The sequence below is a fragment of the Ignisphaera cupida genome (genome assembly GCF_030186535.1).
Classification (GTDB): Archaea; Thermoproteota; Thermoprotei_A; order Sulfolobales; family Ignisphaeraceae; genus Ignisphaera; species Ignisphaera cupida.
Map to the genome: position 1 here is coordinate 20,001 of NZ_JASNVW010000002.1, position 57,671 is coordinate 77,671.

General features: G+C 35.7%; 58 protein-coding genes, 2 tRNA genes and 1 rRNA gene (2 of these 61 cut by a window edge). 38 read left to right on the forward strand and 23 right to left on the reverse strand.

What is annotated here, in order from left to right; translation table 11 throughout:
* From QPL79_RS03575 to QPL79_RS03610, 8 genes are all read left to right on the forward strand, one after another.
* A 23S ribosomal RNA gene (locus tag QPL79_RS03575) occupies window positions 1-1,341 on the forward strand; it begins 1,741 nt to the left of the window's first position.
* A gap of 111 nt (window positions 1,342-1,452) precedes the next feature.
* Window positions 1,453-1,740, forward strand: coding sequence for a hypothetical protein (locus QPL79_RS03580; protein ID WP_285273423.1), 288 nt, complete (start codon window positions 1,453-1,455; stop codon window positions 1,738-1,740).
* Between the two features lie 2 nt (window positions 1,741-1,742).
* Window positions 1,743-3,629: an arginine--tRNA ligase gene (locus QPL79_RS03585; RefSeq protein WP_285273424.1), complete on the forward strand. Its 1,887-nt coding sequence runs from the start codon at window positions 1,743-1,745 to the stop codon at window positions 3,627-3,629.
* 22 nt (window positions 3,630-3,651) lie between these two features.
* On the forward strand, window positions 3,652-3,879 hold the full coding sequence (locus tag QPL79_RS03590; protein WP_285273425.1) for a hypothetical protein: 228 nt from the start codon (window positions 3,652-3,654) through the stop codon (window positions 3,877-3,879).
* A gap of 116 nt (window positions 3,880-3,995) precedes the next feature.
* A complete protein-coding gene (locus QPL79_RS03595; protein WP_350309076.1) occupies window positions 3,996-4,304 on the forward strand; it encodes a DNA-directed RNA polymerase subunit M in 309 nt (102 codons plus the stop codon).
* Between the two features lie 26 nt (window positions 4,305-4,330).
* Entirely contained in the window at window positions 4,331-5,206 is an 876-nt protein-coding gene (locus QPL79_RS03600; RefSeq protein ID WP_285273427.1) for a hypothetical protein, read from the forward strand.
* Window positions 5,207-5,265: 59 nt separating this feature from the next.
* Window positions 5,266-5,341 (forward strand) — tRNA-Asn (locus tag QPL79_RS03605).
* Window positions 5,342-5,414: 73 nt separating this feature from the next.
* Window positions 5,415-6,035, forward strand: coding sequence for a UbiX family flavin prenyltransferase (locus QPL79_RS03610; protein ID WP_285273428.1), 621 nt, complete (start codon window positions 5,415-5,417; stop codon window positions 6,033-6,035).
* On the opposite strand, the gene QPL79_RS03615 is transcribed toward QPL79_RS03610, so the two are convergent.
* From QPL79_RS03615 to glyS, 6 genes are all read right to left on the reverse strand, one after another.
* Complete coding sequence (locus QPL79_RS03615) at window positions 5,977-6,459, reverse strand: hypothetical protein (RefSeq protein ID WP_285273429.1); 483 nt, start codon at window positions 6,457-6,459, stop codon at window positions 5,977-5,979. The two genes, QPL79_RS03610 and QPL79_RS03615, sit on opposite strands and share 59 nt — an antisense overlap.
* Before the next feature lie 48 nt (window positions 6,460-6,507).
* Window positions 6,508-7,077, reverse strand: a complete 570-nt coding sequence (endA, locus tag QPL79_RS03620) for a tRNA-intron lyase (RefSeq protein ID WP_285273430.1) — start codon at window positions 7,075-7,077, stop codon at window positions 6,508-6,510.
* Window positions 7,050-7,712 carry a hypothetical protein gene (locus QPL79_RS03625; RefSeq protein ID WP_285273431.1) on the reverse strand — a complete coding sequence of 221 codons (663 nt, stop codon included), beginning with the start codon at window positions 7,710-7,712 and terminating at the stop codon, window positions 7,050-7,052. The genes endA and QPL79_RS03625 overlap by 28 nt, the downstream gene beginning before the upstream one ends.
* A 66-nt stretch (window positions 7,713-7,778) precedes the next feature.
* Window positions 7,779-8,201: a hypothetical protein gene (locus QPL79_RS03630; protein ID WP_285273432.1), complete on the reverse strand. Its 423-nt coding sequence runs from the start codon at window positions 8,199-8,201 to the stop codon at window positions 7,779-7,781.
* A gap of 20 nt (window positions 8,202-8,221) precedes the next feature.
* Window positions 8,222-8,599 (reverse strand): hypothetical protein, encoded by a 378-nt coding sequence (locus tag QPL79_RS03635; RefSeq protein ID WP_285273433.1) that lies wholly within the window; start codon window positions 8,597-8,599, stop codon window positions 8,222-8,224.
* A 68-nt stretch (window positions 8,600-8,667) separates the two neighbouring features.
* Window positions 8,668-10,440 carry a glycine--tRNA ligase gene (gene glyS, locus QPL79_RS03640; protein WP_285273434.1) on the reverse strand — a complete coding sequence of 591 codons (1,773 nt, stop codon included), beginning with the start codon at window positions 10,438-10,440 and terminating at the stop codon, window positions 8,668-8,670.
* A 90-nt stretch (window positions 10,441-10,530) separates the two neighbouring features.
* On the opposite strand from glyS, the gene speB reads away from it, so the two are divergent.
* On the forward strand, window positions 10,531-11,457 hold the full coding sequence (speB, locus tag QPL79_RS03645) for an agmatinase (RefSeq protein ID WP_285273435.1): 927 nt from the start codon (window positions 10,531-10,533) through the stop codon (window positions 11,455-11,457).
* Here the strand turns inward: speB and QPL79_RS03650 are convergent.
* A tRNA-Gln gene (locus tag QPL79_RS03650) sits at window positions 11,452-11,527 on the reverse strand. The genes speB and QPL79_RS03650 overlap by 6 nt on opposite strands.
* Window positions 11,528-11,683: 156 nt before the next feature.
* Between QPL79_RS03650 and QPL79_RS03655 the strand changes: the two genes are divergently transcribed.
* Window positions 11,684-12,637 carry a transcription initiation factor IIB gene (locus tag QPL79_RS03655; protein ID WP_285273436.1) on the forward strand — a complete coding sequence of 318 codons (954 nt, stop codon included), beginning with the start codon at window positions 11,684-11,686 and terminating at the stop codon, window positions 12,635-12,637.
* A gap of 181 nt (window positions 12,638-12,818) precedes the next feature.
* On the opposite strand, the gene QPL79_RS03660 is transcribed toward QPL79_RS03655, so the two are convergent.
* A complete protein-coding gene (locus QPL79_RS03660) occupies window positions 12,819-12,965 on the reverse strand; it encodes a DNA-directed RNA polymerase subunit P (protein WP_285273437.1) in 147 nt (48 codons plus the stop codon).
* 87 nt (window positions 12,966-13,052) lie between these two features.
* Between QPL79_RS03660 and yciH the strand changes: the two genes are divergently transcribed.
* Window positions 13,053-13,367, forward strand: coding sequence for a stress response translation initiation inhibitor YciH (gene yciH / locus QPL79_RS03665; RefSeq protein WP_285273438.1), 315 nt, complete (start codon window positions 13,053-13,055; stop codon window positions 13,365-13,367).
* Window positions 13,368-13,478: 111 nt separating this feature from the next.
* On the opposite strand, the gene QPL79_RS03670 is transcribed toward yciH, so the two are convergent.
* Window positions 13,479-14,372 (reverse strand): ATP-grasp domain-containing protein, encoded by an 894-nt coding sequence (locus QPL79_RS03670; RefSeq protein ID WP_285273439.1) that lies wholly within the window; start codon window positions 14,370-14,372, stop codon window positions 13,479-13,481.
* Window positions 14,373-14,397: 25 nt separating this feature from the next.
* Window positions 14,398-15,012 (reverse strand): DUF1614 domain-containing protein, encoded by a 615-nt coding sequence (locus QPL79_RS03675; protein ID WP_285273440.1) that lies wholly within the window; start codon window positions 15,010-15,012, stop codon window positions 14,398-14,400.
* Window positions 15,013-15,088: 76 nt separating this feature from the next.
* Between QPL79_RS03675 and QPL79_RS03680 the strand changes: the two genes are divergently transcribed.
* Window positions 15,089-15,901, forward strand: coding sequence for a hypothetical protein (locus QPL79_RS03680; protein WP_285273441.1), 813 nt, complete (start codon window positions 15,089-15,091; stop codon window positions 15,899-15,901).
* Here the strand turns inward: QPL79_RS03680 and QPL79_RS03685 are convergent.
* A complete protein-coding gene (locus QPL79_RS03685) occupies window positions 15,891-16,592 on the reverse strand; it encodes a metallophosphoesterase family protein (RefSeq protein WP_285273442.1) in 702 nt (233 codons plus the stop codon). The two genes, QPL79_RS03680 and QPL79_RS03685, sit on opposite strands and share 11 nt — an antisense overlap.
* 91 nt (window positions 16,593-16,683) lie before the next feature.
* Here QPL79_RS03685 and QPL79_RS03690 point away from each other — a divergent pair, with 91 nt between their 5' ends.
* Both QPL79_RS03690 and QPL79_RS03695 read left to right on the forward strand, forming a co-directional pair.
* A complete protein-coding gene (locus tag QPL79_RS03690) occupies window positions 16,684-16,908 on the forward strand; it encodes a hypothetical protein (protein ID WP_285273443.1) in 225 nt (74 codons plus the stop codon).
* A gap of 9 nt (window positions 16,909-16,917) precedes the next feature.
* Window positions 16,918-17,274 carry a hypothetical protein gene (locus tag QPL79_RS03695; protein ID WP_285273444.1) on the forward strand — a complete coding sequence of 119 codons (357 nt, stop codon included), beginning with the start codon at window positions 16,918-16,920 and terminating at the stop codon, window positions 17,272-17,274.
* Window positions 17,275-17,599: 325 nt separating this feature from the next.
* Here QPL79_RS03695 and QPL79_RS03700 read toward each other — a convergent pair whose 3' ends face one another.
* Window positions 17,600-17,905 (reverse strand): hypothetical protein, encoded by a 306-nt coding sequence (locus QPL79_RS03700; protein WP_285273445.1) that lies wholly within the window; start codon window positions 17,903-17,905, stop codon window positions 17,600-17,602.
* Between the two features lie 587 nt (window positions 17,906-18,492).
* On the opposite strand from QPL79_RS03700, the gene QPL79_RS03705 reads away from it, so the two are divergent.
* Window positions 18,493-19,569, forward strand: coding sequence for a hypothetical protein (locus tag QPL79_RS03705; RefSeq protein WP_285273446.1), 1,077 nt, complete (start codon window positions 18,493-18,495; stop codon window positions 19,567-19,569).
* Here the strand turns inward: QPL79_RS03705 and QPL79_RS03710 are convergent.
* Both QPL79_RS03710 and QPL79_RS03715 read right to left on the reverse strand, forming a co-directional pair.
* Complete coding sequence (locus QPL79_RS03710) at window positions 19,566-20,414, reverse strand: spermine/spermidine synthase domain-containing protein (protein ID WP_285273738.1); 849 nt, start codon at window positions 20,412-20,414, stop codon at window positions 19,566-19,568. The genes QPL79_RS03705 and QPL79_RS03710 overlap by 4 nt on opposite strands.
* A gap of 341 nt (window positions 20,415-20,755) precedes the next feature.
* Window positions 20,756-21,436 carry a metal-dependent transcriptional regulator gene (locus QPL79_RS03715; protein WP_285273447.1) on the reverse strand — a complete coding sequence of 227 codons (681 nt, stop codon included), beginning with the start codon at window positions 21,434-21,436 and terminating at the stop codon, window positions 20,756-20,758.
* A 219-nt stretch (window positions 21,437-21,655) separates the two neighbouring features.
* Here QPL79_RS03715 and QPL79_RS03720 point away from each other — a divergent pair, with 219 nt between their 5' ends.
* The 9 genes from QPL79_RS03720 to QPL79_RS03760 all read left to right on the forward strand — a co-directional run bounded on the left by QPL79_RS03720 (window position 21,656) and on the right by QPL79_RS03760 (window position 28,642).
* Window positions 21,656-22,012, forward strand: coding sequence for a hypothetical protein (locus tag QPL79_RS03720; protein WP_285273448.1), 357 nt, complete (start codon window positions 21,656-21,658; stop codon window positions 22,010-22,012).
* A 251-nt stretch (window positions 22,013-22,263) separates the two neighbouring features.
* Window positions 22,264-22,938: an orotidine-5'-phosphate decarboxylase gene (gene pyrF / locus QPL79_RS03725; protein ID WP_285273449.1), complete on the forward strand. Its 675-nt coding sequence runs from the start codon at window positions 22,264-22,266 to the stop codon at window positions 22,936-22,938.
* Complete coding sequence (pyrE, locus tag QPL79_RS03730) at window positions 22,926-23,522, forward strand: orotate phosphoribosyltransferase (RefSeq protein WP_285273450.1); 597 nt, start codon at window positions 22,926-22,928, stop codon at window positions 23,520-23,522. The genes pyrF and pyrE overlap by 13 nt, the downstream gene beginning before the upstream one ends.
* Window positions 23,523-23,578: 56 nt before the next feature.
* Entirely contained in the window at window positions 23,579-24,511 is a 933-nt protein-coding gene (gene pyrB, locus QPL79_RS03735; protein WP_285273451.1) for an aspartate carbamoyltransferase, read from the forward strand.
* Window positions 24,508-24,990 carry an aspartate carbamoyltransferase regulatory subunit gene (pyrI, locus tag QPL79_RS03740; RefSeq protein WP_285273452.1) on the forward strand — a complete coding sequence of 161 codons (483 nt, stop codon included), beginning with the start codon at window positions 24,508-24,510 and terminating at the stop codon, window positions 24,988-24,990. The genes pyrB and pyrI overlap by 4 nt, the downstream gene beginning before the upstream one ends.
* The gene (locus QPL79_RS03745; RefSeq protein ID WP_285273453.1) at window positions 24,974-25,771 is read left to right on the forward strand and encodes an iron-sulfur cluster-binding protein; all 798 of its coding nucleotides are present in this window, start codon (window positions 24,974-24,976) and stop codon (window positions 25,769-25,771) included. Before pyrI ends, QPL79_RS03745 begins: the two co-directional genes overlap by 17 nt.
* The gene (gene pyrC / locus QPL79_RS03750) at window positions 25,752-27,053 is read left to right on the forward strand and encodes a dihydroorotase (protein ID WP_285273454.1); all 1,302 of its coding nucleotides are present in this window, start codon (window positions 25,752-25,754) and stop codon (window positions 27,051-27,053) included. Before QPL79_RS03745 ends, pyrC begins: the two co-directional genes overlap by 20 nt.
* Window positions 27,031-27,957: a dihydroorotate dehydrogenase PyrD gene (pyrD, locus tag QPL79_RS03755; protein WP_285273455.1), complete on the forward strand. Its 927-nt coding sequence runs from the start codon at window positions 27,031-27,033 to the stop codon at window positions 27,955-27,957. Before pyrC ends, pyrD begins: the two co-directional genes overlap by 23 nt.
* A 4-nt stretch (window positions 27,958-27,961) precedes the next feature.
* Window positions 27,962-28,642: a hypothetical protein gene (locus tag QPL79_RS03760; protein ID WP_285273456.1), complete on the forward strand. Its 681-nt coding sequence runs from the start codon at window positions 27,962-27,964 to the stop codon at window positions 28,640-28,642.
* Between the two features lie 103 nt (window positions 28,643-28,745).
* Here QPL79_RS03760 and QPL79_RS03765 read toward each other — a convergent pair whose 3' ends face one another.
* Entirely contained in the window at window positions 28,746-30,650 is a 1,905-nt protein-coding gene (locus QPL79_RS03765) for a CDP-alcohol phosphatidyltransferase family protein (RefSeq protein WP_285273457.1), read from the reverse strand.
* A 487-nt stretch (window positions 30,651-31,137) separates the two neighbouring features.
* On the opposite strand from QPL79_RS03765, the gene QPL79_RS03770 reads away from it, so the two are divergent.
* The 5 genes from QPL79_RS03770 to QPL79_RS03790 are packed head-to-tail and all read left to right on the forward strand — an operon-like array spanning window position 31,138 to window position 37,340.
* Window positions 31,138-33,411 (forward strand): ABC transporter substrate-binding protein, encoded by a 2,274-nt coding sequence (locus QPL79_RS03770; protein ID WP_285273458.1) that lies wholly within the window; start codon window positions 31,138-31,140, stop codon window positions 33,409-33,411.
* Between the two features lie 53 nt (window positions 33,412-33,464).
* Window positions 33,465-34,478, forward strand: coding sequence for an ABC transporter permease (locus QPL79_RS03775; protein ID WP_350309078.1), 1,014 nt, complete (start codon window positions 33,465-33,467; stop codon window positions 34,476-34,478).
* Window positions 34,475-35,368, forward strand: a complete 894-nt coding sequence (locus QPL79_RS03780; RefSeq protein ID WP_285273460.1) for an ABC transporter permease — start codon at window positions 34,475-34,477, stop codon at window positions 35,366-35,368. Before QPL79_RS03775 ends, QPL79_RS03780 begins: the two co-directional genes overlap by 4 nt.
* Before the next feature lie 7 nt (window positions 35,369-35,375).
* The gene (locus QPL79_RS03785) at window positions 35,376-36,362 is read left to right on the forward strand and encodes an ABC transporter ATP-binding protein (protein ID WP_285273461.1); all 987 of its coding nucleotides are present in this window, start codon (window positions 35,376-35,378) and stop codon (window positions 36,360-36,362) included.
* Window positions 36,363-36,368: 6 nt separating this feature from the next.
* A complete protein-coding gene (locus tag QPL79_RS03790; RefSeq protein WP_285273462.1) occupies window positions 36,369-37,340 on the forward strand; it encodes an ABC transporter ATP-binding protein in 972 nt (323 codons plus the stop codon).
* Between the two features lie 90 nt (window positions 37,341-37,430).
* Here QPL79_RS03790 and QPL79_RS03795 read toward each other — a convergent pair whose 3' ends face one another.
* Window positions 37,431-38,093: a uroporphyrinogen decarboxylase family protein gene (locus QPL79_RS03795; protein WP_285273463.1), complete on the reverse strand. Its 663-nt coding sequence runs from the start codon at window positions 38,091-38,093 to the stop codon at window positions 37,431-37,433.
* Between the two features lie 946 nt (window positions 38,094-39,039).
* Window positions 39,040-40,563: a family 4 glycosyl hydrolase gene (locus QPL79_RS03800; RefSeq protein ID WP_438839347.1), complete on the reverse strand. Its 1,524-nt coding sequence runs from the start codon at window positions 40,561-40,563 to the stop codon at window positions 39,040-39,042.
* Window positions 40,564-40,674: 111 nt separating this feature from the next.
* Between QPL79_RS03800 and QPL79_RS03805 the strand changes: the two genes are divergently transcribed.
* The gene (locus QPL79_RS03805) at window positions 40,675-43,815 is read left to right on the forward strand and encodes an alpha-mannosidase (RefSeq protein ID WP_285273464.1); all 3,141 of its coding nucleotides are present in this window, start codon (window positions 40,675-40,677) and stop codon (window positions 43,813-43,815) included.
* A gap of 42 nt (window positions 43,816-43,857) precedes the next feature.
* Window positions 43,858-45,096: a hypothetical protein gene (locus QPL79_RS03810; RefSeq protein ID WP_285273465.1), complete on the forward strand. Its 1,239-nt coding sequence runs from the start codon at window positions 43,858-43,860 to the stop codon at window positions 45,094-45,096.
* A gap of 25 nt (window positions 45,097-45,121) precedes the next feature.
* Here QPL79_RS03810 and QPL79_RS03815 read toward each other — a convergent pair whose 3' ends face one another.
* Entirely contained in the window at window positions 45,122-46,183 is a 1,062-nt protein-coding gene (locus QPL79_RS03815) for an SIS domain-containing protein (RefSeq protein ID WP_285273466.1), read from the reverse strand.
* Window positions 46,184-46,231: 48 nt separating this feature from the next.
* On the reverse strand, window positions 46,232-47,395 hold the full coding sequence (locus tag QPL79_RS03820; protein WP_285273467.1) for a class II D-tagatose-bisphosphate aldolase non-catalytic subunit: 1,164 nt from the start codon (window positions 47,393-47,395) through the stop codon (window positions 46,232-46,234).
* Between the two features lie 103 nt (window positions 47,396-47,498).
* On the opposite strand from QPL79_RS03820, the gene QPL79_RS03825 reads away from it, so the two are divergent.
* From QPL79_RS03825 to QPL79_RS03840, 4 genes are read left to right on the forward strand one after another with little or no spacing between them, the layout of a single operon-like run.
* Window positions 47,499-48,497 carry a BadF/BadG/BcrA/BcrD ATPase family protein gene (locus tag QPL79_RS03825; RefSeq protein WP_285273468.1) on the forward strand — a complete coding sequence of 333 codons (999 nt, stop codon included), beginning with the start codon at window positions 47,499-47,501 and terminating at the stop codon, window positions 48,495-48,497.
* A gap of 24 nt (window positions 48,498-48,521) precedes the next feature.
* The gene (locus tag QPL79_RS03830) at window positions 48,522-49,472 is read left to right on the forward strand and encodes a sugar kinase (RefSeq protein WP_285273469.1); all 951 of its coding nucleotides are present in this window, start codon (window positions 48,522-48,524) and stop codon (window positions 49,470-49,472) included.
* Between the two features lie 53 nt (window positions 49,473-49,525).
* A complete protein-coding gene (locus QPL79_RS03835) occupies window positions 49,526-49,738 on the forward strand; it encodes a hypothetical protein (protein ID WP_285273470.1) in 213 nt (70 codons plus the stop codon).
* On the forward strand, window positions 49,731-50,342 hold the full coding sequence (locus tag QPL79_RS03840; RefSeq protein ID WP_438839348.1) for a hypothetical protein: 612 nt from the start codon (window positions 49,731-49,733) through the stop codon (window positions 50,340-50,342). The genes QPL79_RS03835 and QPL79_RS03840 overlap by 8 nt, the downstream gene beginning before the upstream one ends.
* A 224-nt stretch (window positions 50,343-50,566) precedes the next feature.
* On the opposite strand, the gene QPL79_RS03845 is transcribed toward QPL79_RS03840, so the two are convergent.
* Both QPL79_RS03845 and QPL79_RS03850 read right to left on the reverse strand, forming a co-directional pair.
* Entirely contained in the window at window positions 50,567-51,031 is a 465-nt protein-coding gene (locus QPL79_RS03845) for an NUDIX hydrolase (RefSeq protein ID WP_285273472.1), read from the reverse strand.
* A 177-nt stretch (window positions 51,032-51,208) separates the two neighbouring features.
* Complete coding sequence (locus QPL79_RS03850) at window positions 51,209-52,168, reverse strand: carbohydrate kinase family protein (RefSeq protein ID WP_285273473.1); 960 nt, start codon at window positions 52,166-52,168, stop codon at window positions 51,209-51,211.
* Between the two features lie 199 nt (window positions 52,169-52,367).
* On the opposite strand from QPL79_RS03850, the gene QPL79_RS03855 reads away from it, so the two are divergent.
* From QPL79_RS03855 to QPL79_RS03865, 3 genes are all read left to right on the forward strand, one after another.
* Window positions 52,368-53,159 (forward strand): sugar phosphate isomerase/epimerase family protein, encoded by a 792-nt coding sequence (locus tag QPL79_RS03855; protein WP_285273474.1) that lies wholly within the window; start codon window positions 52,368-52,370, stop codon window positions 53,157-53,159.
* Between the two features lie 172 nt (window positions 53,160-53,331).
* Window positions 53,332-54,453, forward strand: a complete 1,122-nt coding sequence (locus tag QPL79_RS03860) for a Gfo/Idh/MocA family protein (RefSeq protein WP_285273475.1) — start codon at window positions 53,332-53,334, stop codon at window positions 54,451-54,453.
* An 11-nt stretch (window positions 54,454-54,464) separates the two neighbouring features.
* Window positions 54,465-55,550, forward strand: a complete 1,086-nt coding sequence (locus tag QPL79_RS03865) for a Gfo/Idh/MocA family protein (RefSeq protein WP_285273476.1) — start codon at window positions 54,465-54,467, stop codon at window positions 55,548-55,550.
* 32 nt (window positions 55,551-55,582) lie between these two features.
* Here QPL79_RS03865 and QPL79_RS03870 read toward each other — a convergent pair whose 3' ends face one another.
* Complete coding sequence (locus QPL79_RS03870) at window positions 55,583-56,806, reverse strand: Gfo/Idh/MocA family protein (RefSeq protein ID WP_285273477.1); 1,224 nt, start codon at window positions 56,804-56,806, stop codon at window positions 55,583-55,585.
* 210 nt (window positions 56,807-57,016) lie between these two features.
* Window positions 57,017-57,671 carry the final stretch of an ABC transporter substrate-binding protein gene (locus QPL79_RS03875; RefSeq protein ID WP_285273740.1) on the reverse strand. 1,589 nt of this gene lie beyond the right edge of the window, so 655 of the gene's 2,244 nt are visible here — the last part of the coding sequence; its start codon lies off the right edge, out of view; it ends in the stop codon at window positions 57,017-57,019.

Below are 57,671 nucleotides of genomic sequence, written 5' to 3' on the forward strand. Positions count from 1 at the left end.
CCCTGGGGCCCATGAAAAGGGGACAGGGAACGATCCCCCGCGTCCGTACCGAGAACCGACACAGGTGCTCCTGGGTGAGGAGCCCAAGGCGTGCGGGGTCTAACCCGGGCTAGGGAACTCGGCCAAGTTAGCCCCGTAACTTCGGGAGAAGGGGTGCCTGCGGTTCTAGGGTAAACCCCTGGAACCGCAGGTCGCAGTGACTAGGGGGTCCTGACTGTTTAATAAAAACATAGGTCCCCGCTAGCCCGAAAGGGTGTGTACGGGGGCCGAATCCTGGCCACTGGCGGTCCGTGAAACCGGGGTTCAACCCGGCGAAGCGCCGCTGAAGGCCGGGGGTAACTCTGACCCTCTTAAGGTAGCCAAATGCCTTGCCGGGTAAGTTCCGGCGCGCATGAAGGGATCAACGAGGGCCCCACTGTCCCAGCCCGGGTCCCCGTGAAGCCCACGGAGCCGGTGCACAGGCCGGCATCCCCCCGTAGGGAGAGAAGACCTCGTGGAGCTTTACCGCAGCCCGGTGTATGCCCCCGGCCCTCGCTGCATAGCGTAGGCGGGACCCTGTGAAAACGGGCCTCCGGGTCCGTTGGAGGGGCCAATGAAACACCGCCCAGTGAGGGCCGGGGGCATTACCCTGGGGTTATCCCAGGGGACAGCACCGGGTGGGCGGTTCGGCTGGGGCGGCACGCCCGCGAAAAGGTAACACGGGCGCCCAAAGGCCAGCTCAGGCGGGTCAGAACTCCGCCGTAGAGTGCAAGGGCAAAAGCTGGCCTGACCCGGCTCTTGACAGTAAGGGGCCGGGCCGGGAAACCGCGGCCTAGCGAACGCTCGTGCCCCCTTGGTGGGGGCCGGGCATGACAGAAAAGTTACCCCGAGGATAACAGGGTCGTCGCGGGCGAGAGCCCACATCGACCCCGCGGTTTGCTACATCGACGTCGGCTCTTCCCATCCTGGGGGTGCAGCAGCCCCCAAGGGTGGGGCTGCCCGCCCATTAAAGGGGAACGTGAGCTGGGTTTAGACCGTCGTGAGACAGGTCGGACTCTACCCACGGGGGGTGCGGGCCGCCTGAGGGGAAGGTGACCTCAGTACGAGAGGAACGGGTCGCCGCGGCCTCTGGTGTAGCGGCCGTTCGGCAGAGCGTATGCCGCGTAGCTACGCCGTGGGGGGTAACCGCTGAAAGCATCTAAGCGGGAACCCCTCCCCGAAAAGAGGCGGCCGTTCCCAGGCCTTTGGCCTGGGAGGAGGGCTCCCGTAGAAGACGGGGTTGATGGGGCGGGGGTGTATGCCCCGAGAGGCTTATGCCTCGAGGGGTGTAGCCCACCGCTCCCAATCGCCCAACGCTGGGCCTGGGGTGGGGCTGGGTATAAGCGGGTTTGCACAGCGCTCATCAGGATTATTGCTTCGTTAAACCTTATTTTCTGTGGAGGTTCATAGTAGATGAGGCTAGGTGAGAGGCCTATGTCTGTTGATCAGCAATCTAGTGAGAAGCAAAAAGATGCTAAAAAAGCTTGGATTCAGAAGATGATTAGAAGTGCTAAGCTTCATCACAAGCTCTGTCCTTTTTATGATAGAAAGAAGAGGCTTTGTTTTCTTAAGCTTGGTGAGCGATGCCCATTTGATGGAAGATTTGAGAACTGTTCAATATTCATAGGATTTCTGGATAGGAGATACGATGAAATTGTTTCTGCTGGAAAGCCTCTTCCAATAGATTTTGAGGATCCTTTAGTTCAGTTTGGGGTTTCATAACTATGTGTAAAAACCCTTTAGAAGATATTAGAATGTGTATAGCCACTGCATTGAATGCTTCGCTAGATGGTGTTAGAAAAGGGTTTGAGATTCCCAGGGAGGAGTTTGGTGATATAGCAATTATTTTGACTAAGGCTATGATTGAGAAAAACAGTGTTTTCTTAAACAATTTAAAAAGTTGTGAGCTTGTTGCGCAAGCTGATTTGAGGGGGATATACCTAAACATATTTCTCGATAGAGAAAGGTTTGCTAGAAAAACCCTAGAGTATGTTACTAGCTATGATGACTATGGTGTTTGTAGAGAGGAGAAAGAAAAGAACATAGTTGTTGAATATGTTTCTGCAAACCCCATACACCCACTACACATAGGTGCAGCAAGAAACGCTGCATTAGGTAGCTTCATAATCAAGATACTTAAGGCATTTGGAAACAACACACAAGCAAGGTTCTACATAAACGATGCTGGAAGACAAGTGGCAACAGTTGCTCTAGGATTTAAGCTGCTTAAAAACCATGAAAAACCAGCTAATGTGAAGCCAGATCACTGGGTTGGGCTCATATACGCAATCACAAATACTGTAGCTGAGATTCAAAAAATAAAGAAGAGTCTTGAAAAAGCAGATGAAGAAAATATGAAAAAGCTAAGAGAGGAACTAGATGAGCTCATGGCTGATGCGGCAAAGCTTTGGAGAATAGCTCCAGATGCATTCAATGAAATATCTGAGGGGTTAAAGAACATAGATTTTGAGGAGGAGATATCAAAAATAATGAGAAGCTATGAAGAGAAGGAGCCAAGCACAGTAGCTTTGGTGAGAAGAATCATAAACATGTGTTTAAATGGCTTCATGGAAACACTCAAAAGATTTGGTGTAGAGATAGATGTTTGGGATTGGGAAAGCGACCTTATTTGGAGTGGTGAAGTAGAGAAAATACTAAGCGAGTTAAGAAGAAAGGCAACAACATACAAAGGCACGCTAGCAGTAGACTTTAGAAGCATAGATACAGAGGAAGTGAGGGAAAGGCTGGGAATAGAAAAAGAGCTGGAGATACCACCACTAGTAATTCAGAGAAGCAATGGAACAACACTTTACACAATAAGAGATATTGCATATACACTGAAAAAGTTTAGAGAATTCAACGCTGATAAGGTAATAAACGTAATTGCATCAGAACAAAAGCTTCCACAAGCACAGCTAAGACTAGCACTATACATGCTTGGCTATACAAAAGAAGCTGAAAACCTAATGCACTATAGCTATGAGATTGTGAATGTTGAAGGAATGAAGATGAGTTCTAGAAGAGGAAGAATAGTAACACTAGATGAGATAATTGACGAAGCAAAGAAAAGGGTTTTAATGGAGTTAGAAAAAAGAGGTGGAGGCACAGAAGAAGTAGCGGAGAAAATAGGTGTAGCAGCAATAAAATTCTACCTCCTATCTGTTTCACCCTCAAGGCCAGTTAAATTCTCTTGGGATGCTGTTTTAAACTTTGAGAGAAATTCTGCTCCTTACCTACTATACACATATGCTAGAACAGAAGGAATATTTAGAAAGGCGAAGGAACTGGGGCTAGAGCTTAACTGGGCCAAGCTTCTTCAAGCAATAGATAAAAGATTTGTTGAAAACAATAGAAGGTGGAGACTAGTAAAACTAGTTGCGCTATTTCCAGACACTGTCTATAAAAGCTATAGGGAGTTGGACCCCTCACCATTAGCAATATACACACTAAGACTTGCTGACGAGTTTAATGCGTGGTATGATGAAGAGCCCATAGTGCTAGAAAAAGATGAGAAGTTGAGATCATCAAAAATTTTGCTTGTACATGCAGTAAACAAGGTGTTGAAGAAATCTCTTCAACTTCTTGGCATAGAACCTCTAGAGAAAATGTGAAATAGCAGGAATGTGGCAAGCCATGGAGGAATGCAAAAAAGTGTTAAAAATATATGACTTAGAAGGATATGCAATTGCAGGGCTTATCACAAGTGCTGAATATATATCATGTGGAAAGGGAAAATCAAAAATAGTTGCAAAACTTGCAAACAATGAAACTGTCTGCAGTGAATGTATGGAAAACAAATTTATTGAGTTAAGTAAAAAAGTTATTGAAATATATAAAACATTTAGGTTATTGGAAAAATGATGAGTGGTATTACCACAGAGCAAAAAAGCGATGAAGAAGGCACTAGACCCTGAATTCTCTCATTAACAACTATAAGTTTATAAACCTTCAAAGATAGAAAGCTAGAAGCTAATTAAATTTGTAAGGTGATTAAAACGCAGTTTTGCCCTAGATGCGGAGGTTTAATGAAACCTATAAAAAAAGAGGATGGCTCAACAATTTTAAAATGCAGTAAATGTGGATATGAATTAACATCAGCTGGAGCTGGCTATACAGTAGGTGTGCAAACATCATCTAGTGATAGAGTGAAAACAACTTCGGTTATAAGTGAAGGTAAGAAGGTGGGGAGAAAGAAAGAGGAGATTGAGCAAGAAAAGGAGGAGTACTACAAAGAGTTGTTTCTTGAACTTCTTCATGAGGAGGAGTATGGCGGTGAAGAAACATAGATATTGAAAATACTATGAGAATGATTGTGGAAAATGCTGAAAAAAACTCAGATAAGATATTTGATGCATTAATAAATGATGTAGGTAAAGCAAGGAGCATTGCAATAACATATTGTGGTTCTCTTGAAGGAGTGACAAGACATCTTGAATCAATTCTAAGAATATCAAAACCAGAGATAAATGTTTTGACAATGCATGGAGACTATATGCATAACATAATATTGCCATATCTAAGTGAGTACATGGATTATGTTATACTGTTTTCACATAGTTTTTCAACAACATGTCTTCAGAGAGTATATCAATCACTAAAACTTCTAGATACAAGGCTTTCAATAATAATTTCACAACCTCTGCAAAGCCTTGAAAAATTCCTAAAAAAAGATGACAATACTGTGGTAGAAATTGATGAGAGAACATACAGATTATCAGTAATGCTTGCCAATATAAAGCTTGGTACTAGGCTTTGTGGAGGGAATAACCAGAGGATTAAGAGGATGGAGCAGGAAGTAATGCTATCTAATATATTTAATGATGTGATAAGAAAATATGGTAAGTTTATTGAAAAACCTTTAGAATTTGATTTAATTGCATCTACATACTCTTTGTTGTCTGTAGCCGAAGAGTTAGGTGATATAGGCTATATGTACACAGTTATAGATAGATTGCATAACTTTGTGAAATTTGCAAACAATATTGTATTATTTTACACAACAGCAGAAGAGCATGTAGCGAGAGAAGCTGTGTTGAATATAAAAAGATTTTCGATGCAAAGAAATATTGTTGAGGTAAAGATTAATACAGATCCACTCACAGCACCACTATATGGGCTAATCATGGCCTACTACATGCATTTGAAAAGATCTTTATATAATTCACGTGGAAGAGAAAGCATTGGTTAAATAGTGATATAAGCTTTTTAGACTCTACACGAAAAAGTATTAATTGGGTTTTGCATGGCGCCGGGGTAGCTCAGCTGGTAGAGCGCGGGGCTGTTAACCCCGTGGTCGGAGGTTCGAATCCTCCCCCCGGCGCCAATAAACGATTATATTTAAAATGATGAGGCTCGAAAGGGTTGATTTGTGATAGACTCGCGCAGGTCTGAAGGCAATGAAGATATTTCTTGGTGTTACAGGTGCTAGTGGCTGTGTAATTGCATTGAGACTTGCAGAAGTTTTGAGTAGTCTTGGTCATGAAATATATGTAGTAGTTTCGGAAAATGCGCTTGTTGTTGCAGATTATGAGTGTAGAAATAGAAGTTGGTTTCTTGAAAAAATGAAAAGCTTTTCCAAAGCTATCTACCATGAGAAGAATCTGCATGTCGATATAGCTAGTAGTAGTAACACCTTAGATGCATACATAATTGCACCTGCATCAATTAAAACTCTTGCTATGATAGTTAATGGCATAGGTGAAAACCTTATTACAAGAACAGCTTTGGTTGGAATACGAATGAAAAAAACTACACTAGCTATTGTTAGAGAGTCTCCACTTGGAGTAGTAGAGCTTACAGTTCTTCTTAAAGCAGCTAAACTAGGAATTCACATAATACCTGCTGTCATAGGCTTTTACTCATATCCTCAGAGTATTAAGGATGTTATTGACTTTGTAGTTGGTAAAGCACTTGATGCTCTGGGTATTCAGCACAACCTATATAGGAGATGGAAAGGGTTTAGAGATCCTCAATTCCAAGATCCTTGCGAATACCTCTACGGCTCAGCAAACTCTTGAGATTACCCAAGTCATCTTTCTTTTCAACTTCTTTCAAGAATTCATCCTCACTTTTCTCAGAGCCTTTTACAACAAATAGACATCTTCCATCAGGTAGTAAATATCTCATGCTACATGATGCATATTGGCATTTATATCCAATGCAGTAATCGTTTACCCAACTACACCAAGCTGTAGGTCTTCCATCAACAAGTTTTATAATCAAAGCCCTCTTACCGCATCTGAAAAGAGGACATGTTGGGGCGCATTGTGTGCCTATGGGTCTTGGAACAAGTTCTTGTCTACTCTCCCTATCTCTATATTCAACATGTTGTCGATGAATGGGTTTTTGAAATCTTTCCTCTCTCCTTGGGTTATTTTCTCTTTTTATGTTTCGTCTAGAGAAATGTCTATTATCTTCACTTTCTTCTTTCTTATTATACAAACAATTTTCACCACAGATGATGCAAAGCGTTTGGTTTCTGTGCCATATCTATATCTTAACCCATTTAAAAACTATATAGTTTACAGAACCTGTTTTCTCATCCACAATTGCTAAAACAGATCTTTTTCTAACACTATGACCTATTCTACCAAGACCCACAATATCCACAGCTCTAAGAGAGTCATTACAAGAAACAACAGTGACAACATAAGGTGCATGTTCAAGACCAGGTCCAAGCTCATACACAGTAAAATCTGAGCCAAACTTCATGCCACTTCTGACTACATATCCCTGCTCTCTCAATTGCTTAAACACCATGTATTTTCTTCTGAATTGAGGCATTATTCTCTCAGAATATTTTTCAAGATCTGTGCAAGAAATCTCAACTCCGTGAATTAATGGCTTTGCAACACCTTTTTCACAAAGATACAGAGTTTCATACATGGATAAAACAAGAGGAGCATTGTAAATAGTATTTGGATTTGGCTTTGCAACTCCCAGTGGTTTACCTATAAACATTTTGAATAGTTTCGAAGCTTTTTCAATATCTAGAACAATACCCTTCCAACCAATGATATACACATATACCTTTAGCTCTTCTTTGCTATGTGAAGACATATCAAAGCCTCATAGAGTTTAGCTATAGACTCTGTTAGTTCTATAACATTACTTGATAAAGCATATGCATGCAAAGTCTCATACAAATTATTTGCAAGACCTTCATGCACATAGCTCTCTACACTATTTAGATTTTTATATAGCATATCCAATAACTCATCTAGTTTTCCACTTTTAGAGATCTGTGCTAGGAAGTAGTTTGAGATTGTTTTAAGATATGTAGACACCATGTCAAATAGTTTTTGTATTTCAATAACAAGTTTTTCATTCTCTTTAATTTTACTTAGCATAGTGGTGTTCATAAGAATTAAGATTTTGTGAATATCTTGAAGAACTTCTCTTAAATTGTTAATTAGATTCATGTAATGAATTGAATATGAGAAAGTTGTAGAAACCTTGGCTAGGTATGTATATGAGGATAATACTGAGTCTCTGCAGTTATTGAATATGGCTATGGCCTTTTGAATTCTATTTCTAGCACTCTCAATCCTATCAGAAATAATATCATCTAGAATCTCTTTAATAGTTTCTGTAAGCTGCACAGCTTTTGTTGTGATGTTACTAAGACTTTCAACAATAGTTTCTTCAGCTAGTGAAAGCTGTGATACATCAAAGCTGAGTACATCACCACTCAAATTGCTTCACCATGGCATGATCACATCTATATTAGCTTAGATACAGTAGAGAGAATATAAGCATTATTATGTTTTTGTTTTTTGAAGAAGGAATTGTATAGATTCATTAATATTTTTTGCAAGAGTTTTTGTCATGTTAACCCTCTCTACTTCTTTCTCGATAACTATACTCAATTCAGCTAGTTCTTTCTCATATGTGTGCATTCTATTCCAAAAGTCTATTTCCTCATTTGTGCTTACTTCATATACAAAAAATGTTAGCAAGTCGAGTCTTGATAGAGAATCCTGATCCAACTTTTCCAAATCATAGTTCATCATAGATCTAAGAATGGAATCTAGCTTCATAGATAACTCCTTTAATTTCCTTACATATTTTCTAAATCTTTTAACTGATGCATCATCAAAAGGTTCAAGCCTTAGTGTTTTACTTTTTTTCAAATGTTTGCTATGTTCATGAACAACATTTTCTAGAACTGTAACGAAGTTCATTTGCTTATCCCAATTAACATTCACAAAGCCCTAATGGTGCATATGCTATTATCTGCTATGCCATTCCTTTTCATAAGATCTGGATTAACATAGACAAAACTTGAAGATGCAGCATCATCTAATCGCACTTTTAACCTAAATCTCTTCTTACCTGCCACAGTAATTTCTATAAATTCTTTAATACCCAACTCCTTTGCCAACGACGGTGATATCTTTGCTTCATCCTCATTTACACTACTATCATATAAAAGCCTCAACCTCTTTTCCCTAATTCCTTGCTTCTTTTTGGATAGTATTTCCGATGGAGGAGGCACAACAGCTAAGAGCTTCTTTAAATCAACCTTCTCCTGGCGATCTAAGTCTTCCCCAATATTGTCTTTAATATTTTCGCTACTCACTTAAAATACACCTTTTCACCATTGCTCAAATTCTGGCTTTATAAAATAAAAACCTTATCTACTTTTGCCTACAATTCTTTGCTTTCTGTCTGTGGCTCAATTATTGGATATCCCAAAGCAAAAATGTTTTCTCCTTTAAGCCCCAAGTCAATGACCTTCACAATGTCCTCTATGGGTACACGAATTTGCTTTCTGCTATCTCTGTCTCTAATTGTGACACTTCTATTGCTTATGGAGTCATAGTCCACGGTAATAACATATGGTATTCCAATTTCATCTGCTTGCGCATATTTCTTTCCTATAGAGCTTCCCTCTAAGTATTGAACGTAGTAGAACTTCTTGAGTGTATTGAATATTTCTTGCGCAATTCTTTCAAGTGGTTCTCTATCAACAAGTGTTGCTATACCAACTTTTATTGGTGCTAATTGCTTTGGCACTCTAAACACAATTCTGTTACCATCTTCACTATATGCATATTCTAAAACAACATACAAAAGTCTTTCAGCACCAAAGGAAGGCTCAGCTACATGGGGAATAAACTTTTCTATCCATATATTTTCCTCAACTGTTTCAATTCTTAGAATATTCTTCGGAATTTCTACACCTCCAACGTTAACAAAATCTTCTTTGGATTCTTCAACAAGTTTTGCAAGGTCTTCACTACTCATGGTTGATAATGCTTTGAAAATAAGTGGTGCTTTAGAGCCAAACATGTTAATAATAGCATTTTTATCATATTTAACAATTTTTTTCTTAAGCATCTTAGGGGATTTTAACTGTTTAACAGCATACAAATCTGCTTTACTAAATGCTATGTGTCTTTCAAGGTCATAAGTATGTCGATAGGCATGGCCAGAAACCTCCAGCTTTCCTAACTTCTCTACAATAACAATCTGATCAAAGGTTTGCTTAGAGTAGTGAGCTCTTTCACTTGGCAGCTTCTCTTCGAAATACATTTTTTCATCAGGTACACCAAGAGCATTAACAAATTTTTTCGATATACACATCCAGTAAGCAAGCCATGGACTCAACACAATTTTTTCATTAAAAGCCTCTACAACATTTACTGAAATAGGTCTATTCTCTCCCCTGCTTCTAAGCTCAGCTGTCAAAACATTTATTCTCTCATCTGAACATCTTTCATAAAGCACTTCACACTGTGGATTTGTATCGTCGTAGAAAAACTCTATCTCCATTATAGTAAACTCTCTTAACCTTATAGGGCCTTGTCTAGGAGATATCTCATTCCTAGCAACTTTCCCTATTTGGGCTATTCCAATAGGTAACCTTCTTCTCATTAACTCATATACACGCTTAAAGTTTATGAACATGCCTTGTGCAGCTTCTGGTCTTAAATATGCTAAGTTGCTTACAGAATAAGGCCCTATATATGTTTGGAAAAGCAGTAAGAATTTGTGAACATTTCCAAGAACACCACCACAAATAGGGCATCTAATATTGTTTTCCTTTATTAGTTTATCAAGCTCTTCAGCACTCAAACCCTCTGCAGAAATCCCCAAACGCTCCTCAACCAAATGATCAGCTCTGTAAATTCTGTGACACTGTAAACACTCTACAGCATAGTCTGTGAAATTTTCTTCATGACCACTAGCTTTTAACACTATTGATGGTGTGATAATAGGTGTTTCAATTTCAACAACAAAATCCTGATGCTGCTTAACGAAGTAATTACGCCATAGCTCAACAATATTATTCTTGAGCAGCACCCCTAATGGCCCAAGATCATAAAACCCTGCCTGCCCCCCATAAATTTCAAATGACTGCCACAATATCCCTTTTCGAATAGCAAAATCAATAACCTTGTCATATTTTGATGACATTACATATCCCTACATTGCTATGGTCTACAAAACTTCTTCAGTTTAAAAACTTAAGTGATACTAGAATTAAAAATCCTATAGGTGAATCCATTGAAAAATATATATTTGAACAACATTACTGATGCAAGTTCTTTCCTTGGATTTAACAAATCATTTGAAGAAACACCATTCATTATCATTGGAGCTCCACTAGATATTTCAACATCATATAGAGGTGGATGTAGCAAGGCACCAAAAGCGCTAAGAGAAGCATCAAAGTCAATTGAGCTTTGCACAGCTTTTTCAAACATTGACTTAGAGCAGATAGGCTTTCATGATCTTGGAGACATAGTTATGGTGCCTGGCAATATAGCCGAATCCTTGATGCGCATTGAAAAAGTTATTCATGATGTGCTAAGCTATGGTAAAAGATTTTTTATAATTGGTGGTGAACATACAATAACACTACCATCATTCAAGGCATTTTCAAAACATTTTCAAAACCCATGTCTAATAGTTTTTGACGCTCATGCAGACTTCAGGTCAGAGTATCTGGGATCGAAATACAACCATGCAACTGTAATTAAGAGAATATCTGAGGAAGCTCAATACGAAAAGATTTTGATAATTGGAGCAAGAGCTATAAGTAAAGAAGAGATAGAGCAAAGCAAAGCTATGTCCAATAAAGTAAGTCTGATTAGAGTATTAAATGTTCTGTCTAGGGATGTAATGGAGCATATAAGAAAAGAGGTTGAGTTGTGTAAGGATCTTCCCAAGTATATTTCAATTGATATTGATTTTATAGACCCTGCATATGCGCCTGGTGTACAAACACCAGAACCATTGGGAGTGACACCAATTGACTTGTTAAACATTTTAAGCATTGTTATAGATGAAAAGGTGTTTGTCATAGATATTGTTGAGATAACACCTACTTATGACTCATCTGAAATAACAGCATTCTTAGGAGCAAAAATAATAGTGGAAATAGCAGGTTTGCTAACGAAAAAACTTGGTATAGGAAGTGGTTGTTGGTAGCCGGGCGGGGATTCGAACCCCGGTCACGGGGGCCAGAGCCCCGCATCCTTGGCCGCTAGACGACCCGGCTTCACCATTTGTTTTGCTTTTAGCATTGTTTTTAAGGGTATTTAAGTTTATCGTTAATACGCATAACAAGCTTAATTGCTATTATCGAAAGAAAAGTATTTTTTGAGGCGAAAAATTTATAAATGTTTTGCAAGAAAAGTTAAGAGGCGTTATCAAAATGGTTATAAGACCTTCTGAACCTTCTCAAGAAGATATATTATCTCAGTGTCCTAGTGGAAACATAATTTATGATGAGGTTCGGGGAGAGTGGATATGTGCAGATAGTGGCGAGGTTATAGCAGAGCATGTTATTGATAGAGGCCCTGAGTGGAGGGCTTTTACTGCTGAGGAGAGGGATAGGAGGAGCAGAACTGGTGGACCAATAAATGTAGCTCTTCATGACAGTGGTCTTTCAACTGTTATAGACTGGTATGATAGAGATGTGACTGGAAGGAAGCTTGATTTAAAGAAGAGATTGGAATTAATAAGAATGAGGAAATGGCATAGCAGAATGAGAATTCAGAGTGCCATGGATAGAAATCTTATACAAGCTCTTGACGAGCTTGATAGACTTGCTGATCAGCTAAATCTTCCCAGAACTGTTAGAGAGGAAGCTGCAATGATATATAGAAAAGCTGTTGAAAGGGAGCTTGTAAGAGGTAGAGCAATAGACAGTATGGTTGCTGCTGCACTTTATGCAGCATGCAGAATTCATGGTGTTCCAAGAACATTGGATGAGATTTCAAAATTTGCAAAAAGCACAAGAAAGGAGATTGCGCGATGTTATAGACTTCTTCTTAGAGAGTTGAATTTGAAGATACCAATTGTTGATGCTTCTGATCATGCTCAAAGAATTGCCTCAATTCTAGGACTAAGCGGAATGACAGTGAAAACAGCTATCGAAATTATTCAAAAAGCTAGAGAAAGAGGTGTTACAGCTGGTAGAGACCCTGCAGGTGTAGCTGCTGCAGCAGTTTACATAGCTGCTCTTCTAAATGATGAAAGAAGAACTCAAAAAGAGGTTGCGATGGCTGCTGGTGTTACAGAGGTTACAGTAAGGAATAGATATAAAGAGCTCATAAGTGTTCTAAGTAGTGAAGAACTTAGAGGAGGTAAGAAACAATCAGAATAACAAAATAATTTTTGTTTTATAATTAATGGTTATTGAATTAATGTAGATAACTTGGGATTTTGTTCCAACACATTTTTATTTTAAACTAAAATAAATAACGGATCAGCTTTAGCTAACTAAACAAAATTTATTCTAAGAGAACAAATGGAGAATATAGTTTAGAGTATAGAACCAGTGATACTCAAAGTGCTCTAATAGTTTTTATTTCACCACTTCTAGCTTTGGCAATTACTTTATATCCACAATAAGGACATCTCACATTCATCATAACTGCAAGCTGTGATTCATCAAATTCTCTTCCGCAGCGTATACACAGATATTTGGCCATGCACAGTCACCATATGTGCTTCTAACTGTTTTTAGGAAGTAAACTTTTAAACTCTTCTGTACAAGTTGGTTATGGGCATGCAAGCAAATGAAATCAGATCTAGAGTGTATGGGATTACCACCAGAGTTGTGTACACAACTAGAAATGGAGTCACAAGTCATTAAGATAAAATTAGAGCATAGGAAAATGGGAAAAGTTGTTACAATAGTTGAAGGAATAGATGATAAAACATTAGATTTGAAAAAACTAGCCTCTTACCTAAAGACAAAGTTGGCAGCTGGAGGAACTATCAAAAATGGTAGAATAGAAATTCAAGGAGATCATAGATCAAGATTAAAGAAAATATTGACTGAAGAACTTGGCTTTAAACCAGAGAATATAGTGTTTATTGAAGAAGAGTAGAAAATGATTTTCATTTCTATAAAACAATTTTTAATACATAAGAATACATTTCTCTACATATAACTCAGTGCGAGAGCTTATCATCATCCATATCAGATGGTTTGCTTATCATCATTTTTTAGCAAGTCTCATAACATATTTAACAATGTTTTTTGCAGGATTTATGCCAGTAACTTTTTGTATTCCTCTCCACTGTGGTGAAGCATTAACCTCAAAAATAACATAGCCATTTTTCGTTTCTCCAAAGTCTATTCCTGCATAGTGAAGTTTTAAAACATCTAAAACCTTAAATGAGTATTCCTCCAATTCCTTATCAATTTTCTCTATAGGCTTTGCAACAGCTCCTTGTGCAATATTTGTCTTCCAATTTTCTGGATTTATTTGTATTCTGTAATAAGCAATAACAATTTCATCACCTACAACCAGTATTCTAATATCCCTATTTGGCTTATCAATAAATTCTTGTACATATATAGGCTGTTTTATTTGGGTGAGAGTTTTTCCTATTGTGTATGCAAGATCTGGATTGTCAACTTTTATAACACCAAAACCAAGGCTGCCTATAAGAGGTTTAATAACAGCTTTAGAAAACATTTCCACAGCCTTAATGGCTGCGTAATGATCTTCAACAACAATAGTTTTTGGAACTGGAATGCCAGCTTTGCTCAATAAGCACAAACTTAAATACTTATCTCTTGCAGTTACATAGGATTCAACAGGGTTTACAACTGGTATACCAAGCAATTCCATGTGTTTAAATAAATCCACTCTACGAAGATATGTCTCTACAGTTGTTGCCACACCTAAATCACGTAAGATTATAGCGTTTACATCGAAAGGCTTTAACGTGCTGCTAAAAACTATCTCATTTGCTCCTCCAACAAATGAGGTTATATCAGAAGGTCTTACATAAATTGCTTCACCACCAAGCTCTTCTATTGCTAGCATTATTTGCCTAACACTCCAAGGTGGAACTGGTTTATCGGCAACAACACCTATTCTCATGGGAATCATCAAAACAAGTCTTCATTTAAACAAATCTTGTGCGGCATATAAATGTTATTAGAGTTGTGCGAAATATTTCCAGCCATTGAATAGCTATAGTTGAAACATATATAGCATCATATTCACCAGCACCACCAACTATTAACACCTTTGACTTTAGCTGATCTAGAAAGTAAATACCGTGTAGCAAGTCAGAACCTATTATTATGCCAAGTTGTGTAGCTAGTGGAAGAATATAGGGATAGAATATTAGGTTTCCACATAGAATAGATGATAACATAAAATATATCAGTACATAACCAAGAACATTTACAGCAAAAAGATTTTTAGTAATTACTGTGTTTAGCGAGGACAAAGCCATTGCTAAACTTATTAAGAAAGCCATGAACATGTAATCTAGGTTATGAAAAACACTTAATGCAATAACCACAGACGTTGATAAAGGTATTAGTGCTCCTTTAAAATCAAACACTATTCCTTTATTTAATAACCTAAGACCACCTTTAAACATTTTCTGATTCGTCAAGTAAAGAACTTCAATTATAGTTGATGTGACTATAGCTATAAAGAAATTTCTCAATACTATGATGCTGTATGCAATTACTGTTACAATAAATATTGTACTATTTTTTGTAAGCAATGAAATTCACCTTTAAGCTATTTAACATAAATAAATAAATTAAGTTGTGAGACCGAATTACTTACGTGATGATAAAATGTTATCTGAAATTGTCAAAGCCTTTTTCTATGCATGTAATAGTTATCCAAAAATCTCTGCACCGCATAGGTATAGCCCATCGGATGATTTCGAAATATGTATTTTGTCTTCAATAATTCCTGCAACAACATTTCATGAAAATATCTATAGTATTGTTAATGACTTAAAATATGGAAGAAGAGGAGTAAGGGATCTAGAGATAGGTAAAACTATTGCTAAAAGCATAGCATTTATGCTAAGAGATATGGGATACAAAATCTCTATACCAATCACAACAACATCAATAATAACTACATATATAGATGCATTACTCTTTAGCAAAATAGAGAAAGAGTTTTACGAAGCAACAAAGAAAATCTTTACAGCATTGAATTTATCACCAGTTCAAGATACTGTTGAATTGTTTAGAATATTTAGCATCATGGGAGGAGAGTTTCACAGAATTATTGAATTAAGTGAACTTACTGAAAAGAGAATATTGGTAGAAGGTACTAGCCTAGGCCAATTTTTTGAATTAATATCGATGCATTATAAACACTTTAGCTTTTTCACATCAACTCAAAAGGTATTAGAAATTCTAACACTAGCTGACAAACTATTCAACGAATCACAAAACATTAACACAGCTCTTTCTAGACTCTTTATGGAGCTTGCAAAAAATGTTGTTCAAATGAAGATAGATTTGGATAAAATGGTTATTGCAGATGCTATAAGAATAGACATAGAAATGAGAAGAAAGGGCATAGATCTAACTCATTTCATGCCATATATAATGCTAGCATCATTTTACATAGTAAAAACTAAATTATGATTGTTGAAACACCCTTTTTAGCAGGTATAGAAACATTAAAAACATTAACACCATCTACAACAGCTTCAGTTACTGATGAATTATGAGCATGTCCATGAATAGCGAGATTGGGTTTCGAATCAACACTCTCTATTATTGGGTATCCTAGATATGGATAGATAGAGGGGTCTTCACCTCGAATCGTTAAGTAACTCGATGCATAATGTGTTATTAGAATAGTGTAATAGGAGTTTTGTTTACAAAATTCAATCATCTTGACAATCAATTCCAAGTTTTTAGCGTAAAAATCTTCAATTCCCTTAATATTTCTTTGCTGCCATAACGTAGGTTTTTTAAGCACTCCACGACTTCCAATAAAACAGATTTTAGAATTATTTAATTCAACAATTTTATAATTGTTATTAAGCCATATAATACGTGGATACATGCTATAATATTTTGTTTCTGTATTCATATATTCCTCATTACCAAAAACTGCGATAATTATTGGTTTTGTGTAAATATGTGGAAAGAATCTTTGTAGAATAGAAAGAACAATATTCATATGTTCAACCCTTCCCTTATCAACAACATCACCAGCCATAACAATAACATCAACATTACTAACATCAACTCTTCTTAATGAAGATATTAGCAAATTAACATATTGAGTACCATGAACATCAGCAAATGCAACAATATTAATTGGCATTATAACACCTTACTAAATTCAACTCAGCATCTCAGCTTATAAAATCTGTGTAAAGATTAGAAACAAGATATGTCAATAAGGTGTTAAAGAAATGTTAAAGCCTAGGGGATGTAATGCTTCAGGACATAGAGGATGGTATGAAGTTAAATGCGCTATATGTGCTAAGAAGCTTTATCTAGGAGATGATATTGTATATCAATGTCCTAAATGCGGACCCAAATATAATCTCTATTATTGTCAAGCAGATGCCAAGAGGCTTCATATGAAATGCTCATTTTGCGGATCAGATCTTGTACTTGTAGTTTACTCTACCTAGAGGTTTGGTATGAGCGTTAAAGAATATTTTATTGATAAACATAGAAAAGTTGTTTTTGTTAATGAAAACAACTATACAATGCTAATAGCAGATTTATATCCATGTCAAATTGAAGGTTTTGAAAATATTGATAAAGTAGTGGAAATAGATAAGATTAAAATAATCCTTAGCAAAATAATAGTGTCAAAACCTTTTGATGATGGAATGATAGAAATTCTATGTACAAATTCTGCAAAATGTTTTTCAGTAAGTTTAATACTGAGATTATCACACCTTGATCAACAAGAATTTGAAGAAATAATGAAAAAGATGAAAGATATACTTTCACAATATGAAAATTGCTTGCAGCAAAAATATTCATTTTGAATAGAAATAGGAATCTATAGATTCTCTGTTTTCTTACCAATCCCAATAGTTATCATGAGAGTCGATCCTAAGCCAATTGCAAAGAAAAATCAAATATAGAAAAGCTCTTATAATTACTTAGTAAATAACAAATGTGAGCCTACATGAATGGTAAAGTTATTGAATCATTTTTCAATTCTTTGACTATTATTTTAGAATAGAGAAAAGACTAACACTTAAACCGATTGAGCAATTAAGTAGATGAGAAGTAATCATGTAATCATAAAGAGCAATTGTGGTATGCTAATTTAAAACATTATCATTGTTAATGTGCATTTAAAGAAATTTATCTACGAATAACCTCCAAGAGTTTTCTTAGCTCTTCCTGCACCATAATCTCTATGTCTTTAGCATGAACTCTTATTAGATGAAGATACATTCCCCTCTTTGTAAATGGCCCTTTATCACATAGGTTACATCTTAAACCACTACCTCTTTTCACAAGTGCTGAAGCCATTTTCTCTACAGATTTTTCAAACATGGGCACAATCGATGGAGATACTAAGTCATCTAGGTCATATTTTTGTGTTAAAGATGCAGCCTTTCTTGCAACATACTCAACAATTTTCTTTAACGCTATTTCTTGACGCATTTAACTGCACCCCCTATTAAACTTAACTCATGCTTTACCTAATTTAAGGTGTGAGGCTGTTCGTTTTGAAAAATCAAGACACTAAAGATGCATAAATTCACAACGAATATATGGCAACTATTGATTATACAGCAGGAGATGCTAGGTATTAGAAATAGACATCAATAAATGTTCTTAAATGAGAAATTGGTGTAAATTTGTTAGCAAAAACTAAGACTATTTTACCATGATTGCTCAATCTGGTGGAACTGCCATGATTTAATAATTGTCATGAAAATATATAAGGCAATGTCATGATGTAGAAATTTAAGGTTAAATGGTAATCAAATTTGCTATTTCCCAAAGTATATTATGAAGGTAAAAAGGAAAATAAAAGAATTACTGCTATTGCTATAGCAATTTTGGTGTTCCTCTCTATATCAGTGCAAATTCCTTATTTAAAGGCGCAAAACAATCTATTGTTGGTAAATAACCACAGTATCTTATGGGCTCTTACAAATGCATCTGAGATTAGATCTCAGTTTAATGTATTTGTAATAGCATTTTCCCATAATAGTCTAAAAGCAATGTTTAGTATTAGTTCGCAGTTGGGTAGCTCCATACCAGAATCTAACATAACCATAAATATTATTGGCAGTGAAAGAATACATTACTTATTCACATCATCTATTACAAATACTATAAGAGAATACTTCGAAGGTAACATTGTAATAGATAAAAAAGACATTATTGTACAGTGGCACAAACACGAAATAACAATGCTTGGAAAATTCAACGAAACACATACCTGGATTTTGCTTAGACAACAATTAATGAATTTATTAAACAATAATTCAATTAATCCTGGTAAGGTGCTAACTGATGCTAATGGCATATACGTAGCTGAAGCTACGCAAAACAAATTTAGATCTATTTATTATCTACTCGACATCTATGTAAATAAAAGCAGATATTTGGGTAATGTACCAAATTGTGATGTAATAGATGCTTTACCGATGAGAACTGATATAAGTATGGGTATAAAGGCAAGCAAAAATGGGTATATGTACACAATTTCTATAGATGGTTCAGTTCCTAATGACATATTAAATGGATATAAAGCAATGCTATGTATGTTGCCACTGCTGACAAAGCTGCAAGATATAATAAAGTATTTGGAGGCTAATGTGACACAGGTAAGTATACATAGGTTGGGTATTGCTAACGTATTTTTGGAGTCGGTTACTCCATTCTTTTTAAATGCAATAGCAAATACTTTAGTAAGTGGCTATGTACACATATTTTCAATACCTCTCATAAGAGGTAATGTAGATATAGTCATAGTTTCTCTTTATAATTACTCATCTTCTAGAATAGCCTTGGCAATAACCAATATTAACTCTACTAAAAACATTAGATATGCAGAACTTATGTGCAATCTATCCAATTATATGATTAATCCATTTATTAATCAAAACATTTGTAAGGAGATAGGCAATGCCATCACTATTGTGAAACATCTAAATGTCTCTACACAAACTTTTACACAACCAATGCAGAACACATTACAAGGTTTGCAAAATACATTTCTAATGCTATTTATGTTAATTATAGGCATTGTGGCTGTGGAAACAGGTGTGGTTATATATATGGTATTTAAAATTTTGAAATATAAAAAAGCTTAGTAAATGCCCATTGACAACATGGCCGCAATTCTTTTACCATTAATAAACCTTGTTTCAACACCTCTTAACCTTAGTACTTTATCTACATTCTCATGATTTAGCAAAATTTTTGTGTCAAAGTTTTTAGAACCTATGATGAAATTACATGAATATCCAAAAGACGGAATCCAAACCTGATATTCAGCAACATATTTAAAAACATTTTTAGCTGCATTGGCAACATCTTCATAAACTTCTCTATAGAAGAATCTTGAACCTGCTTGTGTAGCAAAAACACCATCTTCTACTAGTATCATACTTATCTTTTCAAGAAATTGTTTTGTATATAATTCTTTTGCAATTTCGCTAGAGTAGGGATCTGTCAAATCCATTATAACGACATCGTATTGTGCACCTCTCTTAATTTCTTTTTCAACAAAATTCTTTCCATCATCAATAACAACTTTGGATCTTTTATTAAAGAAGGAGCCTTGGTGCATCTCTGGCAAATATTCCTTTGATAACTCAATCACGTCCTTATCTATATCAACCATTACAGCTTCCTCAACCATATTATGCTTAAGGACCTCTCTAAGCGTTGCCCCCTCACCTCCACCAATGATTAAAACTCTCTTTGGATTAGGATGGAGAATCATGGCTGGGTGAACAAGAGATTCATGATATATAAACTCATCAGCAACAGTGCTTTGTAAATACCCATCCAAAATTAATGCTTTTCCAAATTCCTCAACATCTGCTACTATAATTTCCTGAAAAGGCGATTTTTTAATTGCAATGAGACTTCGAACCTTTATAGCCATAACACTGTTTTTGCCAATGCCTTGAACTATGAGCGTTCCTAGCATCATTTTTAAACCCAATACACTATTTGTTAATGTAAAAATTTAAATATTACTTCATCTTAAAAAGTATATCGTAAGGAAAACAGGAAAATGATGATCATGCTAAACACTGATTAAAATACTGAAAATGTGATGTGGGGCCAAAGCGCTGATTAGGAAAGGAACCAAAGTTTAACAGTTATGCTTTATCTTAGTTTATTCATTTTTGATTGCGTATCTTACACTTTTTATTCTTCTATTTTAAGAGCCTTAGATTTACAGCTAAGATAAAATCTAAGGAGAAGGCACAGTCTCTAGAACAACTAATGGTTCATCGCTTAATGTAATATTTGAGTAACTCTTCATTAAGTACTTGTTATCTCTAAACCTCTTATCAAATTTGCTTGGTAATAAGGTAGCTTCACAGAAATGTTGTTAGGGCTTTTTACAACTATTCCTAGTGAATCTTTTTTCTCTATTGTGACTATGGTCCCTCTGCTTATATTAGCATTGATTAATGTTTTCATGAGATCGTATTGAAAAGAACATAGTATTCTTGTTATCTTTACTTTTGCATCCTTATCAAAATTTGCAAGGGGTTTATCATTTTCTATTTCTTTAATTTCATTTTCATTGTACTTTGGTAATCCAGGAATAAGATTTCCATGTGGGCATACACTTGGTTTTTTCATAAACAACCATAACCTTTCAAAAAATTCTGAAGGCATATGCTCAAGCATGTGAGCATATTCATGGGCTTTAACAAGGTCAAATCCAAGATAGTGGTAAAGAAAAGACTCAGCTATTCTATGTTTTTTAACAATATCTACAGCTATTTTTCTTCCCCTATCACTTAGTCTAACCCCCTCGTATGGAAGCCAAATCACATAGCCATTTGATTCAAGTTTTCTTAAAGTTTTGGAAACAGTTGCAGCTGTAACCCCAAGTTCTTTAGCTATATCACTTGTCTTAGCATGTCCCAGCACCTCTTCCAGTCTGTATATAGCTTTTAAATAATCTTCTAATGTTCTCAATTCTTTATTCAAGTCTCCAGCCCTTCTTCAAAATATGGTTTTATCCAGTTTATTCAATAGATATTCATTAGTATATGATTTAATATGTTTTTCTGGAACTTCGCCTTAATATTTTAATTACTTTGTTTATGCTCTTACAAGAGAATTTGATAATCTTTGCAAAAACCCTACAATTTTTAGAATATCTAGTTCTAAGTTCTTACTATAGTAGTGTATAGTAGGGCCAAGGAAATGATAAAAAGATTGTCAAAAACTATTAAAGAAGTTGATGAAAACGTAAGGAAATTTGGAACAGTGTTTTCTAAGATGCTAAGTGAAAAGCCAAAACATGGCAAAAGTAGAAAAAACTTAGAACATGATATTGCAGATATTGCTACAGTACTTGTAAACATGTTGTTAATAGGTAAAGAAAAAGCCTATAGATGCAAATACTATAATCATGAAGAAGGCATCTGCATGTTTCAATGGCACAACATTACTGTACCAACTCTCAATTATGTAAATAAAAATGGTACCCTTTACCTAAACGTTGCTAGGAATCCTGAAATATGTGCTGCTTGTCCATATTGGAGTGTTAAACAGGAATGAGTTTTACATATCTACACTTCATAAACAATTACATCCAATTTCCTCTATACATTCCATGGCGAAATCCAAAAGAATAGCCTACTAAATATGTTTCTCTGCTCCGAGGTTTAGCTTATGGTTAAAGCATTAGTTCATAACAAATTTTTGGCACTAAGTCTCCTAGCGCTCTAGAGAATACAAATTTATAAATATTTATTTTATTATAAGAGACAAGGTCTTAAGCAATAGTAATGATTTACTTTGTGGTATATATGATTATAGTAGCTTTGGATCCACCTCAAAATGTTGATGTTGAGAAGTGGATAAAAATAAGATATGATGAGCTCAAGGAGTATGTGCAAGGATTTAAAATAGGAGTACCAGCAATTATAAGAGTTGGCCTTGAAGGTCTAAGCAAAATTTTCAAGGATTACAGTGGGCTTCTCATTGCGGATTTAAAGTTGGCTGATATAGGAGATGTAATGGCTTTAACAGCGAGTATTGTTGGAGATTATGGTTTTAATGCTGTAATAGCTCATGCATTTGTTGGGTATAGCCAAGCAGTTGATGAGCTTAGTAAAACTTGTGAAAAGAAGGGTTTGAAACTCATACTAGTTGTGTCAATGTCACATAGAGGATCTGAGGAGTTTATAGATAAGCATCTAGAAAGTTTTGTTGAAATTGCTAAAAGGGTTGGTAGCTGGGGATTGGTAGCACCAGCTACAAGACCTTTGATTATAAAAAGAGTTAGGGAGTTGATAGGAAGTGAAGTGAAGATTCTATCACCTGGTATTGGAGTGCAAGGTGCTGAACCTGGTACTGCAATATGTTATGGCGCTGATTATGAAATTGTTGGCAGAGCCATAACACATTCAGAAAATGTGAAACAAAGTGCTTTAAAAATTATAGAGAATCAAAAACAAAGGGTTGCAAAATGTCGTGGATAGCTGTGGAACTTTATAGACATGGCATGATTAAAATAGGCAGTTTTAAACTGACTTCAGGTTTGGAAAGTCCTTATTACATAGATCTACGACTTCTATACAGTTTTCCGGAGCTGAGAAGCAAGATAATTGATGAACTAATATCTAGGTTTAGCGTTTTCAGGAAGTGCGATGTTGTTTTAGGTATTGCAACAAGTGGTTTGGTATTAGCCTCGATCATAGCTGATAAACTAAACAAACCTCTTGCATATGTAAGAATTGAAAGAAAAGAGCATGGAACAAAATCATTAGTTGAGGGAATAGTTACAGATAAGCAAGTTGTTATAGTGGATGATGTTGCTACTACAGGTGGTTCTATAGAACATGCTATAACAGCTGTTAAAGAACTAGGAGGCAAGCCCATCGCAGCAGTCACAGTAATTGATAGAGAGCAGGGAGCAAAACAAAGAGTGAAGAAATATGGTATTGAGCTATACAGTCTTACCACTGCTCGTGAAATTTTTGAACATCTTCATAACAATGGATTTATAGATTCCAATACATATAATAAAATTGTTAAATATATTAAAAACACGATTATTGTGTGAAAATCAAACCAAAGAGCTTATATTTTTCGACTCACAAAGAATTTAGGCGGGTCTTTGTGAAAGAACTGTTTTATCAACGAGATGTAATATCCATATTAGACTTTAACAGAGAAAGTCTTGAAGTATTATTTGAGTATGCAGATAGAATGCTCAAACATATAGATACAAAACTTAGTTTGCTAAATGGTAAGGTAGTTTCCTTAGCATTTTTTGAGCCATCAACACGAACAAGACTCAGCTTCGAGGTTGCCGCTAAGAAGTTGGGGGCGGATGTTATATCAATTGTTGGAGAGGAGGCGTCAAGTGTAAGCAAGGGTGAAAGCTTAGCTGATACGATTAGGATGCTAGATTCGTATTCAAATGCAATTGTGATAAGACATAGATATGAGGGTGTAGCTAAATATGCTGCAGAAATAGCTGAGCACCCAGTTATAAATGCTGGTGATGGTAAGCAGCATCACCCAACACAAACAATGATAGATTTATATACAGTTAAAAAGCTTTTCAATGATATTGATGGGCTTGTTTACGGGGTCTTAGGAGACTTGAGATATGGTAGAGCAACGACATCATTTCTCTACGGACTTTCCCTATTCAAACCAAAGAAGGTGTACTTAATATCGCCTGAAAGTCTAAGAGTAAGAGAGGAAGTGTTGCATGTTCTAAAGGAGAGAAACATTGTTTTTGAAGAAAGGAGAAACTTGGAAGATGTTATTGAGGAATTGGATGTTCTATATGTTATAAGAATTCAAAAAGAGAGGTTTCCAGATCCATTAGAATATGAAAAAGTCAAAGGATCTTACAAAGTTACACTTGAAACACTTAAAAAAGGTAAGAAGAATTTAAAAATCTTGCACCCTCTTCCAAAGGTTGATGAAATAGATGAGAGAATAGATTATACATCATATGCAGCATACTTTACACAGGCAAAGTATGGTGTACCAGTTAGAATGGCTCTTTTAGCACTAATTTTTGGTGTTGAGCCATGAGCGAAGAGCCCACGCTTGTAGTTTCTAAAATTAGAAATGGCACAGTAATAGACCATATACCCGCTGGAAAAGCTATGGACATACTCAATGTACTAGGAATCAATGGTAGGGAGGGTTTAAGAATAGCAATACTCATGAATGTTGAGAGTAAGAAGCTTGGAAGAAAGGATATAATTAAGATAGAAGGAAAAAGACTATCACCTGAAGACTTAAATGTGATAGCATTGCTTGCTCCAAGTGCTACTATAAACATAATAGAGGATTTTGCTGTTGTAGAGAAGCACAAAGTTTTGCTACCAAACATAATTGTAGGTGTTTTGAAGTGTCCTAATCCAACATGTATAACAAACAAAAGAGGTGAATTTGTGAAAACAAGGTTTAGACTAATTTCTCGAGATCCAGTTAAGCTGCAATGCGAGTACTGTGGAAATGTTGTCAGTGGTGATGAGGTGACAAAACTAATTGCAAAAAGACGCTAACATTGCTAAATATTTTATAAAACCTGCTAAAATCATTGAAAATAGAAAAATTTCTAGCGATTTACATCTTCTAAAGATAAAGCTTATGCAAAAACTTCATATAAGTATTGAACCATTCAATTTTTTCAACATATGGGTACCAAGAGTAGATGAAATTCCTCTTAGCATAGCATATGCAGATAATGAATCACTTTTCTTTTTATATAAGGTAAGAGGGTTAGGAACAAAAACACTGTCTCAACTTAATCAAAATAGTTTCATAGGTGTTAAGGGTCCTCTAGGCAAGGGCTTTAAGCCTTTGCCAAATGAAAAGTGGCTTGTTATTGCTGGTGGTGTAGGTATTGCCCCAGTTCCATTTTTGTTGAAATGGGGGTTGAGTCTAGGAACGAAAATAGATGTTGTATGGGGTGTGAAGAAGAGTAGTGAGTTTTTTGATGTTGCTAATGTTTTCAATCTTCCGCAAGAGGGCTGGAAATTGATAAAGGTTTCAGAGGATTGTATAGATGGTTTATGTGGATTAGCAACAGATGTTCTAAGTAATATGAATATTGCTGAATACGACGTTATTATAGCCATAGGTCCTCAACAAATGCTGAAAACGTTTTGTACATTGCTCAAAGACAAAGAGAATGCATATGTATCACTGGAAAATATTGTTAAATGTGGATTCGGAGTTTGTGGTTCTTGCTATGTGAAAGAATCCCAAAAACTAGTATGTATTGATGGACCAGTTTTCAAATGTTCTGAGGCGGTGGCTAGTCTTGAAAATACTCTTTATTAAGGCTTTGCTAGATGAGGTGAAAGAGGTCACAGTATTTGTGGATGAAAAAGGGTTTGTGACAAAAGTGAAAGGTGGGGTGTTTAAAGAGCTTTGCAAAGAATTTGAATGTAGTGATCTTACTGAATATGGTGTTGCACTTCCAGGATTCATAGATATTCACACACATTTAAGGGGGTTAGAACTGGCCTATAAGGAGGATGAGGAAAGTGGAACAAAGGCTGCTGCAAGAGGTGGTTATACTGCTATTGTTGATATGCCTAACACAAAACCTAGAATAAATAATTTCAACGCTCTTAAACTAAAACTTGAAAAATTAAATGCGAATGCCTATACCGATTTTGGTGTTGCCATATCACCACCTTTGGATAGAGACTTTAATGAATTCAAGCTCTTGGTGAAAAGGTCAGAGGTTGTAGCAGTTGGCGAGCTATTTCCAGAAGAGTTAAACACATTACCTCAAGTTATTGAGGTTATGGCTCAGGCCAAGATTAAAAAACCTGTTTTGATTCATCCAGAGCACATAAGCTTTATTAGTGAATGTGAAAAGGGTTTTAGATGGCTTTGCAGACCACTTGAAGCTGAGCTAAAGTCATTGATAGAGGTATACAGGATAGTTTCCAATAATTTTCGTCATATACCAATTCACATTACACATGCAACAAATCCTGTGTCGATAGTATATGCAAAAAAACTTGGATTTACTGTTGATACAACTCCTCACTACATATATTTATCAAATGAAGAGGAGTATAGCAAGGGATGCATAGCTAAGGTTAATCCACCACTTCGCCACAGCTCAACAAGAAATATCATGACTGAATATATTGGCTATGTAGATGCCATTTCAACTGACCATGCCCCCCACTCAATTACTGAAAAAAGCCAGGATTTCAATGCATGCCCACCAGGCATAGCATCAATTGAAATAGCTCCGTCGCTTATGCTAAACCTTGTCTCAAAAAATGTAATTGACTTAAATACTCTAATTAGACTTCTTTCCCTAGGCCCCTCAAAAATACTGGGTCTTGAGAAATGGGGTTGTGCAGACACTGGGTGTATTGCTAGCTACACCATTGTAAATTTGGAGAAGAGCTGGGTTATAGACTCTTCAAATTTTTATTCAAAAGCTTGTTATAGTCCTTACGATGGTCTTAGAATTAGGGGTTCTGTTGAAGCAACAATAATTCGTGGAACTGTTGTGCATTTAAATGGAGAAATTGTTTCTAAGCCCATTGGAAAACCATTTGGGTGTTTAAATTATGACTCAGGGCAACCCACTTGAGGTGGTTGTTGCAGGTATTAAGCTTGTCCACCCGGTTATGAATGCAAGTGGGTTTCTCGGCTATACCAAGGAGCATATACGTAGACTAGCTAGCTATGGCTTTTCAGCTATTGTTACAAAAACTATAACACCATATCCTAAGAAAGGGTATGAGCCTCCAATCATAATTGCTTTGCCAAATGGCGGCCTCTTGAATGCTGTTGGTCTTGAGAATCCTGGCAAGAACTGTATAAATGATCTGGTTGAGGAGTCTAAAAAATTTGGAGTACCAATAATAATTAGCGCTGGTGGATCAACTGAGGAAGAGTTCATGAACGTTGCCATAGAAGCTGAGCTAAGAGGAGCTTCAGCTGTTGAGCTAAATCTTAGTTGTCCACATGCTAAGGGATATGGAATTGAGATTGGGGCTGATCCCCAGAAGGTGTTTAGTGTTGTAAAAAATGTTTCATCAGTAATCAAAATTCCGGTTATAGCAAAACTAGGCTTATCTGACAAAATCCTTGATTCTGCTGGAAAGGCTTTGGAGGGTGGAGCAAAAGCCTTAACACTAATAAACACAGTTAAAGCTATGACAATAGATGTTTACACACTAAAACCAATTCTATCAAATATCTTTGGAGGTCTTTCAGGACCTCCTATACATCCAATAGCTGTTCGTGTTATTTATGAAGTATACAAAGAGTATAAAACAGACATTATTGGTTGTGGTGGAGTTGCTTCATGGGAAGATGCAGCAGAATTTATTGCAGCAGGAGCAAAAGCTATTCAAGTCGGTACTGCAATAGCTTTTCATAACAATCCTTCAGAACTTGTGAAGAGCATGTTAAAAGGCTTGAGAACCTGGCTTTATATGCACAAGTTCAAAAGCATTGATGAAGCTGTTGGTGCAGCACAAAAGGTGTAGAAACATGGTAAAAGGAGATGTCATAATCAGGATAAATTGTTTAGATAGAGATTCCTGGCTTAAGCTCATAAAGAAGGGGGGTGTAAATGCAATAGACCTTTGCTTAGACATTTATACTAGTAGAGAAATAGAGGAGCTTAACAAAATTTTTGAATCGAACAACAAAGTATTAATAGCTTATGCCACGCCAATAATAAACGTAGCATTTCTAATTTCTGGAAGAATTCTAGCTATATTCAAGGAGCTGCAAGAACTGGAAATAAACATGTTATTGAATAACAAGCTATTATCATACATAAGAACATTTATAGTGTCAAAGAACTTTAAAATAGAATTGATAAAACAACAAATAGAGAAAATAATAGAAACGCTGATAAACAAACAAATCAATTTACATGTTAATGTTCAAGAACATAAAGACAATAGTGTAGTTGTAGGAGGAAAAGGTGTAACATATAACAATGAATTAAAAGAATTAGAATACAAAATACAATTCGATGCTACAAAAAATATTGTAGCGCTAAGCACAAGCTCAATAATAGAGATGCTTGGATTAGAAGCAATAGCAATGAATGGATTTAAAGACTTTCTCAGCATTGGAAAAGTGGAGGGCTTATATACTATCTACATAAGCAAATTAATTGAAAGAAAAGTCATAGACATAAAAGAGTTATATAGTCAATAAAGCAAAAACCCAATCCATAATTAAACCTCTAAGTCTTCAATACCGAACTTATTTCAGTATAAATCGTAAATTTTTAGTAGAAGCCATGAAATAAAAAGATAGACTATATTCTAGGCATGCGGCTTTTAATTATGTGTTCAAAGGCCTTGATAATATCAATTACAAGTGTGGCTAAAATAACTAGGCTTGCTGCAATGACTACATATGTGCTTAAATCAATTAAGTCTTTTTCTATGTTGCTTAAAGCTAAAACAAAGTTTAGTGGATATAGTGATAATAATATGATTAAAAGAAGAATAGCTTTTTTAACAATCCTTTGATAGACTGAGGGTGTAACCCAAAGCTTTTCAACTACTTTATCTTTTACTATTGTGAATAGTGTTACAAGATTCTTTACAATATTGTAGGTAAGGTAAACTATTAATGCTATTTCTACTGAGGCTACAAATTGCCATAGAACTATATATGGTGATGCCTCTCCAAAGGCTTTGTAGTAACTAATTTTATCTATGGCTATACCTGTGAGATATAGTAATATGGCTAGAACTACTGAATAAAGAAAGATCTCTTCAATAAGCAGTCCTGCAGAAGGTCTAATTACGGGTTTTGCATGTGGCAACCTAATTTTGTAGAACCTGGGGGTTCTGCCTCTAATCTTTAAATCTTCTCTTAATTTATAAATTAATACTCTTAATATGAAGAACCAGCTTGAGAATGAGACATACATAAAACCTATCTCATAGCTATTTAGTAAAGTTGCTATAGCTAAAGCTACTGCTCTAACATCTCTAGTTGGCCAAGGAAATGAGTTTCTTAGTTTTGCAATATAATCCCTATTCTCCACTAAATTACTTACGTAACTAACATATGTGGAGCCTAGAAGGGTTAAGCCAAAAAGGGCTATGTATAGAGATGTGTAAAGAGAGTTTATTGTGGGAAGCAATTTTAACAATAGCTGATAAAACATTGCAGACATAAATGTAACATCAACAATTCTATCAAGTAAAGTATCGAGAAAAGCACCAAACTTTGTTTGTGCCTTGAATAACCTAGCCAATTCGCCATCAACGCCATCGAGAATAGAGGAAACTAGCATTAGTATAGCACCTAACCATGTAGATCCCATAAATACTAGTGCAGATGCTAGTAAGCCTATTGCAAACACGATTAAGGTAACTATATTGGGATTTACAAATATTCTTGCCTTGTAAAACGCTAAACTTATTCTTGTTGAAATTCTTCTATTTAAATATTTAGAAACAATTCCATCACTTTCCTTAACAAGATTCTTTGCCAATATCTTCCAGTAAATCTTTCTAGCTCTTTCAACATCTTCTAGAGTGTCAATGTCTTGCCATAAAGATCCAGAAACATCAACATAGCTTACAAGACCTTCTTGAGCTAGAACATTAATTAAGTCAGATAAGGATGCTTTTCTACCCTTTTCAGAAACAACTTTGTTTATGTAGCTAAAGATGTTTCTAGGAATGTAGAAAAGCCCAGTATCAATTCCGCTATAGGGAGGAACATTTTTACCTGATAAAACAACAATATCACCACTAACAATAATTTTAAGACCCTCGACAGCATCCCTACCCCTAACCAATCTATCTAAACACATATAAACCTTTGAAGAATTTTTAGCAACTTTAATCAATTTATTTACCATGGAAAACTCATAGATGTGATCAGACATAGACAAAACAATATCATCCTCAACACCTTTTTCAACAAGTTGTTTAATAGCCTGGTGCAAAGTCCAGAGATTTCCATCACCTTCAGAAACATCAACAACTAAAACATCTACATCATTCCTACCATAGAAAAAGTGAACAACATCTTTTCTAGTAACGACATATATGTGATCTATGCCTATACCTCTAAAAACATTAACTATGTAGTCTAGAATTGAGACACCTGGCTCAAGCTCTATCAAAGTTTTGGGTATATGCAAGGTTATAGGATGCAGGCGCGTACCATACCCAGCAGCAAGAATTAATCCAATCATGGTTTAAAACACTTTTAACAAAATTGTCTCCATTATATTTAAGTAATGAAGATTTTTAAATTTATATTATCCATTTAGGGTTTGAATGTCAATTCTAGACAAAACAAAATTAAATCATTGGCTACTTCTATTTTCCATATAGATAATTTCAAGGGAACTTAGTCTTCTGAGGGGGAAGGAGAGGTTAAATAGTCAATAAAACCATGAACAGTCTATAATTGTTCCTTAAAATTTTTTGTTGCACTACCTATACAAGGTTAGGCAAAGACAATGTGCATGTTAACAAGTAAATTTTGGGTCTTAAATCAGGAACTGTGAATATGTAATAAGCATGAATATGTATAACATGGTACATGCAATAAACAATTAGGAATTAGTAGTTATTTGCATTTCCTTCTTCTATTAACAAAACGTATTAATTGTATATTATGTCTAGTAACAAAAAATTTATTAAGGAAAGCTTGAAAATTATATTTGGTGTGCCTGGTTGAGTGAATACAAAAGAATTTATCTAGTAGTAGCCTTAGTGACAATATCCATATTATCACTAGTTTCACCAATGCAGTCTGTAAATGCTCAATTACCATTGCCACCAGGTGTTCCAAGAGGGGATGTTCTTGTCGTTGAGAATCACTGGGGTGTGTATGTAGACCCCACCGACTTTAACTTCTTTGTGCCAGGTAAGCCAGCTATAGGAGGTAATGGCATGAGCCAAGTATGTGCTGGTAGACTATGGTACATTAATACAACAAACAGTGAACTCATATCATATGCTGCTGCAGCACCGCCAGAGTACTCACCTGATTTTAAGACTGTGAAAATATATATTAGAAGAGGTGTTACGTGGAGTGATGGAGCACCGTTTACAGCTGATGACCTTCTATTCACCATTGATATATGTATGAAGACGCCAAAATTTGGCTGTTACTACACTCTAACTCCGTGGGTTGACAAGTACTATAAACTAGATGATTACACAGTTGTTGTTGAGTTGAAGAAGCCTAATCCAAGATTTCACTACTTCTGGACTGTTATAATATATGGCTCTGCTGTTCCACACCTACTTCCAAAGCATGTATGGGAAAAGGTTACAGATCCTGTTGCATACAAGTTCTATCCACCAGTATGCCTAGGACCCTACGTCCTAAAAGATGTTGATCCTGGTGGCACATGGTTCTTATGGGAAAGAAATGAGAATTGGTGGGGAACAAAACTCTATGGAATAAAGCCAGGTCCAAAATACGTGCTGTTTATACATCATGGACCTGAAGAGAAAAAAGCACTGGCTATGTCAAGACATGAATTAGATGCTATAAGAACATTCTTACCAGAAAACTTTGAAATTGTATGGAAAGCTAATCCATACATAGGTGGTTGGAGAAGTAAACCACCTTTTGCATGGCCATTTGATGCTTGTGTAAAAGGCATAGGCTTTAACCTATTAAGATATCCATACAACATTACAGAGGTTAGAAAGGCACTTAGATTTGCTATTAACTTCTATGAACTATGGGAAGCATTCACAGGTCCAGATGGCTCAAAACCAACACCTTCAGTTCTCCCACTAGTTAGATATGTATATAAAGATAAGCCCTATTACCAAGCATTAAAAGATGAGCTATTAAAGCTAGGATTAGATCCATCGCCAAGACCCGAGGTTCAGGAATATCTAAAGAGTTTAGGCTTAGATCCAGCAATTGTGTGGTGGAAATATGATCCTGCTGAAGCTGAAAGACTACTTAAATCAGTTGGATTCTACAAAGGACCAGATGGAAAATGGTACATGCCTGATGGAAAACCATGGGTAGTTAGAATACTGACAACATCTGGTTTTGAGATGGAAAGTCAGAGAATAGGCTTCATGGTCGCTGAGCAGTGGAGAAGATTCGGTATTACAGTAGAGGTAGAGCCCGTAGAAGCAGGTCCTTGGAGTGCTAGAACAGCAAAAGGAGATTATGATGTGGCTACAATATGGCCTGGATGCTCACTACTACTAGATGCAGCGCCACATGTATGGAGTTGGCACAGTAAATACTGTAACCCAGATGCACCTGGTAACGGCTGGAGTTGTTATGGTGTTCTAGGAGGAACGAAATTCCCGGAGAGAGGAGAACTAGATAAGTTAATTGAGCAGCTAGAGTTGACACCACCATGGCAGCTAGATCAAGTATATGACATAGTCAGAAAAATATTAATCATATGGGCAAAGCAAGCACCATGGGCTGGTCTCTTCCCAACACCATTCTACACATTAAATGATAGATACTGCTGGGAGAATTGGCCTGCATATCCTGAAAACTACTACATGGACACTGTCTACTGGTGGGCACAAATGCAATTCATAATACTTAACCTTAAACCTTCAGGTAGATGCCCAACAAAAGAAGCATATACACCTACTAAACCAGTAAAATTCCCCGTTGAACTTCCAACACCAACACCTACTCCGACGCCTACTCCAACGCCTACACCTACACCAACTCCAACTCCCACACCAACTCCTAAGCCAACACCATCACCAACACCAACACCTACAATAGCACCAACAATAACAACAACTGTTACTGTTGTTGTTACTCAAACAATTGAAAGAACTGTTACAACAATATCAACAATGTTATCAACAGTTGTCTCAACAATGTTATCAACAACAACATCAACTGTTACACAAACAGTAACAGAATGGACAACAACAATAGCAATAGCAATAGTGTTATTCATAATTGGATTCGCAATAGCATGGACAATAAAAAGAAAATAAACAAAAACAAATTTTTAAACTTTTTTAACTAGCTTAAATATGATCAGAATTTGGTGTTGCTATTGAATCCTCTAATAAAGTACATAATTAGTAGATTTGCATCCTACATTACCACAATCTTTATCAGTTTTACATTTATTTTTTTATTATTAAAAGCTATGCCTACAAGTATTGTAGAGGCTATCATAGCTTCTATGACATCATTGGGTATGGTTTATGATCCTCAAGGATTGATAATGTTGAGGGAGAGTCTCTATGAGATTTTTGGGTTAAAGGGAAGTTTATGGGATCAATACATAACATTTTTAAGAAGGTTTTTAACATTGGATTTTGGTCCATCCACAATCTCGTTTCCTACACCAGCTAAAGAACTTGTGTATAGACAGTTACCATGGACATTAGGCTTACTATCAACAACAACTGTTTTGTCTTGGCTAATAGGTAATATGCTTGGTGCTTTAGCTTCATTTAAACGTGAGTCAAGAGTTTCTAAAGTATTGCGATCAGTAGCTGTGACATTGTATCCTATTCCATATTATATCATGGCTTTAGTTCTTGTATATTTACTAGCTTATTTAGTGCCTCTATTTCCTATAGTTGGTGGAGGTGTATCTACGGAGAAAATAACTTTGAACACCATCTTAGAAATAGTTTATAGATCAGCTTTACCAGCATTATCAATTATGATACCTAGTATGCTTGGATGGTGGTTTCTTAGCTCAAGTACTTTAACACTTACAGTAATGTCTGAGGACTACTATATATATGGTGAGTTAAGGGGCTTGCCAAGATCACGCATTTTTCAAAGATATATTTTAAGAAACATATTATTGCCTCAAACAACAGCTTTAGCATTAGCACTAGGAGGGATATTTGGTGGAGCCTTATTAACTGAAGCCATATTTGCATATCCGGGACTAGGCCAATTACTTTATAGAGCGGTGGGAATGGGGGACTATGCTACAGCTATGAGCATACTATCTCTATCTATAATAGGTATTGCAACTGCAACACTCATAATAGACATAATATATCCATTTATAGATCCTAGGGTGAGATATAGATGAAAACCATGATTGGATTTGGGGTATTAAAAAGATTTGCTAAAGGATTAAAGAACCTGTACATGAAGGATATCAAGTTTCGAATTGGCTTCACACTCTTCATAGCAATAATAGTAGTGGGCTTATTATCACTATTCTCACCTCCGTATTACAAAACATGGTACTACTTTAAGAAGGATCTTCCACCATCTTTTCAATCTCTTGACTTATTACTGGGCACAACAACTAATGGCAGACCTGTTTTCTGGTCTTTAACAAATGCAATAATTAATTCCCTCGCTATAGCAGCTGTAACTACTCTTATAGCATCTCATCTTGGCTTGGTAATAGGTTTAGTATCTGGCATAAGAGGAGGTGTTGTGGATAGGGTTCTAATGACAATAACTGACACATTTGTTACTATACCTGGTTTTCCACTACTTTTTGTCTTATCCATGATACTTAAGGACTATTTAACCATACCGTTGCTTGGTCTAATGATCTCTATTACTTCGTGGCCTTGGCCTGCTCGACAGGTGAGGGCAATTGTTTTAAGTTTAAGGGAACGTGATTTTGTGTTAACAGCTAGGCTATCTGGTGCAGGTACATTTAAAATCATTGTACAAGAGCTTTTACCATATGTATTAGGATGGCATTTAATTAATGCAACCAACACTGTTTTGTATTCAATAGGATCTGAAGCAGGTTTAGCCATATTGGGTTTGTCAATACTTAGTGAAGATACTCTTGGAACAATGATATACTGGGCTCAACACTATGGAGCATTGTACAGGGGCAAGTTGTGGTGGATAATGTCTCCAGTCACAATGCTGATAATAATATTTGTTTCACTTTATTTAATCTCATTTTCACTTCAAGAATATTTCAATCCAAGGTTAAGAAGATTAAGGTGAATATATTATGGTTGAGGTATTGAAGGCGGAGAATCTTGTTGGAGGTTATGAGTTTATAGTTGGTGAAAAAAGGGTTTATGTTGATGCTGTTAGCAATGTAAATATAGGTTTTGAAGAAAGCCTGGTTTATGGAATTGCTGGTGAATCTGGTTGTGGAAAATCAACGCTTTTGAAGCTTCTCTACGGATTTTTAGCAAAACCTCTTACTGTGAAAAGTGGTAATGTAAAGCTCTATATATCAAATAACTACATAGATATTTTAAGGTTATCTGATGATGTGAGAAGATATAAGGTGTGGTGGAAGGAAATTTCATGGATACCGCAAAATGCAATGAGTGTTCTTAATCCCGTTCAAAGAATTAGAGATCACTTTACTGAGATTTTAACTGTACATATGGATATGGATAAAGAAGATGCGTTGAAGTATTCCTTAGAACATGTTGAGGGCTTAGGCCTTTCCAAAGATGTTCTAAATGCTTATCCGCATCAGCTTTCTGGTGGTATGAGGCAAAGAGTTGTTATAGCTTTGGCACTTTTACTTAAACCAAAAATTGTTTTAGCTGACGAGCCTACATCAGCTCTTGATGTTGTTGTTCAAAGAGGTGTTATGCAAATGTTATTGGATAAGCAAAAAGAAATGAAGAATAGTTTAGTTCTTGTATCTCATGATATGGGTATACATGCAATGGTTACAAACAGATTGGCTATAATGTATGCCGGTAAAGTTGTTGAATTTGGGGATACAGATGCCGTTTTTGAGAAACCTCTTCATCCATACACTAAAGCACTAATAGATTCACTGCCAAGAATAGGCGATAAAAATCCCAGGCAAGGATTGTCAGGTTCACCACCAGATTTATCAAATCCACCACCTGGTTGCAGATTTCATCCAAGATGCCCATTTGCAATGGATATATGTAGAAAAGAAATACCTCCCACAATAGAAATTGAAAAGAATAGATATGTATCATGCTGGCTATATGCCAAAAGGTGATACACAATGTCTGCACAAGCACTGCTTCAACTAAAAAATGTTACAAAAATCTTTAGATATGGCTTCTTCGGATTTAAATTCAAAGCTGTAGATAATGTCTCTCTCACATTGGAAGACAAACCATTCATATTTACACTAGCTGGAGAATCTGGATCAGGTAAAACAACATTAGCTAGGATTATTCTTGGTATATATAAACCTGAATATGGCGAGGTTCTATACAAAGGGAAGAACATATTTAAATTGAAAGGAGGTGAGGTTAACTGGTTTAGAAAAGAAATTCAAGCAGTTTTTCAAGATCCATATGCAACATTCAATCTTTTAAGAAAGGTCTATGGATATTTATACGATACTGCAAAAAATGTTGCTGGAATAAAAAAAGATGAAATCGATGCGTATATAGATGAAACTCTTCAAAGAGTTGGTTTGAATATTGAAAAAGTTAAGGATAAATATCCTCACGAGTTTTCTGGAGGAGAACTGCAAAGAGTATCAATTGCACGAGCTCTTCTCACAAATCCAAGAATTATAGTTGCAGATGAGCCTGTTTCAATGCTCGATGCCTCTTTAAGAATAAGCATTGTTAATTTGTTTAAGGAATTAAAGGAAAGCTTAGGCATATCATTTATATATATAACACATGATCTTTCAACAGCTTATTACATAAGTGACTGGATAGCTATAATGTTTAGAGGCTGGATTGTTGAAACAGGTCCAGTTGAAAAGGTTTTAAATGATCCTCTACATCCATACACAAAAACACTAATAATGTCTGTTGCTGTACCTGATATCAAATGGAGAAGCAAGTGGTTAGAAGCTATAAAACTTGCATCATCAATAGAGGAGAAGGAGTTCATTGCTAGAGGATGTAAATATGCAGGTAGATGTCCATATGCAACAGAAAGATGTTTAAACGAAGAACCACCAGAAATTAATATAAATGATGTGTATGTAAAATGCTGGCTATATCAAAAATAGCACGTGACCCCCTATAGCTATGGTTAATTCTTTTTTATAAACATTTTCCTAATAGTTTAAATCTCATTACATTTAGAGCAAGTAATGTCTTTAGAGCCATATATTCTCCATCAATGTTTTTGCTAATTCTTCTATTGTTTCAATATTTGCAGGTGGATGAATTTCAGCATATATCATAAACCCTCCTTTGGGGTTCTTAAACTGTTTTATAACTTCAATTATGTATGATTTTACTTCACTTGGGTTTCCACGGGCTAATAATGTTCTGTTAATATCAAGGTTTATAGCAATTTTTCCTTTCAATTTTTCTATATTTTCTAATTTATTTGGCTTATCCTGAATATTTAATATATCAACTCCTGCCTCTATTAGCATATCCCATAATTCAACTACATGGCCATCAGTATGTAGATATATTAAAGAGTTTCCTGATTTGGCTTCTGAAAAGATTTTTCTATATGCTGGATATATGTATTCCTTGAAATGACTAGGCTTAATTAATGGTCTATCATCTCCCCCTAGATCATCACCGAAATAAAAAACATCTATTAATGGGAAATTCCTTTTATATATTTTAATAATTTCTAAATAGTATTCCGTTAACATATCTATTAATTTATAAAGTTCCTCTTTCTTTCTATACATGTCTAGGTACAGATTTCTCCACCCCCTTAAATATGCTAGGCGCAAAAATAAGAAGCCATGTGGAAGCCATGCTGATATAACATCTCCTTTCTCCTTTGCTTTCTCCATAGAATGGAATATTTCATTCCAAGAAACTATAGCCTTAATTTCCCCAGGCTTGGTTAAGTAAGTCACCTCCCCAGATTCCGTTGGAACCCCAGACTCTGGATCAGGCAACTTAAAATCTTTTAACTTGCTCCAATCATCTAAAGGGTTTTTGACAACCTCACCAATATAGCGTTTCCCCACTCACGGTACTTATAATTGGTTTCAATTACTTTTAACTCCGTGGGTGGGGTTGGCCCTAGGCTTGGGTTCACCAGCTTCACCCAAGCCTCATGGGGCTCTGTCGAGCCCAACGCCACGAGGCTCCCATCTACAACTCTTACTCTCTCACCCCCTCTCACCGCATAGCGGATCACAGAGATGTGTTTACACAACATCTTTTCTCATCATCAAGTATTTACATGTGAACAAAAGCATTTAAATTTATCGCTAAATCGAAAACAGCCTATTATTCTCGATTTCCACACGCAGTTAAAGGCATCAACTTTAACAATGTTGGTATATGGTATATCTTGTGAATTCACATAAACAATATTTTCTGGATCATAATATGGAAATAGCAGGGGGTACTTCAATGCAATTTTTTTCTAACTTCTCTCTATAAGTATTCCAAACAGGATAGAAGGGAGCTATAATAGTAGGTATATACTCCGGATAATTAAATAATGCACTTTTTAAATAGTTTTCTCTACGACTAATCTTTGGTAATTTCAAAAAAGCCACCAGATAAAACATTCATAACTGCTATATATGATTTATATCTCATGTCAATAACCCATAGCATAGAATCTTTACTTTAATCGATTTAACCGTAGAGATTTGATATTTTTATTGGAACAGTGAAAAAGGCGATTACTTAAAGTAGGTTAATATTTTGGTGCTAGCCCCTTCACATACTTGTAATAAGCGAAGATGATAATGAAATGAAAAATAGAGGTTAAGTTTTTGTTTAGCTGTAGTGTTTTGCCATTTCTTCGTTTTCAGGTATTTTTAGTAATGCATTTATTACATCTTCTACTTGTTTCATACTTTTTGTTCTAACATCAGTTACTAGCCACTGAATAAGGGAGTCTCTTCCACCTTCCAGAAATGCTTGTAATGCCCATTCAGCTCTTAGTAGTCTATGTAAAAGCACATATCTATATATTTTGTGAGGTGGTTGTATTAATTGTTTTCTATGGACTCCTTTACCATCGATTTTAACAGGAATTTCAACAGCCACATCGTTTGGAATACCATTTAAGATACCTTCATTGGGAATATTCACTTGTAGTGGTGCTGGAACTTTTATTTTCTCCTCCTTGCCTGGAACATAGATGTAGTAGAATTCCTTGGGCTTATCATTTACAATAGCATCTATGATCTCCACAATGGATTCACCGCTTGACTGTGGGGGGTATCTATGGACTAGAGGTGTCGACATATCTTCAACTGCCATGGCAAGGGATTCTAAAGATCTTCGAAGAGCCGCTAAGTACATTGCCCATCCAATTTCAGAATCCGGTCCTCCATATGGCCCATACCAATATTTCTTGGTTTGCAGATCCCAATGGTATTTCCACGTGCCACCCCTAACAGCGTCGCCTATTGGCAAAAGACCATATGTTTTATACATGTCTATAGCTGCTGGAGATAAGTCTATATCAAAAGGATTTGCTGTAAACTCTTTCCAAACATTCCAGTACTTTTCAGCATCCTCCTTTATCCAATCATTCAAATACTTATATGCATCTTCGCCTGCATATCTAAACTTTGTAAGCCAAATAACGTGATTAAATCCCGACATCTCAACCTCGAGATCTTTAAAATCTATAAGTTTAGCTATTGTTGAGTAGCATTCAGGATCATGCATTGCACATAGACTTGTTATGTCTCTACCTAGCTTCTCTTTTGCTAATCTCATGCCCAAAACTTCAACAGCTTTTAGAAAGCCTAGATGTCCATGACATAAACCTATGAACTTTACCTTCTTAACCATTCTAGTTACAAGAGTTGTTAATTCAAAAACGGGGTTGGCAACGTTTATAAGCCATGCGTTGGGCGCATATGCCTCAACATCTTTAGCTATATCAAGCATTAACTTAAATTGGTAGTAGCCCCAAATAGTGTGGTAGTCGCTTACATAATTCCATTCAACGCTATTTATACCTCTATAATAACCATATTTTTCAGATATTTCTCTCATTTTCTCATAGTAGCTATGGCCACCAGCCATAGCAGAGTTTATCACAAAATCAGCATCTTTAATAGCTTCAACTCTATCCTTTGTCTTAAAAACCTTTGCATCAACCTTAAGCTCATCGATGTACCTCTTAGCAAAACCATATATTAAATTGAGTCTCCAATCACTTATATCCATAAGCCATATATCCACTCTATTCCTCAGATCCTCATGTATTAAAAGATCCATGACAATTCTGCTTGACCAAATAGCACTACCAGCTCCTATGAAAGCTACTTTAATTCTTTCCAAAATTAACACCATGATATAGTTGAAATGGTTAGATATTTAAATTTTTATCAAAATGATTAATAAGCCACAAACCTTTTTAACCACACCCCAATATATCTGTATGGTGGTTTTGTGAGTAGAAGATATGATTTGAGGATTGCTGAGAGAAGAGCTTTTGATCTATTGGCATCATCTATTGCAAATTATATTGAATTAGATGAGTGGTTTTATGCTAATGAAGGTATACGCATACAATTACCATTCGCTATTGATAGTACGCCAGACAAAATTCACATATTTAGAACTAGCATCGAAGTCCCCTCTACAAATCATAGATGGTTTCTAAAGTTTGTTGTTAATGGTAATGCTAGGCTTAGAATTAATGGAGAGAACTATTTTGGTGTTGATGAAGTACATACCTATGTTCCCATAACCTCTGGCAAACATGATATAGAGTTAATTGTTTCACCAAGAACTTTGTTTGGTTTGCATAAATGGGGGGTAATATTTTCAAAATCATATGTAGTTGAAGTTGCATGGAATGTTATGAAAGTGGCTTTGAAAATTCTTGAGATTCTAAGATTAGTTGAGGAGCTTCCTCAAGATTCTGAGTTTCGTAAAGATTTGCAAAATCTTTTGTTAAATACATTGCGAAATACTAGAATTAATCCATCTCTTAAACAAGTATCTATAGCTTTATCGCTTCTCTATGAATCTGAATTGCAAAAGCCGTTTATGAATAGAATGGATTTGAGAAGACCCTATGGCGACTATGGATGGCTAGCTCATGTTTATGGCATAGGTGTTTTAAAGGGGTATTTGGAGGATGTACCTGCAACACCTATGAATAAAGTTATTGAGGAGGCTAGGAGAATAGATGAAGAACTTAGCAAAGGTTTTGAAATGCTAAAGAATAAGTATCCTAAGATTGGCACGATATATGCTGTTGGCCATAGCCATATTGATGCTGCATGGCTTTGGCCAAGAAGTGAAACAATTGAAAAGGTTTTAAGAACATTCTCAACTATTACAAATCTTCTCAATGACTATAGATTTGCATATGTTCAAAGCTCTGCTCAGTACTATCAATGGGTTGAAGAATTAGATAAGCAATTGTTTGAAAAAATAAAGAAATTTGTTAGTGAGGGTAAGTGGATTATTGTTGGTGGTATGTGGATCGAAAGTGACACAAATTTGGTTGAGGGAGAATCATTAGCTAGACAGTTTCTCTATGGGCAAAGATACTTTTTAGAGAAGTTTGGTAGAATTGCTAGAATTGGTTGGATACCAGATAGCTTTGGTTTTTCAGGTAATTTACCACAGATTATGAGAAAAAGTGGTGTAGAGGTTTTTGTAACTCACAAGGTTATGTGGAATGATACAAACAAGTTTCCTTACCACACCTTTATCTGGAGAGGGGTGGACGGAACAGAAATACCTGTACAAGTGCTTATAACAAGCTATAACGAATCTGCAACACCAGCTTCTATCTATAGATACTGGTCTCTCTATAAGCATAAGGACTCCATACCTTTTACTATTTATTCCTATGGTTATGGAGATGGTGGAGGAGGTCCAACAAGAGAAATGCTAGAGTATATAGACCTAGCAAACTCTCTACCAATGTTGCCAAAGGTTGAACATCTTGTAGAAGATTCGTATATAAACGAACTTCTGAAGAACAAAAATGCTATGCCTACATGGAATGGAGAATTATATGTGGAAATTCATAGAGGCACTTACACAACAAATATAGATATGAAGAATGCTATGGCTGAAGCAGAAAAAGCTATCATAGAGATGGAAACTTTATCAACAATAGCACAAATTATAGGTAAGTATACTATTGATAAAGCATATCTTGATAATTTATGGAAATTAGTGTTGTTTAATCAATTCCATGACATAATACCTGGCTCCTCAATTAAGGAGGTATATGACGATGCTTTAAATGATTTAAAACATGTTATTGAAGAATCTAGCAAAATTATTTCAAAAGTCATTGATTCAATATCCGATAAACACTCCAATAAATACCACATTGCCATAGCCAACACTCTTCCATGGAAAGTAAAAACTGTTGTTGAAATTCCTAAGGGATTTGGAATTCCAAAGAATGTTGAATGTCAAGAAGATAGTGAGAGTTTCAAAATCATGGCTGAAACCATTCCAATGGGTATAACATATATTGAGCTTGGGGGTGACAGTTGTAAGACCTCTGAGGGTGTTAGGGTTTATGAGTATGCAGATGGGGTTGTTATGGAGAATAGTTATATGGTTGTTAAGATTAATGGAAATGGGGATATAGAGTCTATAAAGCTTAAGGAAAACAATGTGGAGATTCTTCGTGAACCAGCTAAAATAGTTGCTCATGTGGATAAACCTGGAGTATTTGACGCTTGGGATGTGACTGATGAGTTTTTCGAAGTGAGAGGTATCGAGCTAAAAGCTTTGGACAAGCCCAAAGTAATTTCAAAAGGTTCTTTAGAGGCTTGTGTAGAGGTTGTGAAAGGGTTTGAGGATTCTAAAATTATTCAGAGAATTTGTATGCAAAAAGATGTGAGTTATATCACAATATTTTGTAGAATTGATTGGAGAAGCAAAGGTGTTTTAGTAAAACACTGGTTCAAAACAACAACAAAAGCATCGAAAGCCATTTACGATATACCCTTTGGAGTTATAGAGAGATCAACTAAAATGGAGAGTAGTTGGGATGAGGCCAAATTCGAAGTACCTGCTGTTAGATGGGCAGACATATCTGATGATGAGAAAGGCCTTGCTATTATAGCGCCTTCAAGACATGGATACTCAGCAAAAGAAGGAGATATAGGGTTATCGCTAATAAGATCTCCTCTGTTTCCAAATCCATGGAGCGACCTAGGCATTCACGAAATTATCTATTACATTTATCCACACAAAGGCAATTATCAAGTAGCTGAAGTGCCTAGAATTGCTCAAGAAGCCCTGCACAAACCCATTGCAAAAATTGTTAGAGGTATAGGCAAAGAAGTTTCAGTTTTGTTTGTAGAACCTCCAAAAGCTATCATCTCAGCATTTAAACCTTCATACGATGGCAATGCCTATATCTTAAGAATATACAATCCATATAGAGAACCTGTAGAAATTACTCTTCACTTTAATATTCATGTAAATAAAGTTGAGGAAACAGATATTATAGAGTTGAATAGGCTTGTAGAACTCAACTTAACTGCAAATAATGTTAAGATATCGCTAAAGCCATTTGAGATAAAGACACTCAAAATCTACATCTAAATGAGGTTCTCAAAGCTAAAATACTGTATGGTGACACGGCTTTTGGAAATTGGCTATGCGAAAACAGCTGTAAATCCTCCAATAGGTATTAAACTTGAAGGGTATGCTAACAGATTAGAACCCTCTAAGTGTATATATGATGACTTATACTCTAGGTGTTTATCTCTCAAAGTCAAAGATACTACAGTAAGCATAGTTGTTGTAGACTCTATTGGCATACCATATTCACTTTATACCAAGGTTTTGAAGAGGTCTAGTGCTTTCGGTGTAGATGTTCTCTTAGGTGCTACACATAGCCACTCTACGCCTTCACCATTTGAGGATCCATTATATGAAGAGTATTTAGTTAGAAGTATTGTAGGCTGTATAAATGCATCTCTAAATAATATGAACAATATTCAGCATTTTGTTGTTGGCAAAAGCTTTTTGCCGCAGCTTATATATAATCGGAGGAAACCTCTGGAAGGGGTTGTAGATCCAGAAATTATAGCTGTAGATAGTAAATTAATAACAATAGTCAATTTCACATCACATCCCGTGGTGCTAGGACCCAACAATTTGTGTATATCATCAGACTACCCTGGTGCAGCTATTCGATGGCTTGAGAATATTACAAATAAAAATGCTATGTTTCTCAACGGTTGTTGTGGAAACATAAATCCATATACTGCTAGCACTAACATTAATAAGCCATATGATAGGAGTGGTGGCAGCTATGAGGAAGTTAAGCAGTATGGTGAAGTATTGGCTTTAGAAGCTTTAAAATCAATTAGACTAGGAGAAAGAATAGATCTAGAAAAATGTGATGAGCTAAGCTATAAAAAATCTGTTATCAGACTAAGGCTTCGAAAAGAAGTTATGGAAACTATATCAAGTTTGAGAAAAGCAAATATTGAATCCATGATTGTTGAGGCTGAAAAACAAGGAAACGTATATGAGTTGTGGAAGCTTAAACTAGTTAAAGCATTTCTTAGGGAGATAAGCGAAGAAGATTTACCAGTACCTATAGCTGTAATCAATTTGTGTAATAAACTAGCCTTTGTATTTCTTCCTGCAGAAGTTTTTGTGGAACACCAACTATACATAAAGAACAAAAGCCCATTTAAATACACAATTGTGACATGTTACTTCAACTCTTATTGGATGTATATACCAACAAAAGAAGCGTTTTCTGAAGGTGGTTATGAAGTTGAGCCATATATATCAATAATTGAAGCTGGTGAAGGTGAGAAACTTAGGGATGAGGTTGTTAAAATGCTTCAAGAAGTTTATACAGGCTAATCTAAACATTTAATTACTATAATTATTAAAATTTTTCCACAAATCTAACAAGGTTTCTAGGTGCATCAACATTAACTCCTAGTGTAGTTGCATATCCCACGGCTATGAGTTGTATGGGAAGTATTGCGGACAGTGCCTCAAATTCCTCGATATCTATTTTCGGCAATTCTATAGTATTATCATCTATGTCTCTGCTACTAAATCTAATAAATAAGCTTGTTTTTTCAAGTCCTTTAATCCTTTCCCTTAGCTCTTTATATAGTTTATACACATAAGAATAGCTATTGTCATGCTGATTAAATATTGTAATCACTTGCTCTTCACCTAAAGTGGCGATTGGTCCATGCCTAAACTCTAATGAGTAGAGAGCCTCGGTAGATGTATATGATGTTTCTTTTACCTTGAGAGAAGCTTCAAGAGCTATTGGATAAGAAGGACCTGAACCCAAAAATACAAATCTCTTTAAGTTCTTTAGAGCTATTTCCTTGCCAATATTAATGTAAATCTCCTTAGCATTCAAAACATTTGTAAAATATTCAGAGAGGATGTTGAGAGAATTCCTCAATAAATCAATAACTTCCTTACCTGAGACCATCATCATAGAGATTATTAAGCCTGTTAGAGATAAAGTCACGAAGCTTTTTGTCATAACAACACCTCTTTCAATACCTACATCAACATAGACATATTTTTCAGCTATGCTCATACCTTTCTCACTTTTGCTTATTGAAACCATTACGGTGTAAGCACCTAACTCCTTAGCTTTTTTCAAAGCTTCTAAAGTCTCAGCTGTTTCGCCGGATCTTGAAAATGCAATGACACAACAATCTTTTTCAAGTTTATTATGATACATAATAAACTCTGAAGAAGGTGTAGCATAACTATACATCAACTTGGTTTTGTGTATTGGAAAACTTGAGAGCATTGCAATGTAGTAAGAAGAGCCGCAGCCTATCATATATATGTGTTTGCATCTAGATTTCAAGTCTCTTGCTATAGATTCAAACAAATCTGTGCTATTCTCAATAGATGTTATGGCTCTTGGAATCTCTGAAATATCTTCAAGTGTTTTATATGTAATTTGCATAATATTCGCCTAGTAGCGCTCACAATCTAAGTAATAAAAGCTTTTAGGTTAAATAATTCGATGTAGTCCAAGTCTAATAAAATATCTATACACCTCTTCTTCAAGACTTTTAACTAAATGATTTCTTATGTCAAACCCTAGGTGCTTATTAACATCATTTAAAAATATTTCCAATTCGTTCTTAGACCATATGTAGCGAGATGCAAGACCCAGTTTATACTCCTCAACCTTGTTAATATCAATTAAATATTTTCTGAGCCTATCTGCTGAAGCAATGATTGTGTTAAGCTTTGTTATTAACTCATTTGCTAATTCCTTTTCCAAATTTTCAAAGATTATTCTCTTAAATGTGGAATACATGGTATGAGCAAACATAGGTCCTACGTTAATTCCACCAACATTTTCTAATATAAGGTATTCCAAATGAGTTAGATAATCTCCGGAATGAATCTTTAAATAGATGTTGTGTTTCTGCATAATTTTTGAGAATGTAGATATGATAAGCAGGTTAGCTTTATTATAGGGAACAACTTCTGTTCCAACATCTGCAACACCAAAAACTATCTTTTCAATGTTTATACCTCTTGATTTAAGTCTTGACATGGTTAACTCAATAAACTTGTCTATTATTTCCGGTGATTTGTAGCCCCATCTATCACTTCCAATTTCATAGCCAATATCAACACCATGTTGTTTTGCCATGTCTTCGGAATATTCAATAAGTTCTACAGTTCTATAAGCAGCCACATCAGGTTCAGCATTTCTATCAGGTTTATTTAAATCAATAGTTGTATCAATGTGAATTAAACTAAAACCGGCTTTTATAAACTCATTTAATGATTTGAGAAAATCATCTACAGCTTCTTCATAGGATAAATTTTTGAGTAAATGCTCGTCTCTAAGCCAGGGCCCTCCATGATCAAGTTGAAGAAATATTAATGTATTATTTTCATGTAAGTTTTTCATATAGTTGTTAATGTACTCTGAAAATTGTTTAGGAGTCCAACCAGTATATCCACCATCAACATTTATTTGATTTAATGAAGCAATAAAAATTATTGGAGCCTTTAAATTAGTTGCAGCATTAAGTACTGCAGTAACAACGTATTTAGAGATAGGTGAAACCCCCAATAAACAAAAATTTCTGTTTTGAATATTTCTTAGAAACAACAAGTCTCTTAATGCTTTATAATCACCGTAAAAATTCGTCAACTTACAATACGCCTCTCAGCATTTAGTGTCAAAGTATCTAGGCCTTATTTAGCATAACTTAAGTTTAAATAGTTTTTTATCACCATAAGAAGTTGGTGTCTCTATGAAATTTATGGCTATTGATACAGGAAAGACAAAAACTATTGCAATGCTTTTTGACAAAAATTTAGATGTTTTATGTAGTGTTGCTGGAGATCCTGCTGATATAACTCTTGATCCAGATGTTGTTAAGGGGAATATAGATAAGGTTGTGAGGAAATGTTTTGAGTTGTCTGGTCTTAGTTTTAAAGATATTGACTTAGTTGTTTTTAGTTGGGCTGGTCTCGATACTAAGAAGGATTTTGATATTGCTTGGAGTTATGTTAAAGAGCTTGGCTATCCAATTGAGAAAATTGTTATTGAGCATGACGCTGTAACAGCTTTTTATGCTGTTACATGGGGCGAGCCAGGCATTGCTATTATAGCTGGTACAGGTGCTATAGCTTTTGGTATGGATAAAAAAGGTAGAAGAGCTAGGTCAAGTGGATGGGGGTGGCTCATAGGTGATGAGGGAAGTGCTTCATGGATTGCTTTACAAGCTCTTAACGCAGCTTCAAGAGCTTATGATGGTAGAGACAGATATACCTCTCTTGTTGAAAGAATAAAAAATTTCTTTGGAGTTAACGACTTACTTGATATTGTTACAATTGTATATAGAATTAAGCCATTTGATATAGGAAAAATAGCTGCAATAGCTGTTTTAGTTGATGAGGAAGCTGAGAAGGGTGATGAAATAGCTATGGAAATAATGAATAAAGCTGGGCTGGAATTAGCCCTAGCTGTTTATAATGTTGCGCAAAAGCTTAATATGGTTGATGAGGAGATTATTGTTGGTGGTGTTGGTAGCGTGTTTAAGTCTAAGATTGTTCGAAAAGTCTTCGAAGAAAATGTTAGGAAGATGCTGAAAAAGGCTATATTGAGGGATCCGATTATAGGATACAAGGCTATTATAGGTCCTGTTATAATAGCTTTGAAGAGATTTGGTGTAGAGATAAATAGGGATGTTGTAAATCTTATTGAGGAAAGAGTTAATAAAGCAGAGAAAAATATTGTAACAGTTTAAGTATTTATTGCTGAAGGTGGTATGATGGCATTTGATGTTATATCACTTGGTGAGCTTCTTGTTGAGTTTGTTAGAAAGGAGAGAGATGGTGTTCATACAACACCTGGAACATACCTTGGGCCTTATCCAAGTGGGGCACCTGCAATTACTATAGATTCTTGTGCACGTCTAGGACTAAAAACAGGATTTATAGGCGTTGTTGGAAATGATGATTTTGGTCAACTTCTTATAAAGAGACTTGCTAGTGATGGTGTTGATGTATCGAAGATTTATATAGATGAAAATTCTATGACCGGAATGGCTTTTGTAGCATATAGAGTTGATGGAAGTAGAAGATTTGTATTTAACTTAAAATTTTCTGCATCTGCAAAGTTGTCACCAGACCATATAGAAGTGGATTATGTTGGTAAGTCAAAGGTTTTGCACATATCCGGTTCAACAATTTTCATAAGCAAGAGTAGTAAAGAAGCATGTGAAAAAGCTGTTACAATAGCTAAGCAAAACAATGTTTTGGTCACACTTGATCCAAATCTAAGACCTGAACTTGCATCCTTAGAAGAGTCTAGAGAGGCTTTAAGCTTCTTCATATCTAAAAGTGATGTGATTCTTGTAGGTGAAGATGAACTTCTAAAACTATTTGATACCCAGTATCTCAATGAAGCAATTCAAAAGTTATTTGATCGAGGTCCAAAAATAGTTGTTGTTAAGAGAGGTAAGAGAGGATCCATGATGGTAACAAGATCCGGAGATGTTGTAGAAGCCTCAGCGTTCACAGTTAAAGAGGTAGATCCAACAGGAGCTGGGGATGTATACAACGCAGCTTTTATATATGGGTATCTAAAAGGATGGGGTTATAGAGATATCCTCATATTTGCAAATGCTGCAGGAGCTGTGAAAGTAATGAAGGTAGGTCCCATGGAGGGCCCAGAATCCATCGACGAAATCTCGAAGATAATCAGAGAATTTAAGGTTTAAACACAAGTAGTTTTAACTCAAAACACAAAACTTTATTAGGTTTAAGTTTAAATATGTCTTTTAGTATTGATGGGAATGTGTTTAGAGAAGTATTTAAAAAATCTTACATGAATAGAAGTAGGTATAGGACTAGTAGGAGGAATATGGAGGATATCATTAGACTTGGTCTTTTTGCTAAAGAGCTTGTCAGTCTCTATTTCTCTGTGGTTAAATGGAATGATTTTGATAGGGTTTTGAGAATTAATGTAGGTGTTACTGTTGAGTGAAGGAGGTGTGCTATCTATAGTAAATGAGCTATATAAAGCTTTTATTAATGATGTTTTGCCAAAATTAGAAAAGATAGCAGATGAGGGTAAGCGGTATCTCTATTTCTTAGCATGGCTAAATAGTGAACTTGAAAAGAGATGTTTAGGTAAAATAATTGTTACTGGTGGATTTGCTGTTGAAGTGTATACTGGTAGAATCTATAGAACAATGGATGTGGACATCATTGTTGAAAACGCAAAAGCTAAGAATATTATCGATGAGTTCTTAAACATGTTTTCTGAGAAAATTGGGAGGGGGCATTTACCAAAATATGAAATACTTCAGTTAAAATCTATAGACATAGTGTCAACAGTTTATAATAAACCAGTTATTCCAACAAAGATAATTGTAAATAGTTTTACATTGTATTTAGAACCTGTGGAAGAGCTTATTGTAACTTATTTAGCTGGTTGGAAGTTTTGGGGAGCTACAGAGGATAGGGATAAAGCCATCTGGTTATATATGGTATGGAAAGATAAGTTAAATATGCACTATCTTGAATCAAGGGCTTTGAAGGAAAATGTTTATGACTATCTTCAGGAGCTTAAGAAAATAGCTATTTAAATCACGATTTCAAGTAAGGTTTTAGATCAAAATTGGTAATATATTATATTCTTGAATTTAGCACTGTTTTACGTGATGAAAGGAGGGAAGAGCTGAGTCCTGATGACCTCACCCTTTGCTGATTAATTCTTATGTTTTGCAGATAACATTGAAATAAGCCTTTATTCAGAAATTGAAATGTTGTTGGATTGTACTTTATTAGAATTGAAAAATAAGTTGATATGTTAAAAAGGTACATAGTTTAAGTCTTTGTTAAGGATTTTCTCAACAAGTTTTTTCGTTGTTTTTGTTACATCATCTCTTTTAATAACTTCTTCAAGAGGTATCCAAGCAACATCAATAGCGTCTCCACCTGCCCTGAGATTGCCTTTAATAGTGTTTGAATCGAATAGAACATCTATGATTACGTAGTGATACTGAACCTTTCCAAGCTCATCACGAGTTATAGCATTGAAAACTCCTATAATTCCAAGGGGCTCAGCAACAATGCCTGTTTCTTCTTCAAGTTCCCGCTTGGCTGCTTCATCAATAGTTTCACCAGCTTCTATTGCACCTCCAGGAACAGCCCATACACCAGGTCTTGGAGCATAGCCTCGTTTAATAAGCAAAATACTATTGTTTTTAACAAGGACACAGCCAACAGCTGCAATAGCATATTTAGGATATAACCTACCACAATTTTTGGTCAAGGTAATCACATTTAGTGTTAACGCATGATTAACGTCATTGGTATAAAACACTGGCCTGAAACATTAATAAGCGTTAATAGCCATAGACTAATGATTTGAAATATGAGTAAACATATCGCAGTGCAGAAATGGTGATAAAAACTGTAGATTTAATATCTTTAATGCTGTTGAAACATCTTAATGAGCAGATACAGTATTTAAGTATTGTTCAAATTCTTGTCTCTTTGGAATAGCCGTTACAGCTCCTCTTTTAAGGCATTTTAAACCTGCTACGATATTTGAATACATTACAGAGGTTTCAAGGTCTTTACCTTCAAGTATGTAAAATGTTATAAATGCTGCTGTCCAAGCATCTCCAGCTCCTGTAGTATCAACAGGCTTTATTTTTATTGCTTGTTTATATACCTCTTCTTTTCGTGTTTTTACATATGCCCCCATAGCTCCAAGTCTTATAGCCACAACCTCAACATTTTTATATTTCCTCATAATCTTTTCAGCAACATATTTGTAGTCTCTAGTCATAAACATGTTGTCTAGCTCTTCAAAACCCATGGTAATTATTGTGGAAACCCTAAAATATTTATCCATAACCTCCAATGCCTTGTCTCCATACCCCCAAATATCCTGTCTGTAATTAGGGTCTATAGAAACTTGAAGACCTTTTTCAAAAGCTCTACTCATTATAGCATATACAGTTTCTGAGAGAGGTGGATATGCTGTTGCTACGCCAGATACATGAATAATCCTAGTTTTTACAACACTATCTACATCAATATCATTCACAGTTAACATTGTATCAGCTGTTTTTACCCAGGGATCTCTATAGAAAAAGAAATCTCTTTCACCACCACTTTTTCTAACAACAAAAGCAAGTGACGTTCTAGCAGATTTTGTTACAAGCCACCTAATATCAACACCTTCATTTTCGAGAAAGTTTTTAAGCATATACCCAAACTGATCATCCCCTACAGCTCCTATAAAGGCGGATCTATGCCCAAGTCTTGCAATACCAATAGCAACATTTGCAGGAGCTCCACCGAAATGTATTTCAAAAACCATTCCATCTCTGTAACTACCTTCTTCAACAGGTATTATATCAACCAGTATTTCTCCTACGCATACAGCCTCAATAGACATAACTACCACACATAACCAATTTTGAAATACATATATTATAAATCTATTTAAACAATGCCAAGAAATTTCATCAGAACAAAGCTTTATCACATCATATAATTAAATATGAATAGCATGTTTGATTACATCGTTATAAAAAACTTAGAGTAAGACTTATAATTTTTGCATAAAACCATATTTGCTGGGGTGGGTTAGATATATGCGAATTGCACTTCAGCTGTATTCACTAAGATCTTATCTTGAGAAAAACTTTGAGGAAGTAATTAGGTGGGTGGCTGATATAGGTTTTGAAGGTGTTGAGTTTGCAGGTTTCTATGGCAAGGACCCTAATTGGCTTAGAGAATTCTTAAGCAAAGCTGGTCTTGAAGTAGCAGGGGCACATATTCCATTGAATGCTTTTAGTGATAGAGAATTTGAGAAAACCATAGCATTTAACAAGAGTCTTGGAAATAAATATCTTATAATACCTGGGGCACCCAAGGAAATGATAAAAACACGAGGTGATTGGATAAGTTTCTCAAAGACCTTGAATAATCTAGCTAATAAGCTTAAGATACATGGCATGAAAATAGGTTATCACAATCATAGATCAGAATTTGAGTTGGTTGAAGGTGAAAGACCTTGGGATATTATTTTCAGTAATACTGTTAGTGATGTTATTATGCAGCTTGATATTGGACATGCGCTAGCAGCGAAATTATCTGAGGAGGAGATAATAACTGTTATCAAAAAATATAGGGGTAGAGCTGTGACTATTCATGTAAAAGATTATTCAAAGAAAAAAGCTATTGAATTTCAAAGTGTTGAAAAAGGCTATGAAGTTGTTCTTGGAGAAGGTGATACAAAGTGGTTAGATATTATAAAAGCATTGAAAGACTATGGAAATACTGAGTGGCTAATAATAGAGCAAGAAACATATCCTTATCAACCACCAATAGAATCCATTAAAAAATCTTATATATTCCTACGTAATCTTATTGCAACATTGTAAATTATGTCAAAGACAAAACAATATTTTTTGACTTATATTTTTAAACATCACAATTGAAAGATATTGCTACAAACATCACTAAGCTGATTACTCTCTAATAATTTTGTTCACCAAACTAATTGAACATATATTTAAATACTTCACGCTGTTACATTCTAATGCAGTGTTGCATATGTCTAAATTAAGAATAGCTTTTATAGGGCTGGGGGGAATAGCTAAGAATGCTCATTTACCAGCTTTAAAAGGACTTGGATATAAAGTTGATTTTTGTGTTGATATAGACACTGGAAGAGTGAAGGAATTCACTGAAAATGTTGGATGTAAAGGTTATGCAGATTATAGAGAAATGCTCAAGAACGAAAATCCTGATGTTGTACTTGTTGCAACACCTCATGCTTTTCATGCTCAAATAGCTGTTGATGCTTTAGAAAATGGTTCTCACGTATATATTGAAAAACCTATGGCATTAACGGTTGAGGAGGCAACTAAAATAGTTGATGTTGCTCATAGAAAGAATAGATTTATTGTTGTTGGCCACAATGGAAGGTTTAGTTATAAAAACTACACAGCTGCTAAAATCATTCATAAAGGTGTTGTTGGGAAAATTTATTATGCAAGAGGATTTATACTTAGGCAAAGAGGGATACCACCAGCTCCAACATTTCTAAAGAAAGAACTTGCAAGAGGAGGAGCTGTATATGATATAGCTTCACATGCGTTAGATATGCTGCTTTACTTTATAGGTTATTCAAAACCTGTTTCTGTTAAGGGATTTACCTATAGAGCTTTTGGTGAAAGAGTGGATGAGTTTGGAGGAACCTATCCACAGCCACCTATACCAGGCCTAACATCTGATGTGGAAGACTTTGGCTCAGCATTTATATCATTTGACAATGGCATTGCCATGTATGTAGAGGTTAGCTGGGCTGGGTATTTAAAGGAAAGCAAAGTAGAGTATGTGGTTCTTGGTGATAGAGGAGGAGTACATGTAGATAATACTAACCTATACTACATATCATCAGCTGGGAAAGAGCTTTTTGTGGGAAGCCATGTTGGTTTAAACATACATGTTGATACCTATGCTGAGGTTTGGAAAAAATTGTTGAATGCTATTGAGAAAAATGATGAAGCTTGCTTATGTCCTGCAACAACAGCTGAACAAGGCTTTATTAACACTGCAATTCTGGAGTCTATCTACAAATCATCGATGAGTGGTAAGGAGGTTGAATTAAATATTCCAGATAAAATAGTTGAGCATGCTAAAAATCAATTGAAGTGTCTAGTAAATGAATAATGGTGTTATATATGGATAGAAAAATTGTTAGATATGGTATTATAGGTGTTGGTGGCCATGGTGTAAATAGGCATTTAGTTCCATTACTCAAAGTATCAGAGGCAAAACTTGTTGCAGTAGCTGATATAGATAGGGCTAGATGTGAGGATGTAGCATCTAAATATAATACAAAATGCTATACTGACTACATGGAGATGATTAGCAAAGAAGATTTAGATGCTGTTAGCATTGTTACTCCAACAGGTCTTCACGCAAAAATAGCTATAGATGTTTTAAAAAGAGGTATTCATGTATTAGTTGATAAACCTCTTGGCGCAAATCTTGACGAAGTTGTAAATGTTGTTAAAACTGCTAAGAAAATGAATAGAAAGCTCATGGTTGGCTACTGGTCCAGGTTTTCACCAGCACTTCAATACATTAAAGAAGTTTATGAAACGAATCTTTTAGGAGAGCCTTACTATGCATATGGATATCTAATTAGGAGAAGAGGCATACCAGGAAAACCAACGTTTATAGATGAGAAGCTGTCTGGTGGAAAAGGGGCATTGCTTGATATAGGGTGTTACATACTAGATAACCTCCTTACAGCAACAGGATTTAGAAAACCATTAAGTGTTAGTGGAGCTGTTTACACAAAGTTTGGTAATGTGCCAGAGGAAATTAAATTTAATTGGGGCAACTGGGACCCATCAAAATTTAAATTAGATGACTTCGCCACTGGTTTTATTAGATTTGAGGGTGGCTTAGTAATAAGCTTTGAAGTTGCGTGGGCAGCTAATGTTTCTCATGTTGGTGAAGTGGGGTATATGAAGATTCTTGGTGATAAGGGTGGTATTGAAGCTAGAGGTGATGAGGCTATGAGAGAAGTTTCATTTCATAGCAGAACAAGCAACTTTCTATATGATGCAAAACCCATTATAAAAACAACTGATATGGCTTATGAGATGATCAAATCATTTGTAATAAGCATTATTGAAGATAAAGAACCTCCTGTTACTGGATATCAAAGTGTGGTTCTTCATGCAATAATAGATGCTGTTTATGAATCCTCGGTTAAAGGTAGAGAAGTCTTCATAAAAATTCCTGAGGATATATAAACTCTAAAATCGAAAAATAGAGGTAAAAAAGGCTATGTTTTCTTTCTTGCATATATAGGTATGTAGTCCTCTACCTGTATTGGGTCAAACCTTATTTTAGTGCCTTTCTCTGCAGACAGATATGTGTGCATCATTAACTGAACTACTAAGTAGCCATCATACCAATTCTCCATAGGCATTTTATTAGCTAAGAACGATTCAACCATATGCTTATCCTCTGCATGATAGCCATAAGTTATGGACTCGTCAGGTATTATTGGCATAAGACCTTGTTCAGCATTTTGCTTCTCTACAAATTCTTCTGTTGGCGGTATCTTAATGTTTCTACTGATAAACGTGAAGAGCTCTGGTTGTAGAGTGTTTATGTAGAGACTGTATTCTGGCCCTAGAACCTCAAATGATAGTCTCAGCCCTGCTCCTACGAAAGACCAGGAAGTTCTAGTTTCCGATAAAACTATGTTGCCTTCATCATCTTCGTAAGTGACAACTGCAAGTGCATAGTCTTCTGCAGGCTCTTTCTCAAAGTCTACTCCAAAACGCTTCTTAAGCTCCTCAACATATTCTTTCTTCAGCCACTTCAATATAGCTACCTCCCCATAGACATATCTTGGCTTAAGACTATCCCTACCTTTTCTAGGGTCATAGAGAAAGAATCTTGCAGCTTCTAAGCTATGGCACATCATGTCAAGCAACACTCCTCCACCAGATATTGAAGGTCTCCAAAACCATGAATTATGAGGACCTGAATGCTCTTCAGCAGCTCTTGCAAGATATGGTCTTCCAGAGTATTTAGCACCAATATTCCACACAACATCTTTGCCCTTAGTAACAGATGGCATGAAAACTTGGTTTTCTAAATACCCATGCAACAAACCAGCCTTCTCAACAGCACTCAGCATCTCCTTAGCCTCCTTTACATTTCTAGCAAGAGGTTTTTCAATAACAACCCCAACTAAATTTCCTTTACCCTGCCTAGCCTCTTCAGCAACATACTTAGCGTAAGTAACATGAGTATCATTAGGAGTTAAAATCCAAATAGCGTTAACCTTAGAGTCTTTCAGCAAATCCCAAACATCAGTATAAACCTTTGGTTTACCCAAACCAAGTTGCTCAGCATATGAAGCAAGCTCCTTAGCTTTCTCAACACCTCTAGAGTAGATAGCAACAACATCAGCATTTCTAATATTAGCAAAAGCCCTAAGATGAAATCTTGCAACAAATCCTGCACCTATAATACCCACACCAAGTCTATCCATAAATTATCTCCCAGAGTAACTATCAATTAAGCCCTATTTATATATTTTAATGTACATAAGGAAAAGATAATAGAAGACAATGCAAGATTCAAGATGCTAGGAAACTACAATGAATTGCATATATATTCTTTAACAATCACTAATTAAAATAATTTATCAATAAATTAAATCGTAGATTTATAATTAAAAAAGTTTAAAATTATTTTATTTTTATCTTCTTTTTATTGTCCATGCTATTGCGAATCCAATTATGAATAACACTATTGCTATTGCTATTGTTGTTGTCCATTCTGTTACTGTTTGTGTAATAGTTGATGTTGTTGTTGATAATACTGTTGATATTGTTGTAATAGTTCTTTCAATTGTTTGAGTAACAACAGTTGTAATAGTTACTACAACACCAGGTGCTGTTGTAGGTGTTGGTGTTGGAGATGGTGTTGGCTTAGGAGTTGGAGTTGGTGTAGGTGTAGGCGTTGGTGTTGGCTTATATCCTTTTGGATATAGTTGTACTAATTGTATTTTGAATGGTTCGCACCAGAACATTGGATTTACTCCTGGATTTGCACTCGATGGCCATCCATCCCAGTAGTCATTGACATAGAAGAGTAGCTTCTTGCAGTCACCAGTTGTTATAGAAACCATTTCTTTTACCACAAACTTTATTATCTCTTCAGTCATTGCTATTTGTTCTTGTGATCCAGGGAGCATTCCTAGTGCTTTATTTATTAAGCTATCCAACTCTGGATTGCAGTATCTGGCCCAGTTAGGGCTATAGTTACCTATTGGCTTAACAAACTGACATTCAAGTATTTGATAATTCATTGGTATAACGAATGGGTCAGATGCAAAGGCGTGCAAGCCCCAG

Coding starts and splice junctions, on each gene's coding strand:
- QPL79_RS03580 (WP_285273423.1), top strand. CDS start 1,453: ATGTCTGTTGATCAGCAATCTAGTGAGAAGCAAAAAGATGCTAAAAAA.
- QPL79_RS03585 (WP_285273424.1), top strand. CDS start 1,743: ATGTGTAAAAACCCTTTAGAAGATATTAGAATGTGTATAGCCACTGCA.
- QPL79_RS03590 (WP_285273425.1), top strand. CDS start 3,652: ATGGAGGAATGCAAAAAAGTGTTAAAAATATATGACTTAGAAGGATAT.
- QPL79_RS03610 (WP_285273428.1), top strand. CDS start 5,415: ATGAAGATATTTCTTGGTGTTACAGGTGCTAGTGGCTGTGTAATTGCA.
- endA (WP_285273430.1), bottom strand. CDS start 7,077: ATGTCTTCACATAGCAAAGAAGAGCTAAAGGTATATGTGTATATCATT.
- QPL79_RS03630 (WP_285273432.1), bottom strand. CDS start 8,201: ATGAACTTCGTTACAGTTCTAGAAAATGTTGTTCATGAACATAGCAAA.
- glyS (WP_285273434.1), bottom strand. CDS start 10,440: ATGTCATCAAAATATGACAAGGTTATTGATTTTGCTATTCGAAAAGGG.
- QPL79_RS03655 (WP_285273436.1), top strand. CDS start 11,684: ATGGTTATAAGACCTTCTGAACCTTCTCAAGAAGATATATTATCTCAG.
- QPL79_RS03660 (WP_285273437.1), bottom strand. CDS start 12,965: ATGGCCAAATATCTGTGTATACGCTGCGGAAGAGAATTTGATGAATCA.
- yciH (WP_285273438.1), top strand. CDS start 13,053: ATGAAATCAGATCTAGAGTGTATGGGATTACCACCAGAGTTGTGTACA.
- QPL79_RS03670 (WP_285273439.1), bottom strand. CDS start 14,372: ATGAGAATAGGTGTTGTTGCCGATAAACCAGTTCCACCTTGGAGTGTT.
- QPL79_RS03680 (WP_285273441.1), top strand. CDS start 15,089: ATGTTATCTGAAATTGTCAAAGCCTTTTTCTATGCATGTAATAGTTAT.
- QPL79_RS03685 (WP_285273442.1), bottom strand. CDS start 16,592: ATGCCAATTAATATTGTTGCATTTGCTGATGTTCATGGTACTCAATAT.
- QPL79_RS03690 (WP_285273443.1), top strand. CDS start 16,684: ATGTTAAAGCCTAGGGGATGTAATGCTTCAGGACATAGAGGATGGTAT.
- QPL79_RS03695 (WP_285273444.1), top strand. CDS start 16,918: ATGAGCGTTAAAGAATATTTTATTGATAAACATAGAAAAGTTGTTTTT.
- QPL79_RS03700 (WP_285273445.1), bottom strand. CDS start 17,905: ATGCGTCAAGAAATAGCGTTAAAGAAAATTGTTGAGTATGTTGCAAGA.
- QPL79_RS03710 (WP_285273738.1), bottom strand. CDS start 20,414: ATGCTAGGAACGCTCATAGTTCAAGGCATTGGCAAAAACAGTGTTATG.
- QPL79_RS03720 (WP_285273448.1), top strand. CDS start 21,656: ATGATAAAAAGATTGTCAAAAACTATTAAAGAAGTTGATGAAAACGTA.
- pyrF (WP_285273449.1), top strand. CDS start 22,264: ATGATTATAGTAGCTTTGGATCCACCTCAAAATGTTGATGTTGAGAAG.
- pyrE (WP_285273450.1), top strand. CDS start 22,926: ATGTCGTGGATAGCTGTGGAACTTTATAGACATGGCATGATTAAAATA.
- pyrI (WP_285273452.1), top strand. CDS start 24,508: ATGAGCGAAGAGCCCACGCTTGTAGTTTCTAAAATTAGAAATGGCACA.
- pyrD (WP_285273455.1), top strand. CDS start 27,031: ATGACTCAGGGCAACCCACTTGAGGTGGTTGTTGCAGGTATTAAGCTT.
- QPL79_RS03760 (WP_285273456.1), top strand. CDS start 27,962: ATGGTAAAAGGAGATGTCATAATCAGGATAAATTGTTTAGATAGAGAT.
- QPL79_RS03765 (WP_285273457.1), bottom strand. CDS start 30,650: ATGATTGGATTAATTCTTGCTGCTGGGTATGGTACGCGCCTGCATCCT.
- QPL79_RS03780 (WP_285273460.1), top strand. CDS start 34,475: ATGAAAACCATGATTGGATTTGGGGTATTAAAAAGATTTGCTAAAGGA.
- QPL79_RS03785 (WP_285273461.1), top strand. CDS start 35,376: ATGGTTGAGGTATTGAAGGCGGAGAATCTTGTTGGAGGTTATGAGTTT.
- QPL79_RS03790 (WP_285273462.1), top strand. CDS start 36,369: ATGTCTGCACAAGCACTGCTTCAACTAAAAAATGTTACAAAAATCTTT.
- QPL79_RS03795 (WP_285273463.1), bottom strand. CDS start 38,093: ATGGAGAAAGCAAAGGAGAAAGGAGATGTTATATCAGCATGGCTTCCA.
- QPL79_RS03815 (WP_285273466.1), bottom strand. CDS start 46,183: ATGCAAATTACATATAAAACACTTGAAGATATTTCAGAGATTCCAAGA.
- QPL79_RS03825 (WP_285273468.1), top strand. CDS start 47,499: ATGAAATTTATGGCTATTGATACAGGAAAGACAAAAACTATTGCAATG.
- QPL79_RS03830 (WP_285273469.1), top strand. CDS start 48,522: ATGGCATTTGATGTTATATCACTTGGTGAGCTTCTTGTTGAGTTTGTT.
- QPL79_RS03835 (WP_285273470.1), top strand. CDS start 49,526: ATGTCTTTTAGTATTGATGGGAATGTGTTTAGAGAAGTATTTAAAAAA.
- QPL79_RS03850 (WP_285273473.1), bottom strand. CDS start 52,168: ATGTCTATTGAGGCTGTATGCGTAGGAGAAATACTGGTTGATATAATA.
- QPL79_RS03855 (WP_285273474.1), top strand. CDS start 52,368: ATGCGAATTGCACTTCAGCTGTATTCACTAAGATCTTATCTTGAGAAA.
- QPL79_RS03860 (WP_285273475.1), top strand. CDS start 53,332: ATGTCTAAATTAAGAATAGCTTTTATAGGGCTGGGGGGAATAGCTAAG.
- QPL79_RS03865 (WP_285273476.1), top strand. CDS start 54,465: ATGGATAGAAAAATTGTTAGATATGGTATTATAGGTGTTGGTGGCCAT.
- QPL79_RS03870 (WP_285273477.1), bottom strand. CDS start 56,806: ATGGATAGACTTGGTGTGGGTATTATAGGTGCAGGATTTGTTGCAAGA.